Origin of the sequence: Streptomyces sp. NPDC006294, from assembly GCF_042870895.1 — a bacterium.
Lineage (GTDB): Bacteria > Actinomycetota > Actinomycetes > Streptomycetales > Streptomycetaceae > Streptomyces.
The window spans coordinates 173,015-227,326 of the sequence record NZ_JBIAHV010000011.1 but is presented as its reverse complement, the minus strand read 5'-3'; the positions used below and the strand labels follow the sequence as shown (position 1 = coordinate 227,326).

56 protein-coding genes and 2 pseudogenes (2 of these 58 only partly in view) are annotated in these 54,312 nt (G+C 72.8%); 28 read left to right on the top strand and 30 right to left on the bottom strand.

Annotation, left to right across the window (positions count from 1 at the left end; translation table 11 throughout):
• Together ACFYOP_RS21400 and ACFYOP_RS21395 are read right to left on the bottom strand one after the other, a co-directional pair.
• A protein-coding gene (locus tag ACFYOP_RS21400) for a SpoIIE family protein phosphatase (RefSeq protein ID WP_356898802.1) crosses the window boundary here: on the bottom strand, nucleotides 1–1,263 show its beginning. Its footprint begins 1,461 nt before the window's first position; only the first 1,263 of its 2,724 coding nucleotides appear in the window; it begins with the start codon at nucleotides 1,261–1,263; its stop codon lies beyond the left edge, outside the window.
• Nucleotides 1,264–1,450: 187 nt separating this feature from the next.
• A complete protein-coding gene (locus ACFYOP_RS21395; RefSeq protein ID WP_356898801.1) occupies nucleotides 1,451–2,110 on the bottom strand; it encodes a dienelactone hydrolase family protein in 660 nt (219 codons plus the stop codon).
• 437 nt (nucleotides 2,111–2,547) lie between these two features.
• On the opposite strand from ACFYOP_RS21395, the gene ACFYOP_RS21390 reads away from it, so the two are divergent.
• Nucleotides 2,548–4,059 carry an FUSC family protein gene (locus ACFYOP_RS21390; protein WP_356898800.1) on the top strand — a complete coding sequence of 504 codons (1,512 nt, stop codon included), beginning with the start codon at nucleotides 2,548–2,550 and terminating at the stop codon, nucleotides 4,057–4,059.
• Nucleotides 4,060–4,156: 97 nt separating this feature from the next.
• Complete coding sequence (locus ACFYOP_RS21385; protein ID WP_356898799.1) at nucleotides 4,157–5,242, top strand: lactonase family protein; 1,086 nt, start codon at nucleotides 4,157–4,159, stop codon at nucleotides 5,240–5,242.
• Nucleotides 5,243–6,007: 765 nt separating this feature from the next.
• Here ACFYOP_RS21385 and ACFYOP_RS21380 read toward each other — a convergent pair.
• Nucleotides 6,008–6,928 (bottom strand): hypothetical protein, encoded by a 921-nt coding sequence (locus ACFYOP_RS21380; RefSeq protein ID WP_356898162.1) that lies wholly within the window; start codon nucleotides 6,926–6,928, stop codon nucleotides 6,008–6,010.
• A gap of 88 nt (nucleotides 6,929–7,016) precedes the next feature.
• Entirely contained in the window at nucleotides 7,017–8,072 is a 1,056-nt protein-coding gene (locus ACFYOP_RS21375) for a BadF/BadG/BcrA/BcrD ATPase family protein (RefSeq protein ID WP_356898163.1), read from the bottom strand.
• A gap of 233 nt (nucleotides 8,073–8,305) precedes the next feature.
• On the opposite strand from ACFYOP_RS21375, the gene ACFYOP_RS21370 reads away from it, so the two are divergent.
• Nucleotides 8,306–8,983 (top strand): uracil-DNA glycosylase, encoded by a 678-nt coding sequence (locus tag ACFYOP_RS21370; protein WP_356898164.1) that lies wholly within the window; start codon nucleotides 8,306–8,308, stop codon nucleotides 8,981–8,983.
• A gap of 7 nt (nucleotides 8,984–8,990) precedes the next feature.
• Nucleotides 8,991–9,143, top strand: a pseudogene (locus ACFYOP_RS21365) (ABC transporter ATP-binding protein); the annotation flags it as partial.
• Nucleotides 9,144–9,238: 95 nt separating this feature from the next.
• On the opposite strand, the gene ACFYOP_RS21360 reads toward ACFYOP_RS21365, so the two are convergent.
• Both ACFYOP_RS21360 and ACFYOP_RS21355 read right to left on the bottom strand, forming a co-directional pair.
• Nucleotides 9,239–10,324: an exo-alpha-sialidase gene (locus tag ACFYOP_RS21360; protein WP_356898165.1), complete on the bottom strand. Its 1,086-nt coding sequence runs from the start codon at nucleotides 10,322–10,324 to the stop codon at nucleotides 9,239–9,241.
• Between the two features lie 160 nt (nucleotides 10,325–10,484).
• Entirely contained in the window at nucleotides 10,485–11,564 is a 1,080-nt protein-coding gene (locus tag ACFYOP_RS21355; RefSeq protein ID WP_356898166.1) for an NADH:flavin oxidoreductase/NADH oxidase, read from the bottom strand.
• Between the two features lie 133 nt (nucleotides 11,565–11,697).
• On the opposite strand from ACFYOP_RS21355, the gene ACFYOP_RS21350 reads away from it, so the two are divergent.
• Entirely contained in the window at nucleotides 11,698–12,048 is a 351-nt protein-coding gene (locus tag ACFYOP_RS21350) for a helix-turn-helix domain-containing protein (RefSeq protein WP_356898167.1), read from the top strand.
• Nucleotides 12,049–12,075: 27 nt separating this feature from the next.
• Here ACFYOP_RS21350 and ACFYOP_RS21345 read toward each other — a convergent pair whose 3' ends face one another.
• Both ACFYOP_RS21345 and ACFYOP_RS21340 read right to left on the bottom strand, forming a co-directional pair.
• Nucleotides 12,076–13,443: an FAD-dependent oxidoreductase gene (locus ACFYOP_RS21345; protein WP_356898168.1), complete on the bottom strand. Its 1,368-nt coding sequence runs from the start codon at nucleotides 13,441–13,443 to the stop codon at nucleotides 12,076–12,078.
• Between the two features lie 110 nt (nucleotides 13,444–13,553).
• Entirely contained in the window at nucleotides 13,554–14,219 is a 666-nt protein-coding gene (locus ACFYOP_RS21340) for a DUF305 domain-containing protein (RefSeq protein ID WP_356898169.1), read from the bottom strand.
• Between the two features lie 178 nt (nucleotides 14,220–14,397).
• Between ACFYOP_RS21340 and ACFYOP_RS21335 the strand changes: the two genes are divergently transcribed.
• Nucleotides 14,398–15,918, top strand: coding sequence for a hypothetical protein (locus tag ACFYOP_RS21335; protein WP_356898170.1), 1,521 nt, complete (start codon nucleotides 14,398–14,400; stop codon nucleotides 15,916–15,918).
• Here the strand turns inward: ACFYOP_RS21335 and ACFYOP_RS21330 are convergent.
• The 5 genes from ACFYOP_RS21330 to ACFYOP_RS21310 all read right to left on the bottom strand — a co-directional run bounded on the left by ACFYOP_RS21330 (nucleotide 15,897) and on the right by ACFYOP_RS21310 (nucleotide 19,817).
• Entirely contained in the window at nucleotides 15,897–16,547 is a 651-nt protein-coding gene (locus tag ACFYOP_RS21330) for a helix-turn-helix domain-containing protein (protein ID WP_356898171.1), read from the bottom strand. The two genes, ACFYOP_RS21335 and ACFYOP_RS21330, sit on opposite strands and share 22 nt — an antisense overlap.
• 150 nt (nucleotides 16,548–16,697) lie before the next feature.
• Nucleotides 16,698–17,402, bottom strand: a complete 705-nt coding sequence (locus tag ACFYOP_RS21325; protein ID WP_356898250.1) for an HAD family hydrolase — start codon at nucleotides 17,400–17,402, stop codon at nucleotides 16,698–16,700.
• 25 nt (nucleotides 17,403–17,427) lie between these two features.
• Entirely contained in the window at nucleotides 17,428–18,150 is a 723-nt protein-coding gene (locus tag ACFYOP_RS21320; RefSeq protein WP_356898172.1) for a phosphatase PAP2 family protein, read from the bottom strand.
• A gap of 32 nt (nucleotides 18,151–18,182) precedes the next feature.
• Nucleotides 18,183–19,118, bottom strand: a complete 936-nt coding sequence (locus tag ACFYOP_RS21315; protein ID WP_356898173.1) for a M56 family metallopeptidase — start codon at nucleotides 19,116–19,118, stop codon at nucleotides 18,183–18,185.
• Nucleotides 19,119–19,253: 135 nt separating this feature from the next.
• A complete protein-coding gene (locus ACFYOP_RS21310) occupies nucleotides 19,254–19,817 on the bottom strand; it encodes a DUF5134 domain-containing protein (protein ID WP_356898174.1) in 564 nt (187 codons plus the stop codon).
• Nucleotides 19,818–20,011: 194 nt separating this feature from the next.
• On the opposite strand from ACFYOP_RS21310, the gene ACFYOP_RS21305 reads away from it, so the two are divergent.
• Nucleotides 20,012–20,569: a GNAT family N-acetyltransferase gene (locus ACFYOP_RS21305; RefSeq protein WP_356898175.1), complete on the top strand. Its 558-nt coding sequence runs from the start codon at nucleotides 20,012–20,014 to the stop codon at nucleotides 20,567–20,569.
• Nucleotides 20,570–20,655: 86 nt separating this feature from the next.
• Here ACFYOP_RS21305 and ACFYOP_RS21300 read toward each other — a convergent pair whose 3' ends face one another.
• Nucleotides 20,656–21,339, bottom strand: a complete 684-nt coding sequence (locus ACFYOP_RS21300; protein ID WP_356898176.1) for a glycerophosphodiester phosphodiesterase family protein — start codon at nucleotides 21,337–21,339, stop codon at nucleotides 20,656–20,658.
• 385 nt (nucleotides 21,340–21,724) lie between these two features.
• On the opposite strand from ACFYOP_RS21300, the gene ACFYOP_RS21295 reads away from it, so the two are divergent.
• The 5 genes from ACFYOP_RS21295 to ACFYOP_RS21275 all read left to right on the top strand — a co-directional run bounded on the left by ACFYOP_RS21295 (nucleotide 21,725) and on the right by ACFYOP_RS21275 (nucleotide 26,327).
• On the top strand, nucleotides 21,725–23,122 hold the full coding sequence (locus ACFYOP_RS21295) for a DUF6421 family protein (protein WP_356898177.1): 1,398 nt from the start codon (nucleotides 21,725–21,727) through the stop codon (nucleotides 23,120–23,122).
• Nucleotides 23,123–23,148: 26 nt separating this feature from the next.
• Nucleotides 23,149–23,904: an SDR family NAD(P)-dependent oxidoreductase gene (locus tag ACFYOP_RS21290; protein WP_356898178.1), complete on the top strand. Its 756-nt coding sequence runs from the start codon at nucleotides 23,149–23,151 to the stop codon at nucleotides 23,902–23,904.
• Nucleotides 23,901–24,962 (top strand): low specificity L-threonine aldolase, encoded by a 1,062-nt coding sequence (locus ACFYOP_RS21285; protein WP_356898251.1) that lies wholly within the window; start codon nucleotides 23,901–23,903, stop codon nucleotides 24,960–24,962. The genes ACFYOP_RS21290 and ACFYOP_RS21285 overlap by 4 nt, the downstream gene beginning before the upstream one ends.
• A 75-nt stretch (nucleotides 24,963–25,037) precedes the next feature.
• Entirely contained in the window at nucleotides 25,038–25,613 is a 576-nt protein-coding gene (locus tag ACFYOP_RS21280) for a transglutaminase family protein (protein ID WP_356898179.1), read from the top strand.
• 21 nt (nucleotides 25,614–25,634) lie between these two features.
• Complete coding sequence (locus ACFYOP_RS21275) at nucleotides 25,635–26,327, top strand: phenylalanine--tRNA ligase beta subunit-related protein (protein ID WP_356898180.1); 693 nt, start codon at nucleotides 25,635–25,637, stop codon at nucleotides 26,325–26,327.
• 3 nt (nucleotides 26,328–26,330) lie between these two features.
• On the opposite strand, the gene ACFYOP_RS21270 is transcribed toward ACFYOP_RS21275, so the two are convergent.
• Entirely contained in the window at nucleotides 26,331–27,053 is a 723-nt protein-coding gene (locus tag ACFYOP_RS21270; protein WP_356898181.1) for a lysophospholipid acyltransferase family protein, read from the bottom strand.
• A gap of 276 nt (nucleotides 27,054–27,329) precedes the next feature.
• On the opposite strand from ACFYOP_RS21270, the gene ACFYOP_RS21265 reads away from it, so the two are divergent.
• The 5 genes from ACFYOP_RS21265 (at nucleotide 27,330) to ACFYOP_RS21245 (ending at nucleotide 31,832) form a co-directional block, all read left to right on the top strand.
• Nucleotides 27,330–27,665, top strand: a complete 336-nt coding sequence (locus ACFYOP_RS21265) for a TlpA family protein disulfide reductase (protein ID WP_388452362.1) — start codon at nucleotides 27,330–27,332, stop codon at nucleotides 27,663–27,665.
• Between the two features lie 196 nt (nucleotides 27,666–27,861).
• Nucleotides 27,862–28,368, top strand: a complete 507-nt coding sequence (locus tag ACFYOP_RS21260; RefSeq protein WP_356898253.1) for a flavin reductase family protein — start codon at nucleotides 27,862–27,864, stop codon at nucleotides 28,366–28,368.
• A 196-nt stretch (nucleotides 28,369–28,564) separates the two neighbouring features.
• Nucleotides 28,565–29,350: an electron transfer flavoprotein subunit beta/FixA family protein gene (locus ACFYOP_RS21255; protein ID WP_356898182.1), complete on the top strand. Its 786-nt coding sequence runs from the start codon at nucleotides 28,565–28,567 to the stop codon at nucleotides 29,348–29,350.
• A gap of 56 nt (nucleotides 29,351–29,406) precedes the next feature.
• Nucleotides 29,407–30,369, top strand: a complete 963-nt coding sequence (locus ACFYOP_RS21250) for an electron transfer flavoprotein subunit alpha/FixB family protein (protein WP_356898183.1) — start codon at nucleotides 29,407–29,409, stop codon at nucleotides 30,367–30,369.
• 173 nt (nucleotides 30,370–30,542) lie between these two features.
• Entirely contained in the window at nucleotides 30,543–31,832 is a 1,290-nt protein-coding gene (locus tag ACFYOP_RS21245) for a DUF6986 family protein (RefSeq protein ID WP_356898184.1), read from the top strand.
• 610 nt (nucleotides 31,833–32,442) lie between these two features.
• Here the strand turns inward: ACFYOP_RS21245 and ACFYOP_RS21240 are convergent.
• The gene (locus tag ACFYOP_RS21240; protein WP_388452358.1) at nucleotides 32,443–33,519 is read right to left on the bottom strand and encodes a LacI family DNA-binding transcriptional regulator; all 1,077 of its coding nucleotides are present in this window, start codon (nucleotides 33,517–33,519) and stop codon (nucleotides 32,443–32,445) included.
• Nucleotides 33,520–33,649: 130 nt separating this feature from the next.
• Between ACFYOP_RS21240 and ACFYOP_RS21235 the strand changes: the two genes are divergently transcribed.
• Complete coding sequence (locus tag ACFYOP_RS21235) at nucleotides 33,650–34,609, top strand: ROK family protein (RefSeq protein ID WP_356898185.1); 960 nt, start codon at nucleotides 33,650–33,652, stop codon at nucleotides 34,607–34,609.
• A gap of 91 nt (nucleotides 34,610–34,700) precedes the next feature.
• Here the strand turns inward: ACFYOP_RS21235 and ACFYOP_RS21230 are convergent, their stop codons facing one another.
• Nucleotides 34,701–34,880, bottom strand: a complete 180-nt coding sequence (locus ACFYOP_RS21230) for a hypothetical protein (RefSeq protein WP_356898186.1) — start codon at nucleotides 34,878–34,880, stop codon at nucleotides 34,701–34,703.
• A gap of 160 nt (nucleotides 34,881–35,040) precedes the next feature.
• Here ACFYOP_RS21230 and ACFYOP_RS21225 point away from each other — a divergent pair, with 160 nt between their 5' ends.
• Nucleotides 35,041–36,084, top strand: a complete 1,044-nt coding sequence (locus ACFYOP_RS21225) for an NUDIX domain-containing protein (RefSeq protein ID WP_356898187.1) — start codon at nucleotides 35,041–35,043, stop codon at nucleotides 36,082–36,084.
• Between the two features lie 447 nt (nucleotides 36,085–36,531).
• Here ACFYOP_RS21225 and ACFYOP_RS21220 read toward each other — a convergent pair whose 3' ends face one another.
• Nucleotides 36,532–37,896, bottom strand: a complete 1,365-nt coding sequence (locus tag ACFYOP_RS21220) for a dipeptidase (RefSeq protein ID WP_356898188.1) — start codon at nucleotides 37,894–37,896, stop codon at nucleotides 36,532–36,534.
• 146 nt (nucleotides 37,897–38,042) lie between these two features.
• Between ACFYOP_RS21220 and ACFYOP_RS21215 the strand changes: the two genes are divergently transcribed.
• Nucleotides 38,043–39,287, top strand: coding sequence for a geranylgeranyl reductase family protein (locus ACFYOP_RS21215; protein ID WP_356898189.1), 1,245 nt, complete (start codon nucleotides 38,043–38,045; stop codon nucleotides 39,285–39,287).
• A gap of 132 nt (nucleotides 39,288–39,419) precedes the next feature.
• Here the strand turns inward: ACFYOP_RS21215 and ACFYOP_RS21210 are convergent, their stop codons facing one another.
• The gene (locus tag ACFYOP_RS21210) at nucleotides 39,420–39,869 is read right to left on the bottom strand and encodes a nitroreductase family deazaflavin-dependent oxidoreductase (protein WP_356898190.1); all 450 of its coding nucleotides are present in this window, start codon (nucleotides 39,867–39,869) and stop codon (nucleotides 39,420–39,422) included.
• Between the two features lie 187 nt (nucleotides 39,870–40,056).
• Here ACFYOP_RS21210 and ACFYOP_RS21205 point away from each other — a divergent pair, with 187 nt between their 5' ends.
• The 3 genes from ACFYOP_RS21205 to ACFYOP_RS21195 all read left to right on the top strand — a co-directional run bounded on the left by ACFYOP_RS21205 (nucleotide 40,057) and on the right by ACFYOP_RS21195 (nucleotide 42,841).
• On the top strand, nucleotides 40,057–40,788 hold the full coding sequence (locus ACFYOP_RS21205) for a TetR/AcrR family transcriptional regulator (protein WP_356898191.1): 732 nt from the start codon (nucleotides 40,057–40,059) through the stop codon (nucleotides 40,786–40,788).
• A 137-nt stretch (nucleotides 40,789–40,925) separates the two neighbouring features.
• Nucleotides 40,926–42,179: a sensor histidine kinase gene (locus tag ACFYOP_RS21200; RefSeq protein ID WP_356898192.1), complete on the top strand. Its 1,254-nt coding sequence runs from the start codon at nucleotides 40,926–40,928 to the stop codon at nucleotides 42,177–42,179.
• Complete coding sequence (locus tag ACFYOP_RS21195; RefSeq protein WP_356898193.1) at nucleotides 42,176–42,841, top strand: response regulator transcription factor; 666 nt, start codon at nucleotides 42,176–42,178, stop codon at nucleotides 42,839–42,841. Before ACFYOP_RS21200 ends, ACFYOP_RS21195 begins: the two co-directional genes overlap by 4 nt.
• On the opposite strand, the gene ACFYOP_RS21190 is transcribed toward ACFYOP_RS21195, so the two are convergent.
• From ACFYOP_RS21190 to ACFYOP_RS21180, 3 genes are all read right to left on the bottom strand, one after another.
• Entirely contained in the window at nucleotides 42,802–43,080 is a 279-nt protein-coding gene (locus ACFYOP_RS21190; protein WP_356898194.1) for a DUF6332 family protein, read from the bottom strand. The genes ACFYOP_RS21195 and ACFYOP_RS21190 overlap by 40 nt on opposite strands.
• A 245-nt stretch (nucleotides 43,081–43,325) precedes the next feature.
• Nucleotides 43,326–43,670 (bottom strand): SCO4225 family membrane protein, encoded by a 345-nt coding sequence (locus ACFYOP_RS21185; RefSeq protein WP_356898195.1) that lies wholly within the window; start codon nucleotides 43,668–43,670, stop codon nucleotides 43,326–43,328.
• A 65-nt stretch (nucleotides 43,671–43,735) separates the two neighbouring features.
• A complete protein-coding gene (locus ACFYOP_RS21180) occupies nucleotides 43,736–44,959 on the bottom strand; it encodes an MFS transporter (protein WP_356898196.1) in 1,224 nt (407 codons plus the stop codon).
• 96 nt (nucleotides 44,960–45,055) lie between these two features.
• Here ACFYOP_RS21180 and ACFYOP_RS21175 point away from each other — a divergent pair, with 96 nt between their 5' ends.
• Entirely contained in the window at nucleotides 45,056–46,270 is a 1,215-nt protein-coding gene (locus ACFYOP_RS21175; protein WP_356898197.1) for an ROK family protein, read from the top strand.
• Between the two features lie 7 nt (nucleotides 46,271–46,277).
• Here ACFYOP_RS21175 and ACFYOP_RS21170 read toward each other — a convergent pair.
• A pseudogene (locus tag ACFYOP_RS21170) lies at nucleotides 46,278–47,066 on the bottom strand (helix-turn-helix domain-containing protein).
• 55 nt (nucleotides 47,067–47,121) lie between these two features.
• Complete coding sequence (locus ACFYOP_RS21165; RefSeq protein ID WP_356898198.1) at nucleotides 47,122–47,634, bottom strand: PadR family transcriptional regulator; 513 nt, start codon at nucleotides 47,632–47,634, stop codon at nucleotides 47,122–47,124.
• Between the two features lie 55 nt (nucleotides 47,635–47,689).
• Between ACFYOP_RS21165 and ACFYOP_RS21160 the strand changes: the two genes are divergently transcribed.
• Together ACFYOP_RS21160 and ACFYOP_RS21155 are read left to right on the top strand one after the other, a co-directional pair.
• Complete coding sequence (locus ACFYOP_RS21160) at nucleotides 47,690–48,379, top strand: isochorismatase family cysteine hydrolase (RefSeq protein ID WP_356898199.1); 690 nt, start codon at nucleotides 47,690–47,692, stop codon at nucleotides 48,377–48,379.
• Between the two features lie 314 nt (nucleotides 48,380–48,693).
• A complete protein-coding gene (locus ACFYOP_RS21155) occupies nucleotides 48,694–49,539 on the top strand; it encodes a YhjD/YihY/BrkB family envelope integrity protein (RefSeq protein WP_388452345.1) in 846 nt (281 codons plus the stop codon).
• A gap of 19 nt (nucleotides 49,540–49,558) precedes the next feature.
• On the opposite strand, the gene ACFYOP_RS21150 is transcribed toward ACFYOP_RS21155, so the two are convergent.
• Entirely contained in the window at nucleotides 49,559–50,140 is a 582-nt protein-coding gene (locus ACFYOP_RS21150) for a DUF4865 family protein (protein ID WP_356898200.1), read from the bottom strand.
• Nucleotides 50,141–50,144: 4 nt separating this feature from the next.
• Entirely contained in the window at nucleotides 50,145–50,759 is a 615-nt protein-coding gene (locus tag ACFYOP_RS21145; RefSeq protein WP_356898201.1) for a TetR/AcrR family transcriptional regulator, read from the bottom strand.
• Between the two features lie 184 nt (nucleotides 50,760–50,943).
• Here ACFYOP_RS21145 and ACFYOP_RS21140 point away from each other — a divergent pair, with 184 nt between their 5' ends.
• On the top strand, nucleotides 50,944–51,225 hold the full coding sequence (locus ACFYOP_RS21140) for an SHOCT domain-containing protein (RefSeq protein WP_356898202.1): 282 nt from the start codon (nucleotides 50,944–50,946) through the stop codon (nucleotides 51,223–51,225).
• Between the two features lie 49 nt (nucleotides 51,226–51,274).
• Here the strand turns inward: ACFYOP_RS21140 and ACFYOP_RS21135 are convergent, their stop codons facing one another.
• Together ACFYOP_RS21135 and ACFYOP_RS21130 are read right to left on the bottom strand one after the other, a co-directional pair.
• Entirely contained in the window at nucleotides 51,275–51,811 is a 537-nt protein-coding gene (locus ACFYOP_RS21135) for an ATP-binding protein (protein WP_356898203.1), read from the bottom strand.
• 177 nt (nucleotides 51,812–51,988) lie between these two features.
• Complete coding sequence (locus ACFYOP_RS21130) at nucleotides 51,989–52,312, bottom strand: hypothetical protein (protein WP_356898204.1); 324 nt, start codon at nucleotides 52,310–52,312, stop codon at nucleotides 51,989–51,991.
• Between the two features lie 195 nt (nucleotides 52,313–52,507).
• On the opposite strand from ACFYOP_RS21130, the gene ACFYOP_RS21125 reads away from it, so the two are divergent.
• Complete coding sequence (locus ACFYOP_RS21125) at nucleotides 52,508–53,644, top strand: PLP-dependent cysteine synthase family protein (protein ID WP_356898205.1); 1,137 nt, start codon at nucleotides 52,508–52,510, stop codon at nucleotides 53,642–53,644.
• Nucleotides 53,645–53,663: 19 nt separating this feature from the next.
• Here ACFYOP_RS21125 and ACFYOP_RS21120 read toward each other — a convergent pair whose 3' ends face one another.
• Nucleotides 53,664–54,146, bottom strand: a complete 483-nt coding sequence (locus tag ACFYOP_RS21120) for an SRPBCC family protein (protein WP_356898206.1) — start codon at nucleotides 54,144–54,146, stop codon at nucleotides 53,664–53,666.
• Nucleotides 54,147–54,214: 68 nt separating this feature from the next.
• Nucleotides 54,215–54,312, bottom strand: the end of a protein-coding gene (locus tag ACFYOP_RS21115; protein ID WP_356898207.1) for an SRPBCC family protein. 376 nt of this gene lie beyond the right edge of the window; only the last 98 of its 474 coding nucleotides appear in the window; its start codon lies off the right edge, out of view; its stop codon occupies nucleotides 54,215–54,217.

Genomic DNA, 54,312 nt, shown 5'->3' with positions numbered 1-54,312 from the left:
CACGTCGCCCACCGGCTGGAAGGGGTGGTCCGCGCGAATGCCGGTCAGCGCCGCGCGGCGCATCTCCGTCGGCGCCGTGCCGGACGGTTCGTCACCGTGCAGCACCGGATTGAGCAGCTCCACCGTGACGAAGTCCGCGAACCGCGGGACCGCCACCCCCGACAGTTCCTCCGCGGTGCGCACCACGTCCAGCGTCGTGCCGATCCGCGTACCGGCGTCGTAAAGGATCTTCAGCCGCCGCCGGGCGGTCTCCGCGGTGCCGGACACGGCGCGCAGCTCGGTGGTGTCCCGCAGTGTCGCCACGGTGCCGAAGTGGCCGCCGTACGGCGCCGTGGGCCGGGTGCTCACGGCGAGCAGCCGGTCACCGGCGAGGTGGACCTCGTCGGTCACGGACCGTTCGGAGACGAGCAGGGCCGCGACACCCGGGTCGAGCCCCAGATCGGCGACGTGGCGCCCGTCCGCGTCCGGCGGCAGTTCGAGAAGGCGGCGGGCCTCGTCGTTGGCCAGCGTCAGCCGCCCGTCACCGCCGACGATCAGAACTCCCTCGCGCACGGCGTGCAGGACCGCGTCGTGGTGCTCGTACATCCTGGTCATCTCGGTGGGGCCGATGCCGCGCGTCTGGCGGCGCAGCCGACGGCTCACCAGGGCGGCGCTTACGGTGGCCAGCGCGAGCGCCGCCGCGGCGGAGGCCAGCAGCATCGGCAGCTGGCGGTCCACGGCGTCGCCGACGCTCTCGATCTCGACACCGGCCTGCACCAGGCCGATGACCCTGCCGTCGGGGCCCGTGACGGGCACGAGGGCCCGGGCGGCGTCGTTGGGGGCACCCTCGAAGATCTCGGTGAACGCCTCCCCCCGCGCCGCCCGCTCGACGCCCGTGCTCCGCTGTCCGATCAGGCTCGGGTCGCTGTCGGCGTACCGGGTCCCGTCCGGCGCCATCACCGTGATGAAGTCGACCCCTGCCGCGCGTCCGGTCTCCGCCATCAGCGGCTGGAGCGCGGCCCCCGGATCCGGTGACCGGAGCGCGGCCGCGGTGCCGGGCGCACGGGCGAAGGCGGCGGCGGTCGCGAGCGACTTCTTCTGGGCGCTCTGTTCACTGTCGTGCCGCGCCTGCAGCACGAGCAGGACCACCGCGGCGGCGATCAGCAGGACGGCGACCGCGACCTGCAGCAGAAGCACCTGCCCGGCGACGCTGCGCGCCCCCAGCAGTGATTCCCGCCTCCCCCGCAGCGGGCGCCGCGACGGGTCGGGCCTGTGCCCGTTCATAGCGCTCCACTTCCCGGATCTGGGCGCCGGCGCCGGGTGGCCGCGTCGGCGAGGGGCCGCATGCCGCACATCAGGGTCGGGTGACCGGCCCGTCATGTCTCTTTTCTAGCACTTGATCCGCTTTCGGGGTCGGTCGTCGGGGATGTGCGTACGGCCGGGGCGGCGGTACTCGCGACGGACGAGCCGTTCACCCTCCGTCGGCCCGCATCCCGAGGAACCAGTCGCGTGCCGCGTCCGCCGCCGCTTCCAGAGTCCCCGGCTCCTCGAAGAGATGAGTGGCCCCCGGGACCACGAGCACCCGGTGCTCGGCGGTCAGCGCGGTGGCCGCCTGCTCGTTCATCCCCAGCACCTGCCGGTCCTCGCCGCCGACGATCAGCAGGACCGGGGCGCGTACGGCGGGGAGCGCGTCGCCCGCCAGGTCCGGCCGGCCGCCTCTGGACACCACCGCACGGACCCGGTCCGCCCGCTCCGCGGCCGCCACCAGCGCGGCGGCGGCGCCGGTGCTGGCGCCGAAGAGGCCGAGGGGGAGGCCGGCCGTGTCGGCGCGCTCGCCGAGCCGGTCGATGGCCGCCGTCACCCGCCGGCCGAGCAGGGGGATGTCGAAGCGCAGCTCGGCGGTGACCCGGTCCACGCGCTCCTCGTCCTCGCCGAGGAGGTCCATGAGCAGCGTCGCCAGTCCGGCGCGCTGCAGCACCCCGGCCACCTCCCGGTTGCGCGGGCTGTGCCGCGAGCTCCCGCTGCCGTGGGCGAAGCACACGATGCCGCGGGCGGCGTCGGGCAGGACAAGGTCTCCGGTGAGGATGATGCCGTCGGCGTCGAGGGAGACCGTCTGCGTTGCCGTTGCCATGGGATCGCACCTCCCGTGCGCGCTCCGGTGCGGCGAGCCCCATGCGGCCGCCGCCCTCCGGGACACGCCGGGTACCCACGGGTGGCGGGTGCACCACCCCGGTGGCCGGACGGCCGGGGCGCGGGGTCGTCGAGCGGCCGGTGACCGCGGCCGGTGACCGCGGCGGGTGGACCAATGGCCGGTCTCCCGGCCGATGGTGCTGCGCAACGCTGTGCCAATGGCCCAGTTGATCGCTCGCGAGTTGAGCCAACGGGCGAGGAGATGGTGTCATGGTGAAGTCGATGGCGCTGCGGGATTCCGCGGCGCCTTTTTCATGCCGGTCGCATGCCGGTCGCATGCCGGTCGCATGCCGGCCGTGTGCCGGGCCGGGTGCGGGATTCACGCCGGAATCTCGCCGAACGAATCGAACGAATCGAACGAAATGGGGGCGGTAGGCAGTGCTGAAGAGGATGTTCGTCGCCGCGGACCCGGGACGGCTGCGCCTGCGCAGCGCCGTCCGGGCCGTGCTCGGCATCGGACTGGCGGTCGCCGTGTGCGCTCTCGCCGGCCTCGCCCTGCCCGCGGTCGTCACCGGCGGCCTCGCGGCGCTGCTCGCCCTCTTCACCGTCACCGACCGGACCGTCCGCGGCCAGGGGGTCACCACCGCCCTGCTGCCCGCCGTCGGCCTCCCGGTCCTGGCCCTCGCCGCCGGGCTGCACGGCCATCCCGTACCGCGCGACCTGGCGTTCCTCGCCGTCGCCGGGGCCGGGGTGTACGCCCGGCGCTGGGGGCCGCGCGGCCATGCGCTCGGCACCTTCGGGTTCATGACCTTCTTCGTGGCGCAGTTCCTGCACACCGGCCCCCGGCAGCTGCCCGAGGTGTACGCCGCCGTGATCCTGGCCGTCCTGGCCTCCTCCGCGGTCCGCTTCGGCCTGTGGTGCTACGAGCGGCGGCTGCCGCCGCCCGCCGTCCCCGCGCTGCCGGGCGGCACGGGGCTGGACCGCGTCACCACGCGGCAGGCCGTCCAGGTCGTGGCCGCCGGCGCGTTCGCGCTCGTCGCCGGCCAGGTCCTCTCCGGCGACCGCTGGTACTGGGCCGTCGGCGCCGCCTGGTGGGTCTTCGTCAACACCTCTTCGCGCGGCGAGACCCTGGTCCGCGGCTTCCGCCGGGTCCTCGGCACGCTGATCGGGATCGGCGCCGGGGCCCTGGTCGCCGTCCCGCTGCACGGCGCGACCGTGCCGACGGCGGCCCTCGTCGCCGTGTGCGTCTTCGGCATCTTCTACACCGCGGCCGTCTCGTACAGCTGGATGATGTTCGCCGTGACGGTCCTGGTCAGCCTGCTGTACGGCCTGCTCGGCTTCCTCGAGCCGGCTCTGCTGGCGCTCAGGCTGGCGGAGACGGCCGTCGGCGCCCTGGGTGCGACGCTCGCCGTGCTGCTCGTCCTGCCCGTCACCACCCACGCCACCACCCACGCCTGGATCGAGCAGGCCGTGCGCTGCGTGCACCGCTGCACCGCCGAGGCCGCCGCACGTCTGGCCGGCTCTCCGGGCGCCGACCCGGCCCCGTACGTCACCGAGCTCGAGAGCCTCCTCGGCAGGGTCCGGCAGTCGCTCGGGCCGCTGACACACCCCCTCTCGCCGCTGCGCGCCCGCAAGGCGCGAGCCCGCCATGTCATCGCGCTCCTCGACGACTGCGCCCGTGAGGTCCGGGGCCTGGCCGCTGTCGCGGCGGACCCGCAGGCCTCTCACGACGCCCGCCTCGCGGCGGCCTGCGGGCGGGTGGAGGCCGCGGTCCACGCCCTGGTGGCGCCGCCGTCGGCACCGGTCGCCGTGGAGATCGTCCCGGTGCACCAGCACCACCACCCGGGCGCCGAGGCCGCGCTGAGGCATCTGCACGACCTGGAGCGGGCGCTCGCGGAGCTGGCCACTCCCGTGCGTACGTCCCCTCGCGCGCCTCTTGTGCCGGCTTGAACGCGGATTGGTCTGAACCAACTGCTAACGTGCCGTCAGCAGACGTGAGCGCGATCCCGGACGGACGCTCCGGAGATCCGGCGAGGGGACGGACACAGTGGCGGTCGGAGCGGGTGGAGCCGGCAGGTCGGCCGGGGCGGGCAGGAACGCGGGGCGGGCCTTCGTCGGTTCGTACACCTCGGCGGGCGGGCGGGGGATCGTGGCCGCGGCCGTCGACCCGGAATCCGGCGCGCTGACCGAAACGGGCGTGAGCGACGCCGTCGCCGACCCGTCCTACCTCGCCGCCGTGACGACCGGCGCCGGGACCGTCCTGCACGCCGTCTCCGAGACGCCGGACGGCGCGGTCGCCTCCTTCGACGCCACCGGCGCGGCACCGCGCCCCATCGGGCGGCGCGTACCGGTGGGCGGCGGCCACCCCACGCACCTCGCGCTCTCGCAGGGCCACGTGCTGACCGCCAACTACGGCTCCGGCAGCGTCAGCGTCCTGCCCGTCGGCACCGACGGCACGCCCGGCCCGCTCGCGGGCGTCCTGCCGCACGAGGGCGAGGGGCCCGACCCCGAACGGCAGGGCGGGCCGCATGTCCACCAGGTGCTGCCGGACCCGACCGGCCGCTGGATCCTGAGCGTCGACCTCGGCACCGACTCCGTACGGGTCTGCGCGCTCGACACCGCCGCGGGCACGCTGGTCCCGCACCGCGAGACGGCCCTGCGTCCCGGCACGGGGCCGCGCCATCTCGCCTTCCACCCGGACGGGCGACACGTGTACGTGCTGGCCGAGCTGGAGCCCGTCGTCACCGTGTGCCGCTGGGACGCGTCGGCGGGCCGCCTCGAACCGGTCGCCGAGACCGCCGTGGTCCCGGACGGCACGGCCGGTCCCGCGTACCCGTCGGCACCGGTCGTCGCGCCCGACGGCCGCCACCTGTGGGCGGCGGTGCGCGGCCACGACGGCATCGCCGTCCTCTCGCTCGACCCGACGGGCGAGCGGGCGACACTCGTCACCACGGTCCCGTGCGGCGGCCGCTGGCCCCGGGACCTGGCCCTCGACCCGACGGGCCGCCGGCTGTACGCGGCGAACGAGCGCTCGGGCGACGTGACGTGGTTCTCGATCGACCCCACCACCGGCCTCCCGCACCCGTCCGGCACGCTCGCCGTCCCGGCGGCGTCCTGCGTGGTCTTCGCCTGACGCGCTCGCGGCGGCGGCGCGTGCGACCGCGTACGAGCGCCCGGCCCCGGCACCGCACGGTTCCTCGGCCTCCCGGCGCAGCGCCGCGGCCCCGGGAGGGGCCCGCCACCGGTCGCGTGCGCGGCCCTCGGGCTGCGCGGGCCCGATTGCGGCCTCGGGCGTGGGCGTGCTCCGGTGTGGGCCCCGCGCGGGCGGTGCACGCGACGGGCGCGCATCGGCGGGGAGCCCGGTGCGCGCGCAGCGCTGCCGGGTTCTCGGCCTCGGGGCATGGACTGGTGAGGGCCGTCCCCGCGCCGGCGGCGAGCAGCGCCCCCGGGCTGCGCTGCCCGGTCTTCGCCTCGTAGCCCGCGCAACGCGGCGGCCGCGGGGAGGGCACGTGTCGGTGGCGAGCACGGCAGTCGCGTCAGCGATGCCCGGTGCCGGCCGCGGGCCGGTGAGGACCCCGGCCGGCGGCCACGTGACCACCCGCTCAGCGATGCCCGGTGCCGGCCTCGGAGCCCGGCACGCGATGGGCCCGTGCCGGTGGCGGGCGCGGCGTCGCCCATGCAGCGCGGCGGCCACATGAAGGGCCCGTGTCGGTGGTGGGCGGCGTGCCCGCGCAACCCCGCCCGGTTGTGGGCCTGGGGGCCGGGACGGTGAAGAGCCCGCGTCGGCGGTCACGTACGAGCGGTCCCCCGGCCACGCGAGGGGCCCGTGCCGGGTGGTGATCCACCCGGCACGGGCCCCTCGCGTGGCCAGCTCCTCACGTCGGCCGCGCCGGCCGCGTCAGTGCTGGTGGGCCGCCTGCCCCTGCGGTGCGATGCCCAGCGTCGTCGTGTACTGCGACAGCACCAGCTTGCCGATCGCCGGGTACGCGCCGAGTGCCTCCGCGGCGGCGCAGCCGGCGTCCTTCGCGGCGGTGTCGAGCAGGCCCTCGGGCAGCTCGGGGCCCACCAGGTACGGGGCGAGCGCCAGCTGCACCGAGCCGGAGCCCCGCAGCTGCTCGGCGATCGCCGCGACCGAGCCCTCCTCGTCGAGCGCGGCGGCCATCACCGGCACGGCCAGGCGCGCGGCGAGCAGCATGCCGGTGATGCCGGCGGCCTGCACGGCCTCCTGGCCACCGACGGTGGCCAGGATGATGCCGTCGGCGGCCGTGGCCACCGTGAACAGCCGGGCGCGGTCGGCGCGTGCCAGGCCCGCCTCGGAGAGGCGGACGTGCACGGCCTCCGCGAGCAGCGGGTGCGGGCCGAGGACGTCGGTCAGCTCGGCGGCGGCGCGGCTGTCCATCACGGCCTGCCGGATGCGGCGCATCAGGGCGTTGTCGGGCCCGGCCAGCAGCGGCACCACGACCGCCGCGGGACCCTCGGGCTCGGCGACCTCGCGGCCGGCGGCCTTGGCGATCTCGTACCGCTCGGTGCGCCGGGCGGCGGTGTGCGCCAGCACGGTCTCCAGCGTGAGGTACTCCACGTCGTCGCCGTCGAGGTAGCCGATGGCCACGTCGAGGCCGGGCAGCTCGGACCGGGCGATGCTTATGACCTCTTCGGCCAGGCTGCGCGTGGTGGGCGCGGGGGAGCCGGGCACGGCGAGTACGAGGGCGGGTGCGCCCTCGGGAGCCGCCACGGGTTCCGGGCGGCGGTGCCGCCCGGACTGGCGGGGTCGCGGCATTCGTACAGGCAGGCCGGGTGCAGGCCCAGTGGAGGAGCTCATGGCGCCGCATGCTACTGGTTTTGCCCGCGCGGCCGTTCGGGGAGGGGGCGGTGGAGTACCGTCTGTCCCCATTTATCCAGCGGGATCTTTATCGGGTTGGATCTTGACAGCCGCCGGGCCGTGTCCCGCCGGGCACGTGCAGCAGGGTCGGGTGGACGGGCAGACGCGGCTCACCGGCAGCCAGCTCGGCCGCGAGCCGCAGTGCCCCGAGGAGCGGGTCGCCGGCCGCGGGAACCTGGCGTGCGTGAGGCAGCTGTTCGGCCAGCTCCTTCCGCAGTGGTTCGAGAAGCGGCTCGCCGAGCTTCAGCAGTCCACCGGTCAGGGCCACCTCGCAGCCGTCCGGCGCCTCGCCGGGCGCGGGGCACACGGCCGCCGCCGCCTCCGCGATGTGGCCCGCCGCCCGCTCGAGGATCGCGGCGGCCACCGGGTCGTCGCCCGCGCACCGTGCGACGTCGGGTGCGAAGGAGGCGAGCACCGCGGGCCGGTCGGAGCGGGGGTAGAGGATGCCCGGCAGCTCCGGGGCCGCGCCGAAGACCGACTCCATACGGGCCAGCAGCGCGGCGGACCCGCCTCGCCGGCCGTCGTGCGCCCGCAGCGCGGCCTCGAGCCCCGCTCTCCCGATCCAGGCGCCGCCTCCGCAGTCACCCAGCAGATGCCCCCATCCGTCGGCGCGCCGCCAGACGGTCAGGTCGGTGCCCAGGGCGATCATCCCGGTGCCGGCGGCGACGACCGCGCCCGGGCGGCTGCCCAGTGCGCCGGCGTACGCCGTGACGGCGTCGGCGGCCAGCCCCAGCCGCCGTACCCCGAGCGCGCTCTCCAGCGCGGCAGGCAACTCGGCACGCAGCCGGGCGCCCAGTGTCCCCATCCCGGCCGCGCCGATCACCACGGCGGCGAGCGGGCCCGCCCCGGCCCGCTCCAGCAGGTTCCGGGCCATGGGCACCAGCTGCTCCAGCAGGTGCCCGGCGTCGATCCCCGCGCCGCCGGTGCGCACCGGCTCGCGGGAGGAGGCGGTCCCGGCGTACGGCGGCGGCGCGCCGGAGCCGGCATGCGCCCCCGCGCCGGTGAGGTCCCCCGCGTCGGCGAGCGCCGCCCGCAGTCCGGAGCCGCCCGAGTCGACGCCCAGGACCCAGCTCACGGCAGCCACCGGTCGACGGGCCGCGCGGCCCGCGGCGGCATGTCCGCGCCCGCGCGGGACGACGCGCACGACCGCTGCTCTCCGGACGGATGTCTGCGCGACCTCATGGACCTTCTCCAAGGGGGGAGATGGAGTGACGCGGGCAGCCTAGTGCCACGCCCGCGCCGAGAGGGGCCTGATGATCGACAAGGTGGCGCCACCGAGTTCAACCGGGTCCGTGTGGGCCGGTAGGGTGACGGGCTGTGGCAGCACGACCGTTGAGTGAACTTGTGGAGCCCGGGTGGGCCGAAGCGTTGCGTCCAGTGGCCGGACGGGTCGCGGCGATGGGGGACTTCCTGCGCGCGGAGGTCGCGGCAGGCCGTACCTACCTGCCGGCGGGGCAGCACGTTCTGCGCGCCTTTCAGCAGCCCTTCGACGAGGTAAGCGTCCTGATAGTGGGTCAGGACCCCTACCCGACCCCGGGGATGGCCATCGGCCACAGTTTCGCCGTGGCGCCCGAGGTGCGGCGGCTGCCGGGCAGCCTGGAGAACATCTTCCGCGAACTGACCACGGACCTCGGTCTGCCACGCCCCTCCAACGGTGACCTGACGCCGTGGACCCGGCAGGGGGTCCTGCTGCTCAACAGGGCTCTGACCACGGCCCCCAGCAAGCCCGGCGCTCACCGCGGCAAGGGCTGGGAGGAAGTGACCGAGCAGGCCATCCGCGCGCTGGTCGCACGGGGCAAGCCGCTGGTGTCCGTGCTGTGGGGACGCGACGCGCGCAATCTGCGTCCGCTCCTCGGCGACCTGCCCGCGATCGAGTCCGCCCATCCGTCGCCGATGTCGGCGGACCGCGGCTTCTTCGGTTCCCGGCCCTTCAGCCGCACCAACGACTTCCTGGTCCGGCAAGGCATGCAGCCGGTGGACTGGTCCCTGCCGTAGCCCGGCTCGCGGAGCGCTGTCCGTCCTCCTCGTCGAACAGCACGTGGGCTTCGCGATGAGCGCCGCCCCGCACTGCTACGTCCTGGCAGCCGGACGTGTGGCCTCCTCCGGCCGTGGAGGGACGGCCGCCGAACAGACCGTACGGGCCGCGCTCGGCGTGCGGGACCGGCCGCGTGTGAGAGGCCGGCCGCGGCGGGGTGCACCACCGGACCGCGGTCGGGCGGCCCGGTGGTCCTGCGGTCCGGTGGTTCGCCGTCACCCTAGGACGGCCGCCCTCACGCACAGCACGTCCGGCAGGTGCGAGGCGAGCAGCTGCCAGCTGTCGCCGTCGTCCGCGCTCGCGTACACCTCGCCGTTGCGGTTGCCGAAGTAGATGCCGGCCGGGTCCGCGTCGTCCGTGCACAGGGCGTCCCTGAGGACCGTGCCGAAGTGCTCCCCTTCAGGGAGTCCGGCGGACAACGCCTGCCAGCTCTCGCCCGCGTCCTCGGTGCGGTAGACCCGGCAGCGGCGATCGGCGGGGACACGGTCGGAGTCGGCGGTGATCGGGAAGACGTAGGCGGTGTTCGCGCGGTGCGGATGGGCGGCCACGGCGAAGCCGAAGTCCGACGGCAGCCCGGTCCCGATGTCGGTCCACTTCGCCCCGGCGTCGTCGCTGCGGAACACGCCCCAGTGGTTCTGCAGATAGAGGCGGTCCGGGTCGGCCGCGTCCTGCGCGATCTTGTGGACGCACTGGCCGAACTCCGGGTTCGGGTCGGGCAGGAAGACCGCCGACACCCCCTGGTTGGACGGCGCCCAGCTCGCGCCGCCGTCACGGGAGCGGAACACCCCGGCCGTGGAGACGGCGACCGTCACGGACTGCGGGTCGCGGGGGTCGGTGACCACCGTGTGGACGGCCTCGCCGCCGCCGCCGGGCACCCACTGCGAGCGCGTCGGGTGCTCCCACAGCGGCCTGACCAGCTCGAAGCTCTCGCCGCCGTCCTCCGAGCGGAAGAGGGCCGCCGGTTCCGTGCCCGCGTACACGACGTCGGGCTCCGCCGCGGTGGCCGGGTGGAGCTGCCAGACCCGCTCCAGGGACGCGCCCGTGTCCTTGGGGAACTTGACCGCCGGCTTCTCCGGCTCGACCCAGGTCTCGCCCAGATCGTCGGAGTGGAAGACGGACGGGCCCCAGTGGAGGCTGTCACCGCCGACGAGCAGCCGCGGGGCGGCGCGGCGCCGGTCGATGCCGATCGAATAGACGGCCTGCGCATTGAAGTGCGGGCCGGTGAACTCCCATGTACCGCCGCTCCTGCGGCCGATGAAGAGTCCCTTGCGCGTGCCCACGGTGAGAAGAACATCGGTCATGTCCTGGTACCTCCCAGACGCCATTGTCCCGGTCATGAGCCAGTCTGCACCTGGCTACTGACAGTGCCCGGCAGGACGCTGTGCGCGCGACCCGGCCCGGCGACGGGAGGGCAGACCTGCCGCCGGGCCGGAACTCATCGGTGGCGCCGGGGCACGGTGCTCAGACCGAGCGGTCGTACTGCGGCGGCACCCGTACGTCGCCGCCGAGCGCACGTGCGGCGCGGCGGGCCCAGAAGGGGTCGCGCAGCAGCTCACGGCCGAGCAGCACGGCGTCGGCCTCACCGTTCTCGAGGATCTTCGCCGCCTGCCGCGGCTCGGTGATCATCCCGACCGCCGCCACCGGCAGATCCGTCTCCGCCTTGACGCGGGCGGCGAACGGGACCTGGTAGCCGGGCCCGGTCGGGATCCGCACGCCGGCCGCGTTGCCGCCGGTGGAGACGTCGAGCAGGTCCACCCCGTGCGCCTTCAGCAGCGGCGCGAGACGGACGGTGTCGTCCGGCGTCCAGCCGCCCTCGTCCAGCCAGTCGGTGGCGGAGATCCGGAAGAACAGCGGCAGCTCGTCGGGCCACACCGCGCGCACCGCGTCCACGATCCCCAGGGCGAAACGCGCCCGGTTGTCGAAGGAGCCGCCGTACTCGTCGGTGCGGCGGTTGCTGTGGGGCGACAGGAACTCGCCGATCAGATAGCCGTGGGCGCCGTGCACCTCAGCGACCTTGAAGCCGGCGTCCAGCGCGCGGCGGGCCGCGTCCGCGAACTGCCCCGCGACCTCGCCGATCTGATCCCGCGTCAGCTCGTCGGGCGCGGGGTGTCGCGTGTCGAAGGGGATCGCGCTGGGTCCCAGCGGCTGCCAGCCGTGCTCCTCTGGGCCCACCGGTGCGCCGCCCTCCCAGGGCAGGCCGGTGGACGCCTTGCGGCCGGCGTGGGCGAGCTGGATGCCCGGCACGGTGCCCTGGCTCTCCAGGAACGCGGTGATGCGGCGGAGGGCCGCGGTCTGGGTGTCGTTCCACAGCCCGAGGTCGGCGGGGGAGATGCGTCCCACGGGGCTGACCGCGGTCGCCTCGAGGAGGATCAGTCCGGTGCCGCCGGTGGCGCGCGCGGCGTAGTGGGCGAAGTGCCAGTCGCCCGCCACCCCAGCGCCCGGGCCGAAGACCTCTGCGCTGTACTGGCACATCGGCGCCATCCAGACGCGGTTGGGAACGGTCAGCGACCGCAGCTCAAGGGGCTGGAACAAGGCACTCACGACGGGCTCCATTCGGTACCGGACCGGTTTGCGTGTTCGTACGATAATCATCGTAGTACGGAGCCTGTCAAACTACGATGGTCGTGAAACCATGCGAGGTACCATGGGTCTCCCCGGACGAAGCGGAGCCGTCGTGACCACCGTGACCAGCCCCCGAGTGCTCGCCCACCCGGCCCGTGACGAGATCCGGCTGGAGAACGTCCTCCACGCCCTGGCCGACCCGATGCGGCTGCGCGTCGTGCGCGAACTCGCCGCCGCCGACGCGGACCTGAGCTGTTCCGAGGTCGAGCTGCCGGTCACCAAGTCGACGACCACCCACCACTTCCGGGTGCTGCGCGAGAACGGCGTGATCCGTCAGACCTACCAGGGCACCGCGAAGATGAACGGCCTGCGCCGGGAGGACCTGGACGCACTCTTCCCCGGCCTGCTCGACCGGGTGCTCGAGGCGGCGGACAGCCAGGAGCACCGGCGCACCGACGGCTGAGCCCCGAGCCCGGTCCCCTGCGAGCGGTCAGCGCCCGCCCTCGTCCGGGCCGCCCGTGCCCTGTGCCGCGCCCAGCAGCCCCGCCCAGTCCGGGATCTTCACGCGCGGCCGGCCCAGCGTGTGCCCCAGCGCCGCCTCCGCCTCCTCGATCGCGAGCCAGCCCCGCCACCGCACCGGCCGGTGCCCCGCGGCGCGCAGTTCGGCCTCGGGGTCCGCGGCCACCTGACGCCGCCCCAGCGCGGCGGCGTCCTCAAGCAGCGAGTTCACGGTCTCCTTGGCACACGGCCGGTTGGTGCCGATGACTCCGTTCGGCCCCCGCTTGATCCACCCCGCCACGTACTCACCGGGCGAGAAGACCCCGTCCCGCAGCACCCTGCCCGCGGTGTTCGGCACCACTCCGCGCTCGGCGTCGAAGGGCAGTCCCTCCATCGGCACCCCCCGGTAGCCCACCGCCCGCAGCACCAGCTGCGCCTCGATCTCCTCGTACGCGCCCGTGCCGCGCACCCCGCCGGCGCCGTCGGGCGCCGTCCGCTCGAAGCGGACCCCGCCGACCCGGCCGTCCCGCTCCAGCAGCTCCACCGGGCGCAGGAAGAAGCGCACATGCAGCCGGCGAGGCCGGCCCTGCGGCGGCCGGTCCGCCCACTCACGTACGACCGTGAGGTTGCGCCGTACGAGAGCGGGAACGGCCGCCGGATCGGCGTACGCGCTCTCCAGCGCGAGGTCGGCCGGTTCCACCAGGACGTCCGCCGAGGGCAGGGCGCCGAGCTCGCGCAGCTCCTTGGTGGTGAACTTGGCGCCCGACGGGCCCCGCCGGCCCACCATGTGCACATCGCGCACCCGGCTGGCCGCGAGCGCTCCCAGCGCGCCCTCCGGCACGTCCGTGCCGCGCAGCTCGTCCGCGCCGCGCGCGAGGATACGGGCCACGTCCACCGCCACATTTCCCACGCCGATGACGACGGCCGTCCGCGCGCCGAGCGCGAAGGCGTCCGGCGCGGCGTCCGGGTGGGCGCTGTACCAGGAGACGAAGTCGGTGGCCGAGTGGCTGCCGGGCAGGTCCTCGCCCGGGATGCCGAGCCGACGGTCCCTGGCGGCGCCCACGCAGTACACCACCGCGTGGTACAGCTCCAGCAGCCGCCCCGGACCGAGGCCCCGCGCGCCCACCTCGACGTTCCCCAGGAACTCGATCCGGTCGTCCTCGAGCACCGTGCGCAGGTTGTTCTGCAGCGACTTGATCTTCTCGTGGTCGGGGGCCACCCCGTAGCGCACGAGCCCGTACGGGCAGGGGAGACGGTCCAGGATGTGCACCTGGACGCCGGGCACGGCGGACTGTCCCACCAGGGCCTGGGCGGCGTAGACCCCGCTGGGTCCCGATCCGACGACGGCGACGCGAAGCACGGGCGCGCTCCTTCCCGCAGGGGGACCTCCAGCATCGCACCGCGGCGCCCCGCTGGGGAGCCTCCCGCCCCGGCCGGCCCTTCCGACGTGTCCCGGTGCCCCGCCGGGCCTCACATGTCGCGCATCCGGCCGATCTCGGCGGTCTGCTGCGCGATCACGTCGTTGGCCATCTCCTCGACCTGGACGTTGTTCCCGTCGGAGAGCACCTCTGCGGCCATGGTGACCGCCCCCTGGTGGTGGGTGATCATGAGCTTGAGGAAGAGCTCGTCGAACGCCTTGCCGCCGGCCGCGCGCAGCTGCTTCAGCTGCGCGTCGGTGGCCATCCCCGGCATCGCGCCGTGGTCGTGGCCGTGCCCGCCCGTCCCCTTGTCGCCGTCGTTGTTCGTCAGCCAGCCGCGCATCGCGTCGATCTCGGGCCGCTGCGCCGCGGCTATGCGCTCCGCGAGCCGTTTCACCTGTGCGGATTCGGCGCGCTCGGGGACGAGGGCGGTCATCACGAGCGCCTGCTCATGGTGTTCGATCATCATCCGCGCATAGCCGAAGTCCGCCGAGTTGGGGCTGTCGTCGGGCACGGCCTCCGCCGCCTCCTCCGCGGACAGCGTCCGGGCCGGCTCGCCGGGCTTCCCCGGTGCGAGCACGGAAGGACCCGCGGCGCCGTTCGCCTTGTCGGGGCTCTCCGGCCCCGACTCGCAGGCGCCGAGGGCCAGTACGGCCACGGCGGCCGCCGCGACCGCGGCACAGCCGCGTATGCGCACGGCCCGGGGGCGGTTCGGCACAGGGACCTCCTGGGGGCGGGGAACTGTCCTACGGCTGCTCTCAGTTACTGCGCAGGTGTCGCTGATCAGAAACCTTGATTTCGGTCCGGTTGCCATCTGTTGAGATGTGCATGCTAGGGAACATACTGCCGGGGTCCGTGAACCGTTCAACCACGAACGGAAATCAGGGGAGGACGCAGTGATCCTGTTGCACACCACCCGAGTGCGGCGCAGACGACTGGGTGTCGCAGTCGCCGCGGCCGGACTGCTCGCCACGATGCTGGCGGCCGGGCCGGCGGCCGCCGTCCCCGATCCCGGTGACGCCCCCGTGCGGGAGAAGGTCTCTTCGGACCAGGCGGCCGAGACGAGGTCGGCGATCCGCAGCGGCGAGATACCGGCGGTGGACGAGGCCGTCCACAGCGACAACATCGAGCATGTGGCGAACGTCCCGAAGGACGCGCTCGCAAGCCTCAACACCGACCTGGCGTTCCAGGGCCGGTACGCCTTCGCGGGCAACTACGACGGCTTCCGGATCTTCGACATCAGCGACCCGGAGCGGCCCAGGACCGTCGCGCAGATCCTGTGCCCGGGGTCGCAGAACGACATCAGCGTCTCCGGCGACCTGCTCTTCCTGTCCACCGACTCCTCACGGAGCGACAACTCCTGCAACAGCACCACCCAGCCGGCGACGGAGAAGTCGTCCTGGGAGGGCATGAAGATCTTCGACATCAGCGACAAGCGCAACCCGAAGTACGTCGCCTCGGTCGAGACGGCCTGCGGCTCGCACACGCACACGCTGGTCCCGGAGCGCCGGAACGTCTACGTGTACGTCTCGTCGTACTCGCCGAACGCCGCGTTCCCGGACTGCCAGCCGCCGCACGACGGGATCTCCGTCATCAAGGTGCCGCGCAAGGCGCCCGAGAAGTCGGCGGTCGTGAACTTCCCGGTGCTCTTCCCCGGCGAGGGGCCCGACGGCGGCGGCAACCCCGGCGCGCCCACCAACCCGGGCGTCTCCAAGACCACCGGCTGCCACGACATCACCGTGCTGCCCTCCAAGGACCTCGCGGCGGGCGCCTGCATGGGTGACGGCATTCTCTTCGACATCAAGGACCCGGAGCGGCCGAAGGTCATCGACCGTGTCCAGGACAACGTCAACTTCGCGTTCTGGCACTCGGCCACCTTCAACCAGAAGGCGAACAAGGTCGTCTTCACCGACGAGCTCGGCGGCGGCGGCGCGGCGACCTGCAGCGCCGAGATCGGTCCGAACCGCGGCGCCGACGGCATCTACGACATCACCGGCAAGGGGAAGAACCGCGAGCTGGTCTTCCGCAGCTACTACAAGATCCCGCGCCACCAGGCGGACACCGAGAACTGTGTCGCCCACAACGGATCGCTGATCCCGGTCAAGGGCCGCGACATCATGGTCCAGGCCTGGTACCAGGGCGGTGTCTCGGTCTGGGACTTCACCGACTCCGCGGAGCCGAAGGAGATCGCCTACTTCGAGCGCGGCCCGCTGAGCGACACCACCATCTCCATCGGCGGTTCCTGGTCCGCGTACTACTACAACGGCTACATCTACTCGAACGACATCGCCAAGGGCCTCGACGTCCTGAAGATCGACGACCGGCGCACCGACGCCGGCGAGCGGGTGCGGATGCACGAGCTCAACGTGCAGACGCAGCCCGACTACTTCGACCGTCACGGCCGCTTCGACGACTGATCCGGAACGTGCGCGGGTGCTCCGCCGGGCGGGAGACCGCCCGGCGGGACACCGAGCTCCCAGTCCAGCCCGTACCGCTGGAACAGCTCGGCGCGCAGCCGTCCGCGCGGCATCGGCACACCGGGCAGCAGCGCGGCGAAGACCGCTCCCATCAGCAGCGCCCGCAGCAGCGGGTACTCGGTGTCGAGGTCGTGCGACCCGTAGCACTCCAGCGTCCGGCGCAGCAGGGCGGCGAGCCGCTGCTGCTCCGGGCACTGCACGAAACCGTCGGCCTGCAGGATTCCCGCCATGTGCGTGCGCATCAGTATCGGGTGGTCGTCCGCGAGGCCGAGGACCGCGTCGATGGCCCGGGCCAGCAGCTCACTGCCGTCCTCGGTGCGCGGCTCACGCTCCAGCGCGGCTTGGAGCGTCTGGTGCATCAGCCGGTGCACGGCAGACTGCAGGAGCTGCCGTTTGCCGGGGAAGTAGTACGAGACCAGGCCGCGGGCGGACCCCGCCCGGTCGGCGATGTCACCGAGTGTCGTCGCCTCGTAGCCGCGCTCGTCGACCAGCTCCACCGTCGCCTGCAGGAGCCGCTCACGAGAACGCCGACGAAGCTCTTCATTGACCGATGCGCTTCGCGGGGACATGCTGGACTCCTGCGTTGACTGGCTCTCAGCCAATATACTCAGCGCGTCCCGCCGTCCGGCCCCGGGGCCGGGTCGTCGGGGTGCTGCTGCTCGGACCGGGCGACGCGGGGGATCGTCCGGTCCGGGTGGCTTCGTCCTGGTTCGATTCTGCTACGGCGCGGGCTCGCGGTCGACGAGTTCGAGAACCGGCAGCAGCCCCGCGGGCCGCTCGTGCACCGGCAGATGGTCCACGAAGTGGACGGCGCAGCCCAGCTCCGCGGCCCCGCCGTCGGCCCGGCGGTCGTCGCCCACCATCAGCGCCTCCCGCGGGTCGCTCCCCAGCCCTTCGCACGCCGACCGGAACAGCCGTGCGTCCGGCTTCTGCACGCCGTGCTCGAACGACAGGGTGTACGTGTCGACCAGTTCGTCGAAGCCGTGGTCGCGGAAGACCGGCCGCAGGTCCCAGCCGATGTTGCTGACGACGCCGATACCGATGCCCCGTTCGCGCAGGCCGCGCAGCACGGGCGCCGCGTCCGGGTAGGGGCTCCAGGCGGCCGGCTTCATATGGCGGTCGTAGAGCGCGTCGTACAGGCCCTCGTCGGGCAGCGGCACCTCGCGGGCGAGACCCGTGTACGCGGCCCGGTGCCGCTCCATGTCCATGTCGCGCACCGGCCACAGCTGCGCGACACGGTCCGGTATCCGCTGCGGCGCGGGGCCGCCCGGCAGCGCTCCGGCCGCCGCCAGGCCCTTCGCCCACTCGGCCAATTCGCCCTCGGTCACGGACGGCCCGCGCTCGCGCAGCACCGCACGGAGCCAGTCGTGCGTGGATTCGACGCGGAAGAGCGTCCCGGAGAAGTCGAACAGGACCGTCTTGATCGTCATGGCCCCGATCTTCGGCCGTTCAGTCGCCGCGGGGCAAGGCCGCGCGCCGGTAGGAGGCCACGGCGAGTGCGACGACGAACCCTCCGAGGAGCCAGCCGCCGACCACGTCGGAGGGCCAGTGCACCCCCAGATAGATCCGGGTGAACCCGACCCCGGCCACGCAGACGCCCGCGAGCGCCACGCACCACGCCCACGCCCGGCCCGTCACGCCCCGCCGCCGCAGGAGCCAGAGCAGCAGCCCGCAGGTGACCACGGCCGACATCGCGTGGCCGGACGGGAAGGCCGCGTAGTCCGCCGCGTCGACCGGGTCCGGCCACCTGGGCCGCTCGCGCCCCACGAGCGCCTTGACGGCCTGCTGGAGGCCCGCGCCGGCGGCGGTGACCACCGCCACCCACATGGCGAGGAGACGCTCTCGGCGCAGCCAGAGCCATCCGGCGGCCGCCGCGGAGAGCAGCCGCATCGTCCACGGGTCCCACACCCAGTCGGTCAGCACCCGGTTGACGTGAGTGAACGTCGGCTCGGTCACCGCGGAGGCGTGCAACTCCTTCACGACCGCCCGGTCGAAGGCCATCAGCGGGGGCCACGCGAGGGTGACGGGCACCAGCAGCAGCGCGGTGAGGCCGGCCAGCACGGCACAGCTGTGGGCGGGCGCCGCGGCCGCTCCGGCAGCGTGCGGGGCACGGTGGTGGACGTCCTTTCCGCGACGGGAGCCGGCAGGCTTTGCGGAGTGGGGGGAAGACATGAAGAGATCCTGTCCTCCCGATGGCAGTACGGCTATCCCAGCGCGCGCAGTCCAGGGACGAACGCCACCAGCAGCGGGACCGCCGGCACCAGGGCCGCCGCCGCCGTCAGGCGCAGCCGGCGTGCCGGGGTGAGCCGGGGTACCGGCGACAGCAGTCGGTTGACGCGCTGCGGAAGTTCGGCCCCGGGCGTGGGGCACGGCCCGAACACCCCGCGTTCCTCGTTCAGTTCGACCAGTGCCAGCGCGGTGGTCAGCCGGCCGAAGCGCCGGGAGGCGACGTCGTCCGCCGCCAGCTCGACCAGCCGGTGCATCTCGTCGCGGAACGCCGCGAACACCGGGATCCGCGGGAAGCCGCCCGCCAGCGCCGCGGAGCAGTGCAGCAGCCAGTCGTGCCTGGCCGCCGCGTGGCCCTGCTCGTGCGCCAGCACGGCATCGAGCTGACGGCCCTTCAGGCGGCGCAACGCGGCGGTGGTGACCACCAGTTGCGGAGCCGCGCCCGGGAGCCACCAGGCGTCGGGGCGCTCTCCCTCCAGCACGACCAGGGGCTCGCTGCCGGGCACCTCGTCCGGCATCAGGGGGGAGCGCACCAGCAGCTCGGCGCGCCGGCGCCTGCGCAGGGCGTGCGCCCGGCAGATCTCCTGCGCCAGCTTGGCCCCGGTCCACAGCCCGCCGCACGCGAGGACCACCGCGAGCACGGCCGACCACGGTCCGCCCGGCCCCAGGGCGTAGGCCTCCGCGACACCGTGCGGCGCGGAGGCGAAGACGTGCGACCGCACGAACTGCCAGGCCGAGGCGGCGCTGAAGGTCATGGACAGCGCGAACGACAGCAGCACGGCGGCGACCACGCACTGCCACACCCAGAGGGCGACGACGGGCTCGCGCTCCGGCCAGTCGGCACGCGCCACGAGGCGCGGGGCGACGACGGCGGCCAGTGCGCCGAGCATCAGCAGCGCGAGCGAGACCATCATGGACAGCAGCCTATGAGCGCGAGGCTACCTGCGGGTATGGCCGCGCACTCCAAGTGACGCACGCCACGGCGCCGTACGGGGGCCGCCCGGCCGGTCCCGGCCGGTCCCGGCCGGTCTCGTCGGGTTCCGGCCGGTTCAGAGCGTGAGCAGCATCGCGAGCATGGCGATCGCCATCGAGACCCGGCACGCCGGCACCAACTCCTCTCCCGCGGTCGCCGTCGGCGCGGGGCCCGCCCCGACGGTGTCCGTCCCGCCGCCGGAGGCCGCGAGCGGTATCAGCCGAGTGCCGGAGCGGAGCGCGTACCAGGCGAAGTAGAGGAACAGCGCGCCGGTCAACAGGGGCACGCCCCCGCCGCCGTGTGCCCCGTGCCCGCCGTCGGGGGCCATCGCCGCCGCCATGTACACCATCGCGAGGCAGCCGACGACGTGGTGCGCGTGGCGGCCGCAGTGCCGGACCGGCCAGGCGGCGCGCAGCGCGGCCGCGCCGAAGACCGCCGCGTACACCACCCAGTGCCACGGCGGCGGGGTGAACACGGCTGCGGGCACGGCCATCGCGGCCATGCCGAAACCCATCAGCGCCTCGCCGCCGGCCGCGTGCCTGGCCTGTCCCGAGCAACGGTCCATGCGCACCAGGCAGTACGCCCCGGTGGCGGCGCACAGCACCATGAGCAGCCAGCCGGACGTCGCGGGTCCGTGCACGGCGTACCTCCCCTCGGCCGGTGTGCCGCCCGTCGAGGAGTCGATGCCCGCCGCCCGGCCCCGTACGCGAGCGCACGGGAGTACTCGAGGGAGCGCGGGGAGGCGCCGGGCCGCACACCCCGGTCCGGGGCGAGCGCCCCCGGGCGGCCGCGTTAGTCTCGGGGCGACGAACCCGTGGAACGGAGAACCATCCGATGGACACCGCCCCGCCCCAGGACTCCGACCGGACGACCCTGACCTACCGCGACGCGGCGGAGTCCGACGTCGAGGCCCTCGTCGCGCTGATCGAGTCGGCGTACCGCGGCGACTCGAGTCGCGGGGGCTGGACCACCGAGGCGGACATCCTCGAAGGCCGGCGCACCGACCCGCAGGGCGTGCTCGAGGTCATCACCACTTCCGGCAGCAGGCTGATGGCCGTCGAGCGGGACGGCGAGATCGTCGCCTGCTGCCAGCTCGAGCACCGGGGCGAGGCCGCCTACTTCGGCATGTTCGCGGTGCGCCCCGCACTCCAGGGCGCGGGCCTGGGCCGCCGGATCATCGCGGAGGCGGAGCGCAGCGCCCGTGAGACGTGGGGCGTGACGCAGATGCACATGACGGTCATCTCGGTGCGCGAGGACCTGATCGCCTGGTACGAGCGCCGCGGGTACCGCCGTACGGGCCGGATGACTCCGTTCCCGTACGGCGACGAGCGCTTCGGCCTCCCGCAGCGCGACGATCTCGCCTTCGAGCTGCTGGTGAAGGGCCTTGTCTGAGGGCTGCCGCGAGTCGGGCCCCTCCGGGCGCAGGAGCCGTGAGGCGCGGCGGCCTCCGGGCCGTGCGGTGGCGCGTACCGCGGCCGTCAGGCCGTGAAGCGGCCGGTGCGCCGGATGTCGGGGTAGTCGGTGGTCGCGCCGTCGAGCGCGAGGGCGCGCACCAGCCGCAGATGGTCCTGTGTGTTGACCACCCAGCCGATCACCCCCAGGCCCTCCGCGTGCGCGTGCTCCACGGTCTCCAGCGTCAGCCGGCGGATGTTCAGCGCCAGGCTGTGGGCGCCCACGGCCTTCGCCCGGTCCACGACGTCGGCGCCCCAGCGGCTGGCGATCAGCACCGTGCGCACGCCCGGCACCAGCGCGGAGATCTCTGCGATCGCCTCGTCGTGGAAGGACGACACCTCGACGCGCGGCACCAGATCGCGCCGGCGCATCACCTCGGCCAGCGCGCGGGCCGCGGCCACGTCCTTGATCTCCGCCTGGAGAGGGGAGCGCACCGCGTCGAGGACCTCCTCGAACACCGGCACCCGCTCGCCGCCGCCCGCGTCGAGCTGGCGCAGCTCGGCGAGCGTCATCTCGGCGATCGGGCCTTTGCCGTCGGTCGTACGGTCCACCTCGGCGTCGTGCATGACGGCGAGCGCGCCGTCCTTGCTCAGATGCAGATCGAGTTCGATGGCGTCCATGCCGGACTGCTCGGCGCGGACGAAGGAACGCAGGGTGTTCTCCGGCTCGACGCCCATGACCCCGCGATGACCGATGGTGAGGAAAGTCAAGATTCTCTCGCTTCCGTCGACGGCGGCTCCCGCGGGCGCAGCCTCGGCACCGGCGGTAACGACGCAGCCTAACGGCCGCTCCGGAAGAGGGAACCGGTCGCGCGCGGGGTGTCCTGAAGCCGCGCACCGAGGTGGTCACCGGCCCCCGGACCGCACGGGCGCCGGGCGCGTCACCCGCGGGTGGGCGTGTCCCGCGACGGCTTGACGCGGAGAGGCCCGTCAGCGGGTCGGACACACCGAAGCGGCCGCGACTGGCACTCTGAACCGCAAAAACTTCGGCGATCATGGGGCTTTCGCAGGAGAATTTGTCACGCTGCCACTTGTGGCGGAGAACCGGGCATGGATACGGTGTCTGAACGCGAGGTTCTCCCGTGGAGGAAGTGACATGACGGAAATTCTTGTGCAGGACATGGCCGCAGGGGGCATATCCAGCGCCGACCGAGTGGTCGACCACCCAAGCTGGCCCCTGCTCAAGAACGCCGTCGAGGAGATCCGTCCCTGGCAGTCCAAGGACGGCTCGATCGACTTCGAGGCGGAGGGCGCGCCCGACCGGTCCGCGGCCGAGGCCGCGGTCGACCGGGTGATCGCCGCGGTCAGGGACCTCTCCCCGCTGCTGCCGCACGACGCGGCCTACCACCGGGCGCTGACGGCCGACCTGCGCAAGTGGGCCGACGGCGGTTTCGAGGTGCCCGACTTCCTGGACTCGCTGCTCGCCTTCCAGCCGGCCGCCGACCGTGCGGACGGACTGCAGCACCTGGCCGTCTTCCCGATGTACACGCAGAACGGGAATCCGGACCGCAATCTGGAGGCGGTCGTCCTCAAGATGGTGTGGCCCGAGTGGCTCTCCGAGCTCGAGCGCACCCGGTACGACAACCCGCTGTTCTGCGGCATCACCTTCGAGGACTTCACCGCCGGGTACGACACCCACTCCGCGGTGCTCTTCCCCGAGACCATCGCCGTGCGCGAGGCCCCCGAGCGCTTCACCTGGGGCGGCATCTTCTGCGACCGCGAGGCGGCCCGCTTCCGCGCCGTCACCGAGGAGGCCGTGAGCGTCCTCGGCCTGGAGCTGCCCGACGACATCCGCGAGATGGTCGCCGACCAGAAGCGCTGCGAGCAGGCGTTCGTCCTGTGGGACATGGTCCACGACCGCACCCACAGCCACGGCGACCTGCCCTTCGACCCGTTCATGATCAAGCAGCGCCAGCCGTTCTGGATGTACGGCCTCGAGGAGCTGCGCTGCGACCTCACCGCCTTCAAGGAGGCCGTGAAGCTGGAGGCCGAGGGCAACCCGCACGGCCGTGACGTGCAGTACGCCGTGCTCTTCGACCGGATGTTCCGCTTCCCCGTCTCCGGCGACCGGGTCCGCAACTACGACGGCCTCGGCGGCCAGCTGCTCTTCGCGTACCTGCACAAGCACGACGTGGTCCGCTGGACCGACAACACCCTGAAGATCGACTGGGACCGTGCCCCGCAGGTCACCAACCAGCTCTGCGGCGAGATCGAGAAGCTCTACCGCGACGGCATCGACCGCCCCAAGCTGGTCCACTGGTTCGCCGCGTACGAACTGGTCTCCACCTACCTCGCCCCGCACCCGGGGTCGCGCTGGGCCAAGGGCCCCGACGCCCTCGACCTGACCCAGCCGCCGCGCAAACTCGTGGACGATGTGCTTCCGGACGAATTTCCGCTGAGCATGTTCTATGAGGCGCTCTCCAAGAAGCTGAAGAACGTGATCGCCTCCACCAAGGGGATCACCGCCGCTTCCGCTCCCGGAGCTGCCGCGTGAGCTCTCGCATCCAGGAGGCTACGACCATGAACAGCAACGGCAGCGGCGCCCTGGAGGGCGCAGTGATCGCGGTCGCCGGCGCGGCCGGCCCGGCCGGCCGGGCCACCCTGCTCAGGCTGGCGGAGGCGGGTGCCGTCGTGGTCGCCTCCGACGCGGACCCGCAGCGGCTCGCCGAGGCCGTGGACGCCGCCCGGTACGCGCACGGCGGGGCCACCGTCACCGGCGACACCGTCGACCTGCTCGACCTGGGCGCGGCCCGCGAGTGGGCCGACAAGACGGAGAAGGAGTTCGGCCGGATCGACGGGCTGGTCCACCTGGTGGGCGGCTGGCGCGGCAGCGCCTCGTTCGCCGAGACCGACCCCGCCGACTGGACCCTGCTGGAGAAGCTGCTGATCCGTACCGTCCAGCACACGTCGCTGGCCTTCTACGAGGGTCTGCAGCGCAGCGACAAGGGCCGGTACCTGCTGATCAGCGCCGCCGGCGCCGGCCAGCCGACCGCGGGCAACGCCGCGTACTCCGCCTCGAAGGCCGCCGCGGAGGCGTGGACCCTCGCGATGGCCGACGCCTTCCGCAAGGCGGGGGGCGAGCAGGGCCCGACGAGCGCGGCTGCCATCCTGGTCGTCAAGGCACTGGTGCACGACGCCATGCGCGCCGAGCGCCCCAATGCGAAGTTCGCGGGCTTCACCGACGTGACGGAACTGGCCGAGGCCATCGCCGGAGTCTGGGACCGGCCCGCCCCGGAAGTGAATGGACAGCGTCTGTGGCTGACCCCCAAACCGTGAAGACCGACGCCCGGCGCCACCACGACCCGTCCGTGCGCGGGTTCGCCAGCGACAACTACGCGGGAGCCCACCCGGAGGTCCTTGCCGCGCTCGCCCTCGCCAACGGCGGCCACCAGGTCGCCTACGGCGAGGACGAGTACACCGACCACCTCCAGCGCCTCATGCACAGCCACTTCGGTCCCACGGCGGAGGCGTTCCCGGTCTTCAACGGCACCGGCGCCAACGTGACCGCGCTCCAGGCGCTCACCGACCGCTGGGGCGCCGTGATCTGCGCGGAGTCGGCGCACATCAACGTCGACGAGGGCGGCGCCCCGGAGCGGATGGGCGGACTCAAACTGCTCACCGTGCCGACGCCCGACGGAAAGCTCACTCCCGAGCTCATCGACCGGCAGGCGTTCGGCTGGGACGACGAGCACCGGGCCATGCCGCAGGTCGTGTCGATCACCCAGAACACCGAACTCGGCACCGTGTACACGGTGGACGAGATCCGTGCCATCACCGAGCACGCGCACTCCCACGGCATGAAGGTCCACCTCGACGGCGCGCGGATAGCCAACGCCGCGGCCTCGCTGAACGTCCCGATGCGGGCCTTCACCAACGCCGTCGGCGTCGACCTGATCACCTTCGGCGGTACGAAGAACGGCATGCTCTTCGGCGAGGCCGTCGTCGTCCTGAACCCGGACGCCGTCAGCCACATGAAGCATCTGCGCAAGCTCTCGATGCAGCTCGCGTCCAAGATGCGTTTCGTCTCCGTGCAGTTGGAGGCGCTGCTCGCCAAGGACCTGTGGCTGCGCAACGCCCGTCACTCCAACGCGATGGCCCAGCGTCTCGCGGACGGCGTGCGCGCGGTCGACGGCGTCGAGATCCTGTATCCCGTACAGGCCAACGCCGTCTTCGCCCGGCTGCCGCACGACGTGAGCGAGGGGCTGCAGAAGCGGTTCCGCTTCTACTTCTGGGACGAGGCGGCCGGCGACGTGCGCTGGATGTGCGCGTTCGACACCACGGAGGAGGACGTGGACTCCTTCGTCCAGGCGCTCAAGGAGGAGATGACGCGCTAGCCATCTCTGCATAGATATGCGATCGACCGTAAAGTCATTGACTCCCGGTCGGTCGCATTCCTATGCTCGCGACTTATGGAGCTCATCCAGCAGAACCCCGACCTGTCCGCCTATTTGGCGGCCGACGAAGCCGTGGACCACCGGCATCCGCTGGTGCGCGAGGTGGCGCGCGAGCTGGCTCGACGGTCCTCGGATTCATACGTATACGCCCGGACCGCCTACGAGTTCGTCCGCGACGCCGTCCCGCACTCGCACGACACCGGCGAGTCGCGGGTGACCTGGCGCGCCTCCGACGTGCTCGAACACCGCACCGGGATCTGCTACGCCAAGTCCCACGCCCTCGCCGCTCTGCTGCGCGCCGAGGACATCCCGGCCGCGCTCTGCTATCAGCGGCTGGGCGGAGTGGTGCACGGCCTGGTCGCCGTGCGCCTCCGCGGTGCCTGGCACCGGCAGGACCCGCGGGGCGGCGGACCCGGCGTCGACGCGCGGTTCTCCCTCGATGGCGAACGCCTGGCATGGGTGCCCGACCCGGAGTCCAATGAGGTGGACTATCCGGTACTCTACGATGCACCCCACCCGGTGGTTCTGCGGACCCTTCAGCGGGCCCCCGACCGCGCGCACCTGTGGGAGACGCTTCCGACCGCACTCTGAACAGTTCGAGGCAAGAAGACGATGACTCTTCAGCTCACCGTGTCCGACGAGGTGCGAGCCCTCGCACCCGGCTTCAGCCATGTCGCCGTGGAGGCGCACGGGCTCGTCAACGGCCCCAGCAGTGTGGACAGTTCCGCGCTCCTCGACGACGCCGCCCGCCGGCTCGCGACCCGCCTCGGCGGACGCGCGCCGCACGAGGACCCCCACATGGCCGCCTGGCGCGAGGCGTACACCGCCTTCGGCGCCAAGCCGTCCCGTACCCGCAACTCGGCGGAGGCGCTCGCCCGGCGCGCGCTCGCCGACGGCGGGCTGCCCCGGATCAACCTCCTGGTCGACCTCTACAACGCCGTGAGCGCGGCGCGTCTGATCCCCGTCGGCGGCGAGGACACCGACCGCATCAAGGGCGGCATGCGGCTGGTACGGGCCACGGGCGACGAGCCGTTCGCCACCATGGCGGGCGGCGCGGAGGCCGTCGAGCACCCGGAGGCCGGCGAGGTCGTCTGGCGCGACGACGAAGGCGTCACCTGCCGGCGCTGGAACTGGCGCCAGGGCGTACGCACCCGGCTCACCGAGGAGTCCGTGAACGCCCTGTTCCTGCTGGAGGGCATGGGCCCGACGGCGAACGGCGAGCTCGGGGCCGCAGCCGCCGAACTCGCCGAAACACTGGAGAAGCTGAGCACCGGGGCGCGGATCACCGTCCACGACCCGCGGTAGACGTCAGTGCGCCTCGCGCACCTCGGCCGGCGTGGGCGCCGTGCCGCCGAGGTGCGCGGGCACCCACCAGGTGTCCGTCGCGTCCTTGGGGCGCACCGGATAGGCGCGCTGCGCCGCCTCCAGCAGCTCCTGCACCCGCTCGCGCAGCCGCCGGGTGATCGCGCCGGCGAACTGGTCGGCAGGCGCCTCGACGGGCTCGCCGACACGGATCGTCACCGGGATGTGCGAGCGCTTGAAGTTGCGCGGCCGGCCCTTGGTCCACAGCCGCTGCGTCCCCCACAGCGCCATCGGGATCAGGGGCACGCCGGCCTCCTGCGCGAGCCGCGCCGCACCCGACTTGAACGACTTCAGCGTGAAGGACTCGGAGATCGTCGCCTCCGGGAAGACCCCGATGATCTCGCCCGAGCGCAGCGACTCCAGCGCGTGCGCGTACGCCGCCTCGCCCTGCTTGCGGTCCACCGGGATGTGCTTCATGCCGCGCATCAGCGGGCCGGAGATCTTGTGGCGGAAGACCGAGTCCTTGGCCATGAACCTGACCAGGCGCTTCTGCGGCAGCGCGCCGAGGCCGGTGAAGATGAAGTCCAGGTAGCTGATGTGGTTGCTGACCAGCACCGCTCCACCGGTACGCGGAATGTTCTCCGACCCCTGCGTGTCGATCTTCAGGTCGAGCGCCTTGAACATCGTGCGAGCGGCGCCGATGACCGGCCGATAGACGAGTTCTGCCATGGGGGGAGGGCCCTTTCCTCATGCCCGGGGAGGGGTTCTCCCGGTGGAAGTTACGCAGCCGTAGGTTTTTGGCTTTGGGCCGATCGTGCCCCATGTGCGCCGTGCTGACCAGCCCTGGCGGGTCGGGGGCGCGAGATTCTCGTCACGTCGGCGACGGGAACCCGGCGGCGGGCCGGCCCTTCGGGAATCCTTGCCGGGCCATGAACGCTGCACGTCAGGGAAGTGGACCACGCGACGGGGCGCGAGCCCCGGACGCGACGAGGAGAGGACACCAGGGTGCGCGCTGACGACGCCCACGACCCGCGGCCGCGGGTCGGCGAGCCGGATCTGGGCACGGCGCTCGGCGAGCGGGCCACCCTGGTCCAGTTCTCCACCGCCTTCTGCCAGCCCTGCCGGGCCACCCGGCGGACCCTCGCCGACGTGGCCGCCATGGTCGACGGCGTCGTCCATGTCGAGATCGACGCGGAGGACCGCCTCGCCCTGGTGCGCCGGCTCGGCATCGAGAAGACCCCCACCGTGCTGGTGCTCGACGCCGGCGGACGGATCGTCACCAGGGCCGCCGGTGCGCCCCGCAAGGCCGACGTGATCGCCGCGCTGGGCCGGGCGGTGTGACGCCCGTGACCCTGGTCGCACCTCGCCGGGCGCACTTGACTGTGTACGCCAGGTGTCGAGAGGCTGATCTCTGTGCCTCCAGTCCTCCTTCTCCACGGGCGGGTCCATGTCGACCTCGCCCGTCACGCGAGCGCGCGCTGTCCGGCTGCCCGTGCAGCCGCAGCCGCCTAGTTCGCAGACCCAGAAGGACATCCCGATGACGGCCTCGCCCGACCTCGCCACCGCCCGCCTCGCCTCGCCCGAGCTTCTGCGCTCCGTCTTCCGGCAGCATGCCGCGGGCGTCGCGGTGATCACCGCGCGGGGCTCCCGTCCGGTCGGCTTCACCGCCACCTCGCTCACCTCCGTCGCCGCGGAGCCGCCGCTGATCTCCTTCGGGGTCGGTACCGGCTCCTCCAGCTGGCCCGTCGTCGCGGAGGCCGAACACGTGGGCGTCCACATACTCGGCGAGCACCAGCAGGAGCTCGCGGCCACGTTCGCGCGCAGCGGCGCCGACCGGTTCGCGGCGCCCACCGGATGGCGACCGGGCCCGGAGGGCGTCCCGGTGCTCGACGGCGTCGTGGCGTGGATGGTGTGCCGCGTCGTCGCCAGGGTGCCTGCCGGCGATCACCGGTTGGTGATCGCCGAGGCCGTGGCCGGAGACCCCGAGGGCGGCGGCCGGCCGCTCGTGTACCACCAGGGGCGCTTCACGGCGCTGCGTGACTGACCTGTGCGGGGGCGGCCGCCGTGCCGTTGTCAAGGTCACAGTTCAAAGCGCTTGCTTAGCGGGAACGCAATGGGTGTACTGACGAGTAATATTTCGTTCGGAGCGCGGCCCGCCCCGACCGGGATCCGCCCCATCGGACGCCTATGCTGCGTTCAACAAGGCAGTCCAGTAGAGACGATGCAGTAGGAGAGCCGGCGTGAGCCTGAGGATCGTTGTCTGTGTGAAGTACGTGCCCGACGCCACCGGCGACCGGCACTTCGCCGATGACCTGACCGTCGACCGCGACGACGTCGACGGCCTGCTGTCGGAGCTGGATGAGTACGCGGTCGAGCAGGCACTGCAGATCGCGGACGAGGCCGACGACGCGGAGGTCACCGTGCTGACCGTCGGCCCCGAGGACGCCAAGGACGCGCTGCGCAAGGCGCTGTCGATGGGCGCCGACAAGGCCGTCCACGTCGAGGACGACGACCTGCACGGCACCGACGTCATGGGTACCTCGCTGGTGCTGGCCAAGGCGATCGAGAAGACCGGCTACGACCTGGTCATCGCCGGTATGGCCTCCACCGACGGCACCATGGGCGTGCTGCCGGCGATCCTGGCCGAGCGCCTGGGCGTCCCGCAGGTCACGCTGCTGTCCGAGGTCTCCGTCGAGGACGGCACCGTCAAGGGCCGCCGTGACGGCGACACCGCGAGCGAGCAGCTCGAGGCGTCGCTGCCGGCCGTCGTGTCGGTGACGGACCAGTCGGGCGAGGCCCGCTACCCGTCCTTCAAGGGCATCATGGCCGCCAAGAAGAAGCCGGTGGAGTCCCTGGACCTCGAGGACCTGGAGATCGAGGCGGACGAGGTCGGCCTCGAGGGTTCCTGGACCAAGGTCGACTCGGCCGCGCAGCGTCCGGCCCGCACCGCCGGCACGATCGTCAAGGACGAGGGCGAGGGCGGCAAGCAGCTCGCGGAGTTCCTCGCGAGCCAGAAGTTCGTCTAAGGCTTCGGCCACCCACCGCCCCCTTCGTACTTCGCAAGCAGGAGAGAAGAAGTCCCATGGCTGAAGTTCTCGTCTACGTCGACCACGTGGACGGCGCCGTCCGCAAGCCCACCCTGGAGCTGCTGACGCTGGCCCGCCGCATCGGCGAGCCCGTCGCGGTCGCCCTCGGCTCCGGTGCCGAGAACACCGCCGCCGCGCTCGCCGAGCACGGCGCGGTGAAGGTGCTCACCGCCGACGCCCCCGAGTTCGCCGAGTACCTCGTCGTCCCGAAGGTCGACGCGCTGCAGGCCGCGTACGAGGCCGTCTCCCCGGCCGCCGTGCTCGTCCCGTCCTCCGCGGAGGGCAAGGAGATCGCCGCGCGTCTGGCGGTCCGGATCGGCTCGGGCATCATCACCGACGCCGTCGACCTCGAGGCCGGCGACGAGGGCCCGGTCGCGACGCAGTCCGCGTTCGCCGCCTCCTTCACCACCAAGTCCCGTGTCTCCAAGGGCACGCCGGTCATCACGGTCAAGCCGAACTCGGCCGCCGTGGAGGCCGCCCCGGCCGCGGGCGCCGTCGAGGCGCTGTCCGTGTCGTTCTCCGAGAAGGCGACCGGCACCAAGGTCGTCTCCCGCACCCCGCGCGAGTCGACCGGCCGCCCCGAGCTGACCGAGGCCGCGATCGTCGTCTCCGGCGGCCGTGGCGTCAACGGCGCGGAGAACTTCGCGATCATCGAGGCGCTCGCCGACTCCCTCGGCGGCGCCGTGGGCGCCTCGCGTGCCGCGGTCGACGCCGGCTGGTACCCGCACACCAACCAGGTCGGCCAGACCGGCAAGTCGGTCTCCCCGCAGCTCTACATCGCCTCCGGCATCTCCGGCGCGATCCAGCACCGCGCGGGCATGCAGACCTCGAAGACCATCGTGGCCATCAACAAGGACGCCGAGGCCCCGATCTTCGACCTCGTCGACTACGGAGTCGTCGGCGACCTCTTCGAGGTCGTCCCGCAGCTGACCGAAGAGGTCAAGACCCGCAAGGGCTGATCTGCGGTTCTTCACGGCCCGGGGCCGCGCGGTGATCTTCACCGCGCGGCCCCGGCGTGTTTCGGGCGACCATTGACGTGACTCGGCACGGGCCGTTAATTTCATTCAACAGAATGTTGATTCCGCTGGTCGGAAAACAGCAGACGCCGCGAAGTTGACGGAGGGTGTGGGACATGGGTCAGCAGGAGAAGGTGGCGACGAGCCTCGCCGGTGCGGTCAGCGAGGGCATCAGCGCCTCCCTCGCACCGGTGGACGCCGAGCTCGCCCGCCGGTACCCGGGAGACCCCGGCACCCGCCAGCCCGTCCACACCGTGTACGTACCGGGCGACGCCTTCGCCGCCGACACCATCCGTTCCTGGGGCGACCGGGCGCTCGCCGCGCTCGACGAACACGCCCCGGACGCCGCCTCGCTGGCCCGCGTCCTCGGCCTCGCCGACGACCTCGCGGAGCCGGTGTACACACGGGTGCGGGCCAAGCTGGAGCGCGAGCCGGTCGAGGACCTTCGGATCGACTTCGAGGACGGCTACGGCGGGGCCGACGAGGATGCGGACGCCGCCCGCGCCGCCCGCCTCGTCTCGGACGCGTACGAACAGGGCGCCGCCGCCCCGTACATGGGCATCCGGATGAAATGTATGGAGGCCGCCGTGCGCGACCGGGGCATCCGCACGCTCGACATCTTCCTCACCGGTCTGACGGAGCACGGCGGCCTGCCCGACGGACTCGTCCTGACCTTGCCCAAGGTGACCTACCCCGAGCAGGTCACCGCGATGGTGCGGCTGGTGGAGGAGTTCGAGAAGGCCCGCGGACTGGAGCCCGGCCGCATCGGCTTCGAGATCCAGATCGAGACCAGCCAGTCCATCCTCGCCCCCGACGGCACCGCCACCGTCGCCCGTATGATCGACGCGGCCGAGGGGCGGGCCACCGGACTCCACTACGGCACCTTCGACTACAGCGCCTGCCTCGGCGTCAGCGCCGCCTACCAGGCCAGCGACCACCCCGCCGCCGACCACGCCAAGGCCGTCATGCAGGTCGCAGCCGCCGGCACCGGCGTACGTGTGTCCGACGGCTCCACCAACGTGCTGCCCGTCGGCACCACCGAGAACGTGCACGACGCCTGGCGGCTCCACTACGGCCTCACCCGCCGCGCCCTGGCCCGCGCCTACTACCAGGGCTGGGACATGCACCCCGGCCACCTGCCCACCCGGTACGCCGCCGTCTTCGCCTTCTACCGCGAGGGGTTCGAGCAGGCCGCCGCCCGGCTCGCCGCCTACGCCAACCACGCCGGCGGCGACGTGATGGACGAGCCCGCCACCGCCAAGGCGCTCAGCTCGTACCTGCTGCGCGGCATCGACTGCGGCGCCCTGGACACGGCCGAGGTCGCCCGCCTCACCGGCCTCACCCGCGCCGACCTCGACGGCTTCGCCCGGCCCCGGCGCGGCGACCTGACCGCCCCGGCCGGGTGAGGGCGCGCTTCCGGGCCCGCCCCGTCGACCGGGCGGGCCCGGAAGCGGAAGCGGGGGCAGTGGCGGTCCGTCCCGCCGCCGGTGCTGTCGCCGCTGAGGGCCGTCACGTAGCCGTTCTGGCCTCGGCCACGTCCGGTCGGTCAGGACCCACTTGCCGCTGGTGTGGCCCTCGAGCGACACGGTCTGCCCGTAGGGTCTCTCGGTCCGAGCGTGCCGGGCTCGCGTGCCCTGGCACCGCACCGCGCCGCGTTGTCGTCAGCCGCCGACTCCCCCCGAAGCCCTTCGGGGCACGGGAGGTGCCCCCACCGCGTGGACTCTCGCCCTGCTTTCGGCGGGGGAAGCCCATCCTCCGGCCTTGCGATGCGTCCCCTCGGCCCTGGGGGCCTGGGGAGACCCCATGCCTCGGCCCTGGGGGCCTGGGGAGACCCCATGCACCAGACCCCGCTCACTGATCCGGCCTGATCCAAACGAGAGACCCTGGGTCCAGCAGATCGTGCTGCAGGTGCTGCCGGGCCGATGCGACTGCGGATCTCGCTGCCGGTGTTCGGCGCGGCGCGGACGTTCACCCGCAGCCGCGCGTGCACCTGGGCGCCGGGCGGCCCGGGTTCGTTCAGCCCGACGGCGGGATCTCGCCCGAGCCGCGCGGGACCAGCACCGTCTTCAGCGTCACCTGGGCCGGCTCGTCGTTCGCGCCGTCGAGCCGGTGGAACAGCCGCTCCGCCGCCGTGCGGCCCAGCGCCGCCGCGTCCTGGGCTATGACCGTGATGCCGAGCAGGTCCGCGAGCTCGATGTCGTCGAAGCCGACGAGCGCGACGCGCCGGTCGTGGCCGGCGAGGGCCCGTACCGCCGTCACCGTCACGCGGTTGTTGCCGGCGAATATCGCGGTGACCGGTTCGGGCCCCGACAGCACGCTCCGCACGGCCTCCTGGACTCGCTCGGGGGCCGTCGGGCCGAGGGCCACCCACGCGTCGTCGACCTCCAGACCCGCGTCCGCCATGGCCGCCCGGTAGCCGCGCAGCCGCTCCACGGCGGTGTGGATGCGCGGCTGGTCGCCGATGAACGCGATACGGCGATGGCCGTGCGCGATCAGATGCGCCACCCCGGCCCGGGCGCCGCCGAAACTGTCGGAGAGGACCACGTCCGCGTCGATCCGGCCGGGCGGGCGGTCGACGAAGACGGTGGCGACGCCCGCCTTGATCTCCGGCTCCAGATAGCGGTGGTCGTGCCCGGCGGGGATCACGATCAGACCGTCCACCCGGCGGGCGCACAGCGCGAGCGCCAACTCCTGCTCCCGGTCCGGGTCCTCGGCGCTGGAGCCGTTGATCAGCAGCGCCCCGTGCGCCCGGGCGACCTCTTCGACGGCGCGGCTCAGTGGACCGTAGAACGGGTCGGCGAGGTCTTCCAGCACCAGACCGATGGAGGCGGTGCGGCCCTTGCGCAGCACCCGGGCGCTGTCGTTGCGGCGGAAGCCGAGCGACTCGATCGCCTCCTGCACCCGGCGCTCGGTGTCGGTCGTGACGCCCGGTTCGCCGTTGACGACCCGCGACACCGTCTTGAGGCCGACCCCGGCGCGCGCCGCGACGTCCTTCATCGTGGGCCGGTTCCCGTAGCGGGGCTCGGGGCCGCGGGGGCGGCCGGGAGGCGTCAGGGGACGGGTCGAATCGGCCACAGTGCGCTGTCCTGTCATGGTGTCGGCGATCGTGTTCTTCGTCTCGGTACCGTGTGGCGTCGAGCATAGGCCCTGGACAACGTTGTCAGGGGAATGGAGACTGTTGTCGAAACCGCAGGTCCGACTGCTCCCGGGGGATCCCGTACCGATGCACAACAGCCTCGTCGCCGCTCTCGACATCGGTGGCACCAAGATCGCCGGCGCGCTGGTGGACGGCAATGGCGCGATTCGTCACCGCGCCCAGCGCCCGACTCCGGCCCATGACGACGGCGACACGGTGATGCACGCGGTCGAGCACGTCCTCGCCGAGCTGACGGCCTCCCCGCTGTGGCCGCGGGCCACCGCTCTCGGCATCGGCAGCGCGGGCCCCGTCGACGCGTCCGCCGGTACGGTCAGCCCCGTCAACGTGCCCGGCTGGCGGGGCTTTCCGCTGGTGGAGCGGGTGTCGCGGGCCATCGGCGGACTGCCGGTCACCCTCGTCGGCGACGGCGTCGCCATGACCGCGGCGGAACACTGGCAGGGCGCGGCCCGCGGTCACGACAACGCGCTGTGCATGGTCGTCTCCACCGGCGTCGGCGGCGGCCTGGTCCTGGGCGGCAAGCCGCACGCCGGGCCCACGGGCAACGCCGGCCACATCGGGCACATCAGCGTCGACCTCGACGGCGACCTCTGCCCGTGCGGCGGCCGGGGCTGCGTCGAACGCATCGCCAGCGGCCCCAACATCGCCCGCCGGGCGCTGGAGACCGGCTGGCGTCCCGGTCCCTCCGGGGACACCTCGGCCGCGGCCGTCGCCACGGCGGCGCGGGCGGGCGACCCGGTCGCGACCGCCTCGTACGAGCGGGCCGCGCAGGCGCTCGCCGCGGGGATCGCGGCCACGGCGACGCTCGTCGAGATCGAGATCGCCGTCATCGGCGGGGGAGTGGCCGGCGCGGGAGAGGTCCTGTTCGCCCCGCTGCGGCGCTCCCTCCGCGACTACGCGACGCTCTCGTTCGTCCAACGGCTCACCGTCGCGCCCGCGATGACCGGTACGGACGCCGGGCTGGTGGGCGCGGCCGCCGCGGCGACACTCGGCCGCGGCGAGACGGCGGTGCCGGCGGGCCGGGGCTGACGACGGGGGCGCGCCGGCACGCCCGCGGCCGGGTCGGCATTCAGCCGGACCCGCGGCGCGCGTGCTTACGACCGTCCGGCGGGCGGCCCGCTCACCAGTCACGCTCCCCGTTCTGCTGCTGCGGCACCACGACCAGGAACGCGTCGGACTCCAGATCCATCACGACCTCCACCGCCAGGCCCTCGTTCCTGCGGTGGCGGGCGTACTCCTCGGCCTGCCGACTTCCCCGCGGGTCACCTGCGGGGAACTTCTCCAACACCGTGCGGCGCATGCCCCACTCCCTCGTCTCTTCCGCTCCAACGACGGTCCCCGGCCGGTGTCACGGCCCGGCCACAGTTGAAGACGCCTGATCGGCCAACCGGTTCCGGTCCCGCGTTTGCGTGGCAGGGTGTTGCGGGCAATCCACTGTGGGCTACGGAAGAGGGGGACCCGTGATCGTCTGGATCAACGGTGCGTTCGGAGCGGGCAAGACGAGTACCGCACGCGAACTGATCGATCTGATCCCGAGCAGCACGCTCTTCGACCCGGAGTTGATCGGTGCGAACATGCGCCACCTGCTGCCGGCCAAGCGGCTGGCCGAGGTCGGCGACTACCAGGATCTGCCGATCTGGCGGCGGCTCGTCGTGGACACGGCGGCGGCGCTCCTCGCCGAGCTGGGCGGCGTGCTGGTGGCGCCCATGACCGTCCTGCGCCAGGAGTACCGCGACGAGATCTTCGGTGGTCTCGCCGCCCGCCGGATAGCGGTGAGGCATGTGCTGCTGGCACCTGGCGAAACGATTTTGCGCGAACGGATAGCGGCTCGTGAGGAGTTCCCCGGCGACCCGGAGGAGAGCGAGCGCGTCCGCCAGTGGGCGTTCGGCGGCATCGAGCGCTACCGGGCGGCCCTCGGCTGGCTCACCGGCGACGCGCACGTGATAGACAACAGCCGCCTGGACCCCCGCGCGGCGGCCCTGGCCGTCGCGGACGCCGTACGCACGGGCGCGGCCGCCGTCAGCGACATCGTCCAGACCCCGGAGCCGGCCGCGGAGACCGTCGCCGCCGGAGTGCTGCTCTTCGACGAACACGACAGGGTGCTGCTCGTCGACCCGACCTACAAGCCCGGCTGGGAGTTCCCCGGTGGTGTCGTCGAGAGCGGGGAGGCACCCGCCCGTGCCGGAATGCGGGAGGTCGAAGAGGAACTGGGCATCGAACTGGCCGACGTACCCAGGCTGCTGGTCGTCGACTGGGAGCCGCCGAAGCCGCCCGGCTTCGGCGGACTGCGGCTGATCTTCGACGGCGGCCGGCTGTCCGGCGGCGACGCCGGACGGGTGCTGCTGCCCGGCTCCGAACTGCGGGGCTGGAAGTTCGCCGGCGAGGAGGAGGCGGCGGGACTGCTCCCGCCCGCCCGCTACGAACGGCTGCGGTGGGCCCTGCGGGCCCGCGAGCGGGGCGTGGTCCTCAACCTGGAGGCGGGTGTCCCGGTCGGCGGCAGCTAGGGCCTCTCGTTCGGATCTCGCCGGGCTCGCGTGCCCTGGCACCGCACCTCGCCGCGTCGTCGTCAGTCGCCGACTCCCCCGGCCCTTCGGGCACGGGAGGCGCCCCCACCGCGTGGACTCTCCCCCTGCCTTCGGCGGCGGGAGGCCCATCCTCCGCGCCTTGCGACACGTCCCCTCGGCCCTTGGGGCCTGGGGAGACCCCATGCCTCGGCCCTTGGGGCCTGGGGAGACCCCATGCCTCGGCCCCGGGGGCCTGGGGAGACCCCGCGCCTCGGCCCCGGGGGCCTGGGGGGACCCCAAGCGCCAGACCCCGCTCACTGATCCGGCCCGATCCGAACGAGAGACACTAGCGGGACGGGTTCGGGGCGGGACGGTGCGCCTGCGTGTCGGTACGGCCGGGGAGTCGACTTCCCGGCCATACCGTCGACCGTGCTTCCCGCCGTACCGTCAGTCGCGCTTCGACGCTGCGTAGTTGACGAGGAACAGCGCCTCCGCCACCGACATCCGCTCCAGCTCCTCGGGCGACACGCTCTCGTTCACCGCGTGGATCTGCGCCTCCGGTTCGCTCAGCCCGATCAGCAGGATCTCGGCCTGCGGGTACAGCGCGGCGAGCGTGTTGCACAGCGGGATCGAGCCGCCCATGCCGGAGGACTGCATCTCCTCGCCCGGGTACGCCACGCGCATCGCCTCGGCCATCGACGTGTACGCGGGGCTCGTGATGTCCGCCCGGAACGCCTGGCCCTGGCCGACCTGTTCCACCGCCACCCGCGCGCCCCACGGCGTGTGCGCCTCCAGGTGCGCGGCCAGCAGCTTGTTCGCCTCCGCCGCGTCCTGGCCCGGCGGGACCCGCAGACTGATCAGGGCCCGTGCGGACGCCTGCACGGACGGGGTCGCGCCGACCACCGGCGGGCAGTCGATGCCCAGCACGGTGACGGCCGGCCGGGCCCAGATACGGTCCGCGACCGTGCCCTCGCCGATCAGCTCCACACCGTCGAGGACCTTGGCGTCCTTGCGGAAGTCCTCCTCCGGGTAGGCGAGCCCCTCCCACGTCGCGTCCGCCGCCAGCCCGTCCACGGTCGTCGAACCGTCCTCGGCGCGCAGCGAGTCCAGTACGCGCACCAGCGCGGCCAGCGCGTCGGGGGCCGCCCCGCCGAACTGCCCGGAGTGCAGGTTCCCCTCCAGGGTGTCGATCCGCACCCGCAGCAGCGTCATCCCGCGCAGGCTGGCCGTGACCGTCGGCAGGCCGACACGGAAGTTGCCCGTGTCGCCGATGACGACGGCGTCCGCGGCCAGCAGTTCCGGGTGGGCCTCGGCGTACTGCTCCAGGCCGCCCGTGCCCTGCTCCTCCGAACCCTCCACGATCACCTTGATGTTCACCGGCACGCCGCCGTCGGCCTTGAGGGCGCGCAGCGCGAGCAGATGCATGATGAAGCCGCCCTTGCAGTCCGCGGCCCCGCGTCCGTACCAGCGGCCGTCGCGCTCCGTCAGCTCGAACGGCGGCGAGACCCAGGCCGCCGTGTCGAGAGGCGGCTGCACATCGTAGTGCGCGTACAGCAGCACGGTCGGGGCGCCGGCCGGGCCGGGCAGGAAGCCGTAGACCGACTGGGTGCCGTCGGGGGTGTCCAGGACGGCCACGTCCGTGAAGCCCTCCGCGCGCAGCGCGTCCGCCACCCACGCGGCCGCGGCCTCGCACTCGCTCTTCGGGAACTGGGCGGGATCCGCGACCGACCTGAACGCCACCAGTTCCCTGAGCTCCGCCTCGGCGCGGGGCATCAGCGAAGCGACGGTCTCTGCGATCGGTACGGCGGTCATGGGCACGCTCCTCGGGGGCACGGCGTTGTGCGATGTGTGTACGGCGAATGTGTGGTCGATCCTCCCACAACGGGTGGTGGGCGACCGCGCCGTAGGATGCCGTCGAGAGCCATGGCCACAGGTCGGATCGGGAGCAGAAGTACATCGTGAGCAGCGAGAACGATGCCACCGGAGCAGAGGCGGCAAATGAGCTTGATGATCCCGTGTGGGACGTCGTCGTGGTCGGCGGGGGCCCCGCGGGGGCGTCGGCCGCGTACGCGGCGGCGGTGACCGGCCGCAGGGTACTGCTGCTGGAGAAGGCCGAACTGCCCCGCTACAAGACCTGCGGCGGGGGAATCATCGGACCGTCGCGCGACAGTCTGCCGCCGGGTTTCGAACTCCCGCTGCGCGACCGGGTGCACGCCGTGACCTTCTCGCTCAACGGCAAACTGGCGCGCACCCGCCGCTCCAAGCGGATGCTCTTCGGGCTCATCAACCGCCCGGAGTTCGACGCCGGCCTCGTCGAGCAGGCGCAGAAGGCGGGCGCCGTGCTGCGCACCGGAGCGTCCGTGTCCCGGGTGGAGCAGCACGGACCGGCGGTGCCGGACCGGCGCACGGTCGCCGTGGTGCTGTCGGACGGCGAGACGATCCTGACCCGTGCGGTCGTCGGCGCGGACGGCAGCGCCGGCCGGATAGGAGCCCATGTCGGGGTGAAGCTCGACCAGGTTGACCTCGGTCTGGAGGCGGAGATCCCCGTCCCGGCGACCGTCGCGGAGGACTGGGCGGGCCGGGTGCTCATCGACTGGGGCCCCATGCCCGGCAGTTACGGCTGGGTGTTCCCCAAGGGAGAGACGCTGACGGTCGGTGTGATCTCCGCCCGCGGCGAGGGCGCCGCGACCAAGCGGTATCTGGAGGACTTCATCGCCCGGCTGGGCCTCGCCGGTTTCGAGCCCGAGGTCTCCTCCGGCCATCTCACGCGCTGCCGCAGCGACGACTCGCCGCTGTCGCGCGGCCGGGTGCTGGTGTGCGGCGACGCGGCGGGGCTGCTGGAACCGTGGACGAGGGAGGGCATCTCCTTCGCGCTGCGCTCGGGACGGCTCGCGGGGGAGTGGGCGGTGCGGATCGCCGAGGCCCATGACGCCGTCGACGCGCGCCGACAGGCGCTGAACTACGCGTTCGCCGTGAAGTCGGGGCTCGGCGTCGAGATGGCCGTCGGGCGGCGGATGCTCGCCGTCTTCGAACGGCGGCCGGGGCTGCTGCACGCCGTCATCACCGGGTTCCGGCCGGCCTGGAAGGCCTTCGCCGACATCACCCGAGGGGCGACGACGCTGGCGGGCGTGGTGCGTACGCACTCGCTGGCACGGCGGGCGCTGGACGTACTCGACAAGCGGGCGTCACAGCCCGAGCCGTGACATGCCGGCCGGGCGCCGCCCCAGGGCGCTGCGCCCGGCCCCTCACGTGCTCCGGGGCGGCGGGGGCGCGGCGGTGCGTGCGGTGCATGCGGTGCGTGCGGTGCGCGGCGCTTCTCCTTGCCGCTTCTCGTGTCACCCGTCCACGGTGATCCGGAAGACGGGGTGCTTGTGGGCGGCCGCCAGCAGCTCGTCGTCCGTGGACCTGGCGTCGACGTCACCGAAGAACCGGCCGACCTCCCAGCCCCAGCGCTCCAGATAGCGGCGCAGCAGCACGGGCTTCTCCTCGTCGGGCAGTTCCACGGCCGTGAACGGCTGCGTTCTGCGGCCGATCTGGAGCTGCCCGCCGCCGGCGGCGCGGAGGTTGCGGACCCACTGGGAGTGGCCCCTCGCGGAGACCAGATACGGGCCGCCGTCGTAGGGCAGCGGGTTGACGGGGATACGCCGCCACTCGCCGCTGGTGCGGCCGCGTACGGAGAGCTGCGCGGTGCCCATGAGGCTGATGCCGCGACGGGCGAGCCAGCCGACTGTGGCGTTCAGGATCGAGTCGAACCGGTTGGGCTTGATGTAGTGCGCCTGCGACATGGCCTGCTCCTGTGTGCTGTGCCTGCGTGACTGACCGGGCCGGGTCGGGTGCTCTGGTATGTGACCGGCGCTTCATTTCGAGAGCGCTGCTCTCGCTCGATATCAGTGTGCACGCGTCACCGATCCAAAGCAAGAGCACTGCTCTTGTTATTGGCCAGTGCTCCGAAACGTGGAAGACTGCTCCGCCATGAGCACCATCCGAGGGGCCAGGGAACGGGCCCGCACCGAGATCACCGCAGCCATCAAGAAGGAGGCCCGCGAGCAGCTCGCCGCCGAAGGCGCCGCGAAACTCTCGCTCCGCGCCGTCGCCCGCGAACTGGGCATGGCGTCCTCCGCCCTCTACCGCTACTTCCCCAGCCGCGACGACCTGCTGACCGCCCTCATCGTCGACGCCTACGACGCGGTCGGCACCGCCGCCGAGTCCGCCCTGGCCGCGACCCCGCCGTCCGCCGGTCACTGCGCCCGCTGGACCGCCGTCTGCTCGGCCGTACGGGCCTGGGCCCTCGCCCACCCGCACGAGTACGCCCTGATCTACGGCTCCCCCGTCCCCGGCTACACCGCGCCCGAGGACACCGTCGCCCCGGCCTCCCGCGTCGCTCTCGCGCTGATCGCCGTCATCCGGGACGCCCACCGCACGAACGGGCTCGCGCTCCCGCCGCTGCCGGACCGGCTGCGCCCCGAAGCGGAGCGCATGGCCGCCGACTTCGCCCCCGACCTGCCGCCGTCCGTCGTCGCCGCGATGGTCGCCGCCTGGTCGCAGGTCTTCGGCACGATCTCGTTCGAGCTCTTCGGCCACTTCCACCACGTCGTCGAGGACCGGGACGCCTTCTTCGAGCACGCCGCCACCCGACTCGCCCACGAGGTCGGCCTGCGGCCCCAGGCCGCCGGCACGCCCCGCGGCAGCGGCGCCGGCTCCTGACGCGGCGCCCGCCCGCACCCCGGCCCGCATGAACGGGCGACGTCTGAACGGGCGACCTCCGTACTCCCCAGGGAGTACGCGCGACCGCCACGCCCGGCTGACGCCCGGGGCCACCGCGCCGGTCTAGCGTGGGCCGCATGGAACAGCAGCGCACCGGCAACTGCGGCGGCCCGCCCTGGTCAAGGGGCGGGCCGCCTCGGCCCAAGGACGGCCCGCCGTGGCTGCGCCGCCTCGCGGACCGGCAGGACAGCGCGCGCATCCCGTGGCTGTCGACGCTGGCCCTCGCCGTCTTCGTCATGGTCGGCACGAGCGTCGCCGCCGAGAACCAGCAGGACGCCCGCGAACCGCTCGACGCCCTCGCCCGCGTGCTGCTGCTCGCGGGACCGGCGCTGCTCCTGCTGCGCAAGAAGTACCCGGTGGCCACCGTCTTCGGCGTCTGCGCCGTCACACTCGGATACTTCGCCGCCGGCTATCCGTACGGGCCGGTGTTCCTCACCACCGCCGTCGCCGTGTTCGCCGCCGTCGTCGCGGGCCACCGGCGCGCCGCCTGGTGGGCCGTCGGACTGCTCTGGGCGGCGCACCTGCTGATCGCGCACTGGCTGTACGCGTATCTGCCGCCGCCCGGTGACGAGGCCGCGCCCTGGGGGCAGGAAGTGTTCGTCACGGCCTGGGTGGTCGCGATCGTCGCGGCGTCCGAGCTGGTACGGGTGCGACGGGAGGTCTGGGCCCGGGAGCGCGCCGCGCGGGCCGCGGCCGCGAAGCGCCGCGCGGACGAGGAACGGCTGCGCATCGCCCGTGAACTCCACGACGTCCTCGCCCACTCGATCTCCGTCATCAACGTCCAGGCGGGCGTCGGCCTCGCGTTGCTCGACTCCGACCCCGAACAGGCGCGCACGGCCCTGACCACCATCAAGGCGGCGAGCAAGGAGGCGCTGGGCGAGGTGCGGCAGGTCCTCGACACCCTGCGCGCCCCCGGCGCCGCGCCCCGCGCCCCGGCCCCCGGCCTCGACCGACTCCCCGAACTGGTCGAACAGGCCGCGAGCACCGGCCTTACCGTCGACGTCGAGACCGTCGGAGAGGCGCCGCCGCTCCCGCCCGGCGCCGACCTGGCCGCCTTCCGGATCGTCCAGGAAGCGCTCACCAACGTCGTACGGCACTCCGGCTCGCGCACCGCGCGGGTGCGCATCATGTACACGTCCGGCAGGCTCGCCCTCCGGATCGACGACGAAGGACCGGCGACCGGCTCGGACGCCGGCGGCAGCGGCAACGGGCTGGCCGGGATGCGGGAGCGGGCCGGTGCCCTGGGTGGCACCATCGAGGCGGGCCCCCGGCCGGACGGCGGATTCCGGGTGCTGGCCGAACTGCCCGTGCGGACAGAGGAGAACAAGTGATCCGCGTAGTGCTCGCCGACGATCAGATGCTGGTCAGGGCAGGCTTCCGGGCCCTGCTCTCGGCTCAGCACGACATCGAGGTCGCGGGGGAGGCGTCCGACGGCGAGGAGGCGGTGCGTCTGGTTGGGGAACTGCGCCCGGACGTGGTCCTGATGGACATCAGGATGCCGGTTCTCGACGGTTTGGCCGCCACCCGCCGGATCACCGGGGACGAGCGCCTGGCGGACGTGAAGGTGGTCATGCTGACCACGTTCGAGCTGGACGAGTACGTCTTCGAGGCGATCCGCTCCGGTGCCTCCGGGTTCCTCGTGAAGGACACGGAACCGGACGAACTGCTGCGCGCGGTGAGGGCGGTCGTCGAGGGCGACGCGCTGCTCTCGCCCGGTGTGACACGCCGTCTGATCGCCGAGTTCGCGGCCCGCTCCAAGGGCCCCGCGCAGGCCGAGGGCCTCGGGGAACTGACGGAACGGGAGCGGGAGGTGATGGCCCTGGTCGGCATCGGCCTGTCCAACGAGGAGATCGCCCGGCGGCTGGTCGTCAGCCCGCTCACCGCCAAGACGCACGTCAGCCGCACCATGGTCAAGCTCGGCGCCCGCGACCGCGCGCAACTGGTCGTCCTGGCCTACGAGTCGGGGCTCGTGCGGCCCGGCTGGCTGGGCTGACCAGTCCCGCTCCGGAACCGCCCCAGCACGGTCACGACCCGCACGACGAAGACAAGCACGCCCGCCGCGGCGCCCGCGACGAGCAGACCGCGCTCGACGGCGTGTCCCATCGTGAACATCAGCGTGGGTCCGGCGACCGCCCCGAAGACCAGCGCCCCGGCCACCGCCGCGCTGAGCAGCGCGTAGCCGATCTCGATCGTCACGGCGTCCCGGTCCGCCTGCGTGCGTCGCTGCCCCATGGAAAAAGCCTCTCACCAGGCCCGGCCCGACCGGCAAGTGCCCTCCCGCCGACGGCTCCTGGTGATCTCACCGCCCCCGGCCCCGGAGCAGGCGCCTGTCACGACCAGGTGATGCCCGACCGCTCCCGCCACAGCCGCACCGGCGTCCCCCGGTGATCGGCACGGCTGTCGGCGGCAGCCGGTTCCAGAGCGTCGGATACAGCCGCTCAGCTCGGCGCCGGCGCGCCCCCGCATCGGAGGAGTATTCAGGCCGTGTGCGGTCGGGCGCCGTGTCCGTGGCCGGTCAGCAGCCGGGTGAACAGCCCGAGCGCGAGGGCCTGGAGCAGCACCGACACGACGAGCGCCGGGTACAGGAAGGCGGCGGACTCGGCGAACGAGTCACCGAACAGCGTGCCGAGGATCATGAAGCCGAAGATCGTCGGCGCGGCGAGCAGCAGCAGCCAGACGCCCGCGAGCGACGCGTCCTCGTGGTGGACGAACGTGGTGTCGATCGCGACGAAGACGGTTGTGGCGGCGACCAGCGCCAGATACACCTGGGCCGGCCGGTTGCCGAACGTCAGTCGTGCGAGCGCGGTCAGTCGTGCGCGCATGGCCTCTCCCCTGGTTCGTGGTGGTTCCATGCTGCGACGCTCTGCGCGGCGGCGCCTGAGTACGGCTACTCAACCGCCCTGGGGGCGGCGGCTCCCCGCGCGGCGTACGCGATCACCGCGGCGCCTGCGGCCAGCGCCGCGACGGTGGTCAGGGCCACGGGCAGCGAGAACCACTCGGCGAGGAACCCGATCGCCGGCGGGCCGAGCAGCATGCCCCCGTAGCCCAAGGTGGACGCGGCGGCGACGCCGCCGGGGCCGGCGAGTTCGCCCGCGCGCCCGACCGCCACCGGGAAGATGTTCGCCAGGCCCAGCCCCGCGACGGCGAAACCGGCCAGCGCGGCCCACACCGAGGGCGCGAGCGCGCCGAGCAGCATGCCCGCCGCCGCGGTCGCCCCGCCGAGGACGAGGGTGCGGGTCTGGCCCAGCCGCTCCAGCAGCAGCGTTCCGCTGAGCCGGCCGGCGGTCATCGTGAGCGCGAACAGCGAGTAGCCGGCGGCGGCGAGCCCCGGGTGGGCGTGCAGGTCCTGCTCCAGGTGCAGCGCGCTCCAGTCCGCCATCGCGCCCTCGCCGTACGCGGTGCACAGCGCGATCACGCCGAAGAGCAGCACGAGCCTGCGGGTGCGGCCCTTCAGGCGCCGCGGCGCCGCGGGGGTGCCGCCGGTCCGGGCTGCGGGGACGTGGTGGCGCAGCAGTACGGGGCCGGCCACCGCGGTGACCAGGAGGCCGATGCCGGTCAGGGCGAGCAGATGGGCGGTGGGGGAGAGGCCGCCCGCGACCAGGCCGCCGAGTCCCGCGCCGAGCATCCCGCCGAGGCTGAAGGCCGCGTGGAACGCGGGCATGACGGGCCGTCGCAGCGCCCCCACCAGGTCGACGGCGGCACTGTTCATCGCGACGTTGATGCCGCCGTACGCCGCGCCGAAGACCAGCAGCACCAGACCGAGGGCCGATGCCGAATGCGTCAGCGGCGGCAGCGCCATGCTCAGCGAGAGCAGCACGGCACTGGTGACGGTGACCGGGTGGCTGCCGAAGCGGCGGCAGAGCCGTCCGGTGAGCGTCATGGTGACCACGGCCCCGGCCGACACCCCGAGCAGCGCGAGGCCGAGGTCGCTCGCCGACGAGCCGGTCTGCTGCTTGATGGCGGGGATGCGGACGACCCAGCCGGCGAAGAGGAAGCCGTCGAGGGCGAAGAAGACGGTGAGCGCGATGCGGAGGCGGGAGAGGGAGCCGGCGGCGGGAGCTTCGTCGGGTGCGCCCGGTACGGTCGGGGCGAGTTTGTTTAGTAGCGGCACAAACTCAGAATAGAGGCTCGGGCCCGTTCTTCCAAGACGGCTGGATTCCCCGCCCGGCAGCGCTCGGACCTCCGGGATCATGGGAGACTCGCCTTCATGAACGGCAAGGCGACGACCGCCCGGACGAGACTGGAGAGGGGCCGCAGTGCGCTCGGCCCCGCCCTGGAACTGGTTCACACCGGGCGTGCGCCCACGCGTGCCGTACTCACGGCCGAACTCGGCGTCACCCGCGCCACCGCGGGAGCGGTCGCCGCGGAACTGGAAGCCCTCGGACTGATCCGCGTCGACTCCCGACCCGGCGCGGCCGCCGGCTCCCAGGGCCGCCCCTCGCACCGGCTCTCCGTCGACGACACCGGCCCCGTCGTCCTCGCCGCCCAGGTCCACGCCGACGGCTTCCGCGCCGCGCTCGTCGGCCTCGGCGGCCGGATCGTGGCCACCGCACCGGGCTGCGTCACCGTGCAGGCCGACCCCGCGCAGGTGCTCGGTGAGGTCGTCGAGGCGGGCGCGGAGCTGCTGCGCCGCAGCGGCCGCCGCTGCGCGGGCGCCGGCCTCGCCGTCCCCTCCGCCGTCGCGGAGCCCGAGGGCACCGCGCTCAACCCGCTGCACCTGGCCTGGCCGGCCGGGGCGCCGGTACGCGACATCTTCGCCGAGCGGGTGAGCGCGGCCGGGATCACCGGGCCCGCCTTCGCCGGCAACGACGTCAACCTCGCCGCGCTCGCCGAGCACCGCCACGGCGCCGGCCGGGGCGCCCAGCACCTGCTGTGCGTCGCCACCGGACACCGGGGCGTCGGCGGCGCGCTCGTCCTCGACGGGCGCCTGCACAGCGGGAGTTCCGGGCTGGCCCTCGAAGTCGGCCACCTCACGGTCAACCCCGAGGGGCGCCCCTGTCACTGCGGCAGCCGAGGCTGCCTCGACGTCGAGACCGACCCGCTCGCCTTCCTGACGGCCGCCGGCCGCGCCCCCGGCCCCGAGGTGTCCCTGCTCCAGCGGGCCAGGGACCTGCTCCGCGAGGAGTACGACGACCCCGACGTGCGGGGCGCCGCGGAGGAACTCGTCGACCGCCTCGGCCTCGGGCTCGCCGGGCTGGTCAACATCCTGAACCCGGACCGCATCATCCTGGGCGGCCTCCATCGCGAACTGCTCGATGCCGCCCCGGACCGGCTGCGGGCCGTGGTCGCCGACCGCAGCCTGTGGGGCCGCAGCGGGGGCGTCCCCATCCTGGCGTGCACCCTCGACTTCAACAGCCTGGTCGGCGCGGCCGAGCTCGCCTGGCAGCCGGTCCTCGACGACCCCCTCGGCGCGCTCGCCTAGTGCCGCATCAGGCAACGTTCGCCCTGTCGACGACGGCGCGTAGCCGCCGGTCGTCGACAGGGCGGTTTCGCCAGATGACGTAGCGGCGAATCATGCTGCCCTGTTCCTTGTGGGTGGCATGGTCGGTGCTGTCGTGAAGTAGCGCAGGGCGCTGAAAAGGGCCTCAATCCGGTTGAGCCAGGACGAGTTCGTCGGGGTGTATGCGACCTCGACGTTGTTCGCCTGGGCCCATTTGGCCACGCGGCGGCATTTCCTCGTGGTCAGGTGCGGGGAGAAGTTGTCACAGACGATCGCGATCCGGGGCAGTAGGCGGGTAGAGGGGTCTCGGGAGGTCTCCCAGGTCTTCAGGCGTTGAAAGGAGACGCCCTCCTCGCGGAGCATGATGCGTAGGCCCTCGTGGCTGATGTCGTCGACCACCCCCTCGGCGACCAGGAAGTCGTCCAGCTTGCTCAAGCTCCAGGTCGAAACGGCAGGTCGTGCTCGGTCGGCCTGGACTTCGCGATCTTCTTGATTTCACGGCGTTCGGGCAGTGTGAAGGTCTTCGGTCGGCCGCCCTTGTGCTTCGGGTAAAGAGAGTCGAAGCCGTCAGCGTTGAAGTTATGGATCACATCCCGCACCCGGTCGTCACTGGTGAACGTCACCTCGGCGTCCTCGTCGCGGGTATGCCCTGAGCTGAGAGCAGGACCATCTGGGCCCACCGCCAGGTCACCACCGATCCGGTGCTCCTGCGGGTGATTCGCAGCAGGCGCCACCCGTCATCGTCATCGCTCTCTGGGACGCGTACTGGTTCTGCCACCCGCACAGTCCCGCGGGCAGAGGGAGTATCTGGGTGAGGGCCCGCCGTGTCGGCGTCAGGGCAGCAGTTCCCGTAGCCACGACCGTTCCGCGTGGCTGGTGGTGCGGGCGATGGTGAGCATGCCGCGGCGGTAGGGGTCGTCGGTGTCCTCGGCGCCCAGGAGGCGGTCGCCATCATGGAAGAAGCTTGCGGGCTGTTCCAGGAAGTCCAGTCGCCGTCGCAGTACCGCGTGCTGGTCGGTGAGATCGGGAAGCTGGGAGAGAAAGGCCAGGACCGTGAAGTACCGGGTGCTGTCGCTGATGTCCAGGCCGTCGGCGTCCCGCAGCCGGCGCAGCAGCTCGGTGCGGCCGGCGGCGGTCAGGTTCAGGGTGTGTCGCTGGACGGCCGAGGCGCCTGGCTCGGCTGTGCGGTCGAGCAACCCGGCCTTGACCAGGCGGTTGATCGCCGGATAGAGGCTGCCGTCGCTGACCGGACGGGCATGGCCGGACAAGTGCGCTATCCGGCGTCGCAGTTGGTAGCCGTGCAGTGGCCCCTCGGTCAGGAATCCCAGGATCGCGAGTTCCAGCATGCTGCTACTCTCGCACATCGAAACGAGGTACCTCGAATCGATGCAAGGGGTGGGGATGACGTATACCGAGGAATGGGTGACCGCACGAGCGCGCGACGCCTACGAGCACGGCCGGGCATCGTTCGACGTACGGCCCGAGCGCACGGCGCTGCTGGTCATCGACATGCAGGACGAATTCGTCCACCCCGGGTGGAGCCCCTACTGGGTGCCCGCGGCCACCCGGATGGCTCCCCGGCTGCGGCAACTGGTCGAGGACTGCCGAGCCGCCTCGATCCCGGTGATCTGGACCATCTTCGACGACACCCATCTCGGACTGGACCGGCCGCGCGCCCTGCCCTTCCTCCCGCATGCCGACACCGACTGGCGCCGCCCGGGCCCCGCCGAGGTGTGGGCTCCGATGGGCCGTCGCCCCGACGAGGCCCTGATCCGCAAGCCCTCCTACGGCGCGTTCTACGACACCCCGCTCGACACAATGCTGCGCAACCTCGGCCGCGACACGGTCATCGTCACAGGCACCCTCACCAACTACTGCTGCGGCACCACGGCCCGGCAGGCATACGAACGCGGCTACAAGGTCGTCTTCGGATCCGACACCACAGCCACCGACGACGAATCCCGCCAGGAACCAGAACTCGCCGTCCTGCGAAAAGGCTTCGCACTCGTGCTGACCGCCGTGGAAATCACGAACCGACTGATCGCAACCATGCCAGCACCCGAGGACGGGGACAGGGTGAACGTTGCCTGATGCGGCACTAGGGTGCTGCACCAGAAATCCTCAGGATTTCTGGCGCAGCACACTAGCTAGTGTCTGTCGTTCGGATCAGGCCGGGGCAGGCCGGATCAGTGAGAGGGGTCTGGTGCCTGGGATCACCCCAGGCCCGCCAGGGCCACGGGGGAGTCGGCGACTGACGACAGCGCTGTGCGGCGCGGTGCCAGGACACGCGAGCCCGGCAAGATCCGAACGAGAGGCCCTGACTCGGCGTCCCGCGCGGGGCCCCGCACCACCCGTCCGGGGGAATCGGGGGCGCGCCGCGGGCGCTTCCGGGTAGGCCACGAGATGTGAGCAACGAGTCCGGCCGCCGGCACCGTCTCCTGCGCCTGTGGCGGCGGGTGGCGCAGTCGGCCGTCGGGGTGGGCTGGAGCCACGGCCGCGACCTGGAGCTGATGCACCGGGCCATGGGCTTCGCCGCCCTCGGGTTCGTGACGCTGGTGCCGCTGCTCATCGTCGTCGCGGCCGCGGACCCGGGCAGCGGGCAGGGGTTCGCCCGCTGGATGAGCCAGGCGCTCGGCCTCGCGGAGTCCTCGCAGGACGAGGTCGAGCGACTGTTCGGCATGCCCGGCCAGGCGCTGCAGCGCACCACCGCCTTCGGTCTCGCCGCGCTCGCCGTCTTCGGACTCACCTTCGGCTCCGCCGTGCAGACCGCCTACGAGAGGATCTGGGACCTCCCCGCCGCCCGCTGGCACACGATGTGGCGGCACGTCGTGTGGCTCGGGATGCTGATCGTCTACCTCCTGATCTTCGTGAGCACCCCGCTGCCCGGCGATTCCGTGGTGTCGTCCGTGGTGGGCGCGGTGGGAGACCTGGTCGGCACGATTCTCTTCTTCTGGAGCTCGCAGCGACTGCTGCTCTGCGGACGGGTCCGCTGGCGGGCCCTGCTGCCGGGCGCCCTGGCGACGGCGATCGCCCTGCTCGGGCTCCGCGTCTTCTCCCAGCTTGTCTTCTCCCCGCTGATCGCCTCGAACGCCGTGACCTACGGCCCCTTCGGGACCGTGCTGGTCGTCCAGTCCTGGCTCGTCGGGGTCGGCGTGGTCGTCTACGGCGGAGCGATCGCCGGGCGCGTCGCCCACGAGGTGTGGACCGAACGCCGGCTGGCGGGTCAGGAGGGGCGGCCGCCGGAGCGGTGACAGCGGACCTGACGGCCGCTCACCAGTGCCGGCCCTGGCGCAGGGCGGCGCGCTCCGGCTGCGACAGGTGGAGCACCTGGTAGCGGTCGCCCGGGGCTCCCGGGGAATCGTGCTCCCACAGGGTGGCGTACAGCAGCTCCCAGTGGCGCGGATCGACGGCGAGCGCCGCGCAGACCACCCCGTCGAGCACCGCGAGCCGTCGCATCTCGGCCAGCGCCTCCTCGACGACCGTCCCCGGCCGTACGCCCGCGGGGATGCGCTGCCGGCGCCGGACGGCGGTGCGCGCGGAAGCGGACGACGACGGGCCCTCGTGGTACGCCAGCCCCGTCCAGTGCCGCACCTCCGGCCGCCCGAAGTCGTCCACGATCCCCTGGAAACCCGGCCCCCACAGGAAACTGTTCATGCCCTCGGGCGCCGACCACAGGTACAGCGGCGCGTACTGGTTGACGGGCGAGCGCTCGCCCCGCTCACGCATCAGATAGGCCTTGAGGCCGAGGCCGGGGAAGGCGTCGAGCAGATGTCCGCGGGTGGCGACCCGCTCGCGGATGACGCCCATGTCGTAGTCGGCGGGCAAGGTAATCTCGTACTGCATCGCGTGCATACGCTCATCGGCTCCTGCGGTCGGCAAACGGGTGGGTGGATGCGTCGGTGGACGGGTCGAGGAGTGCGAGCAGCCCCCTGACGGCCGCGTCGAAGGCGGCCGCCGAGCCCGAGGCGCGGGCCAGCACATAGCCGCCCTGGAGGGTGGCGACGATCGTCGCGGCGACGTCGGCCGGCACGAGCGTCCCGCGCAGTTCGCCCCGCGCCCGGCCCTGCTCGACGATCTCGGCCAGCCGGCCGCGCAGCCAGCCGAGCGCCTCGTCCACCGGGGCGCGCAGCCGGTCGTCGGAGACGACCTCCGGGTCCATGGTCAGCCGGCCGACGGGGCAGCCCCGCAGCACGTCCCGCTCGCGCAGCAGATAGCCGGCGATCCGCTCGTACGCCGTGCCCGGCCCGTCGAGCGCGGCCCCGGCCGTCGCCCGCAGTTCCTCGGCCGTGCGCCGGACGGCGGTCAGTGCGAGATCGGGCTTACCGGCGAAGTGGTGGTACATGCTGCCCTGGCCCGCGCCCGCGCGCTGCTGGATCGCCCGGGGGCTGGTGCCCACGTAACCGCGCTCCCACAGCAGCTCGCGGGTGGCCTCGACCAGTCGCTCCGGAGTGCTCATGCGACCACTGTACATACCAGTAGGTACAGATCGTCTGCGACGGCGTCCGGCAGCAGCCACGGAACGTCCCGTGTACTCCGCGGGAGGTATCCGCACTGCCGCTGGCCGTACGACGACGCGGACCCCCTGCCGGCGGGAGTCTCGGAAGCAGCAAGGCAGTGAGGCCGCAACGCAGTAGCCACCGAGGAGCTGAACCGAGATGAACACACTCGCCCACGACGGGCCCGGCCCGTGGATCCTGTTCTTCCCGCTGATCTGGGCGGCCGTCGTCGTCGGGGTCGTCACCGTCCTGCGCCGTACCGGCATCTGGCGCTCGCGCCCCGCCCGCCGCCAGGGCGGCCGGCCGGTCGCCGAGAGCTCGCCGATCGCCGCCCTCGGGCGCCGCTTCGCGGCGGGCGAGATCGACGAGGAGGAGTACTGGCGGCGACTGTCCGTCCTGGACGAGCAGTTCGGCCCCTTCACCAAGGACAGTGCGCCGTGATCCCGTGAAGGTCCACGACGACACCCGGGACAGGGCCCCGCTCGCCCGGTCAGCCGGCGACGGCAGACCGGGCGGCGGGGGTCTCCGTCGTCGGCACGGCCCGCACGGCCTCCGTCTTCGGCGCCCCGGCGAACGGGCCGATGGTCGTCGCCCCGTACACCGCCGGGTACTCCGGCAGGGCGACGGCGGGGGAGGAGGCGGGGAGAGTGAACCAGACGACCTTGCCCGTGTCGCCCTGCGGCTTCGCGCCCCAGCTCTCGCTCATGGCGGCCACCAGCGCGAGACCGCGCCCGGAGGTGGCGGCCGTGCCGGCGTCGCGTACGGCCGGAAGCCGGGGATCGTGGTCGTGGACGGAGACCGTGAGCCGGTCGAGCAGCAGTTCGACGTCCACGGTGCACATCTTGTCCGGCTGTGCGTGCCGGAGGACATTGGTCAGCAACTCGGTGACGCCGAGCGCGGCCTGGTCGATCAGAGGATCGAGATGCCAGTAGCGCAGTTGCGCCGAGATGATTCTGCGGACCTGACCGATCCGCGACGGCAGGGCCTGGAGCTCCACCGTGCAGTGCCTGCTGGGCTGGCTGATCACGGCTGCGACTCCCCGAAATAGTCCGGAAGAAGACGAGAATGGCGATCCAGCGGTCGGCCGACCCGCTGATCCGACCGGCGGGGCTGGATCACAGCGTGACCGCCGGTGCACCCTGAGTAAGGTGGTATCAGCGTGAACCATCGCCCACCGGGCCGCAACCGGGCGGCCCATGCGGGCTCAGCGCCCGGAACCGCCGGCCCCGCGCACCGCTTCCAGGAATCGCCCCGCCAGGACGTGGGCGTCCGCCCGCCTGCTGCGCTGTCCCATCGTCAGGCGGTACCGCTTGCCGTTCAGCGTCGCCACGGTGCTGTCCTCGCCGGCGAACCACGGGCGTCCGGCGCTGACCGCGCGCACCGGGGCGCTCTCGATCACCTTGCCGTAGCTGGTCATCAGCGCCAGCCTGCCATCCTTGATCAGTACCTGTCCGGCCCGGGTGAGCGAGCGGGGCCAGCGCTCGATCCGCACCCCGGTGGCGCTGAACTCCGGTTCTGCCACGGCCATCTGTCCGCCCCCTTCGCCATCACTTCCTCTGGAAGTGTGCACAACTCGCGCCGCGGACACCAGTACGCCCGGCGCCGCCCGGCCACAAGCGACCCCTATGGATCCCCAAAGCGATCATTTGCGCAGGTGAGGGGCTTACTGTTGCCAGTGGTACGGAACGGTCGCAGCAGCCGGCCGCAGACGAAGGGCGACGCGATGAACAGCACGGCGCAGCAGCCGGCACCGGGCAGGGCGGCCGCGACCGTCGACGTCGACCGCAGCGACCCGCAGTACCGGGCCTGGCTCAAAGAAGCCGTACGCAAGGTCCAGGCGGACGCCAACCGCTCCGCCGACACCCATCTGCTGCGCTTCCCGCTGCCCGAGGAGTGGGGCATCGACCTCTACCTCAAGGACGAGTCCACCCACCCCACCGGCAGCCTCAAGCACCGCCTCGCCCGCTCCCTGTTCCTGTACGGGCTCTGCAACGGCTGGATCAGGCCCGGCAAGCCGGTCATCGAGGCGTCCAGCGGTTCGACCGCCGTCTCCGAGGCGTACTTCGCCAAGCTGGTCGGAGTGCCCTTCGTCGCCGTCATGCCGCGCACCACCAGCGCGGAGAAGATCCGGCTGATCGAGTTCCACGGCGGGCGGTGTCACTTCGTCGACGACTCCCGGAAGATGTACGAGGAGTCCGCCGCCCTCGCCGAGCGCACCGGCGGGCACTACATGGACCAGTTCACCTACGCGGAGCGGGCCACCGACTGGCGTGGCAACAACAACATCGCCGAGTCCATCTACCAGCAGCTGCGCCTCGAGCGGTACCCGGAACCCGCCTGGATCGTCGCCACGGCCGGCACCGGAGGCACCTCGGCGACCATCGCCCGCTATGTGCACTACATGCAGCACGACACCCGCATCTGCGTCCCCGACCCGGAGAACTCATGCTTCTTCGACGGCTGGACGCACGGCGACCCCGGGGCGAGCAGCGACTGCGGCTCGCGGATCGAGGGCATCGGCCGGCCGCGGATGGAGCCCAGCTTCGTGCCGGGCGCCATCGACCGGATGATGAAGGTCCCCGACGCCGCCAGCATCGCCGCCGTACGGGCCCTGGAGGGTGCGATCGGGCGCAAGGCGGGCGGCTCCACCGGCACCGGGTTGTGGAGCGCGCTGAAGATCGTCTCGGAGATGGTGGCGGCGGAGGAGAAGGGGAGCGTCGTCACCCTGATCTGCGACCCGGGCGACCGCTACCTCGACAAGTACTACTCCGACGCCTGGCTCGCCGAGCAGGGGCTGGACGTCCGGCCGTACGCGCTGGTGATCGAGCAGTTCCTCGCCCAGGGCGTCTGGAGCTGCTGACGGGCCGCCGCCGGGCCGGTCAGGCGCCGGGGGAGCGGGCCAGCCGGCGGTCCAGATTGCGCACGGCGTCCCGGAAGGCGCGGCCCAGTCCCGGCCGGCCGAGCCGCAGCGCGATCCGCAGCGGCGCGGGACCGTCGGCCGCGAACGTCCACCGCAGCCGCGCGCCGTGCGCCGTCGGGGTGATCCGCCACTCCTCCAACAAGGCCCGCAGGCCGGGGGCGTTGGTCTGGTCGACGCGGTACGCGTAGCGGGAGTCGGGCTCCCTGGCGAGCACCGTCTCGGTGAACACCGTGCCGCCCTTCAGCCTGATCTCACGGCCCGCACCGTCGTCCACGGGCCGGGCGGCGGTCACCGCGGTGAACCAGTCCGGCCACCCGGCGACATCGTCGGCGAGCGCCGCGTACAGCGCCTCCGGTGACGCGGAGAGCTGTGCGGAGAAGACCAGGCGCAGCGGTGCGCTCTCCACGAACTCCAGGCCGACCGGACGGAGTTGACGTGCCATGGGGGTACCTCCAGCGGCGAAGGGGGGACCGCACACCATAGCCGCGGCGCGGTCCGATGTCCGCCCCCTCAGCCCCCGCGGGCAACTCCCGTACCGCTTCCCCCGTTTCCGCCGCGAAGGATGCCGTCGAGCGCCCGGCCGAACACGCGCCGGCCCACCCGCGCCA

Excerpts from the sequence above, each read along its gene's own strand:
- ACFYOP_RS21395 (WP_356898801.1), bottom strand. The coding sequence starts at position 2,110 with ATGGCAACGGCAACGCAGACGGTCTCCCTCGACGCCGACGGCATCATC.
- ACFYOP_RS21380 (WP_356898162.1), bottom strand. The coding sequence starts at position 6,928 with ATGAGCTCCTCCACTGGGCCTGCACCCGGCCTGCCTGTACGAATGCCG.
- ACFYOP_RS21360 (WP_356898165.1), bottom strand. The coding sequence starts at position 10,324 with ATGACCGATGTTCTTCTCACCGTGGGCACGCGCAAGGGACTCTTCATC.
- ACFYOP_RS21330 (WP_356898171.1), bottom strand. The coding sequence starts at position 16,547 with ATGTCCCCGCGAAGCGCATCGGTCAATGAAGAGCTTCGTCGGCGTTCT.
- ACFYOP_RS21320 (WP_356898172.1), bottom strand. The coding sequence starts at position 18,150 with ATGTCTTCCCCCCACTCCGCAAAGCCTGCCGGCTCCCGTCGCGGAAAG.
- ACFYOP_RS21315 (WP_356898173.1), bottom strand. The coding sequence starts at position 19,118 with ATGATGGTCTCGCTCGCGCTGCTGATGCTCGGCGCACTGGCCGCCGTC.
- ACFYOP_RS21305 (WP_356898175.1), top strand. The coding sequence starts at position 20,012 with ATGGACACCGCCCCGCCCCAGGACTCCGACCGGACGACCCTGACCTAC.
- ACFYOP_RS21295 (WP_356898177.1), top strand. The coding sequence starts at position 21,725 with ATGACGGAAATTCTTGTGCAGGACATGGCCGCAGGGGGCATATCCAGC.
- ACFYOP_RS21290 (WP_356898178.1), top strand. The coding sequence starts at position 23,149 with ATGAACAGCAACGGCAGCGGCGCCCTGGAGGGCGCAGTGATCGCGGTC.
- ACFYOP_RS21280 (WP_356898179.1), top strand. The coding sequence starts at position 25,038 with ATGGAGCTCATCCAGCAGAACCCCGACCTGTCCGCCTATTTGGCGGCC.
- ACFYOP_RS21275 (WP_356898180.1), top strand. The coding sequence starts at position 25,635 with ATGACTCTTCAGCTCACCGTGTCCGACGAGGTGCGAGCCCTCGCACCC.
- ACFYOP_RS21270 (WP_356898181.1), bottom strand. The coding sequence starts at position 27,053 with ATGGCAGAACTCGTCTATCGGCCGGTCATCGGCGCCGCTCGCACGATG.
- ACFYOP_RS21260 (WP_356898253.1), top strand. The coding sequence starts at position 27,862 with ATGACGGCCTCGCCCGACCTCGCCACCGCCCGCCTCGCCTCGCCCGAG.
- ACFYOP_RS21250 (WP_356898183.1), top strand. The coding sequence starts at position 29,407 with ATGGCTGAAGTTCTCGTCTACGTCGACCACGTGGACGGCGCCGTCCGC.
- ACFYOP_RS21245 (WP_356898184.1), top strand. The coding sequence starts at position 30,543 with ATGGGTCAGCAGGAGAAGGTGGCGACGAGCCTCGCCGGTGCGGTCAGC.
- ACFYOP_RS21240 (WP_388452358.1), bottom strand. The coding sequence starts at position 33,519 with ATGACAGGACAGCGCACTGTGGCCGATTCGACCCGTCCCCTGACGCCT.
- ACFYOP_RS21235 (WP_356898185.1), top strand. The coding sequence starts at position 33,650 with ATGCACAACAGCCTCGTCGCCGCTCTCGACATCGGTGGCACCAAGATC.
- ACFYOP_RS21230 (WP_356898186.1), bottom strand. The coding sequence starts at position 34,880 with ATGCGCCGCACGGTGTTGGAGAAGTTCCCCGCAGGTGACCCGCGGGGA.
- ACFYOP_RS21220 (WP_356898188.1), bottom strand. The coding sequence starts at position 37,896 with ATGACCGCCGTACCGATCGCAGAGACCGTCGCTTCGCTGATGCCCCGC.
- ACFYOP_RS21210 (WP_356898190.1), bottom strand. The coding sequence starts at position 39,869 with ATGTCGCAGGCGCACTACATCAAGCCCAACCGGTTCGACTCGATCCTG.
- ACFYOP_RS21205 (WP_356898191.1), top strand. The coding sequence starts at position 40,057 with ATGAGCACCATCCGAGGGGCCAGGGAACGGGCCCGCACCGAGATCACC.
- ACFYOP_RS21200 (WP_356898192.1), top strand. The coding sequence starts at position 40,926 with ATGGAACAGCAGCGCACCGGCAACTGCGGCGGCCCGCCCTGGTCAAGG.
- ACFYOP_RS21190 (WP_356898194.1), bottom strand. The coding sequence starts at position 43,080 with ATGGGGCAGCGACGCACGCAGGCGGACCGGGACGCCGTGACGATCGAG.
- ACFYOP_RS21185 (WP_356898195.1), bottom strand. The coding sequence starts at position 43,670 with ATGCGCGCACGACTGACCGCGCTCGCACGACTGACGTTCGGCAACCGG.
- ACFYOP_RS21175 (WP_356898197.1), top strand. The coding sequence starts at position 45,056 with ATGAACGGCAAGGCGACGACCGCCCGGACGAGACTGGAGAGGGGCCGC.
- ACFYOP_RS21165 (WP_356898198.1), bottom strand. The coding sequence starts at position 47,634 with ATGCTGGAACTCGCGATCCTGGGATTCCTGACCGAGGGGCCACTGCAC.
- ACFYOP_RS21160 (WP_356898199.1), top strand. The coding sequence starts at position 47,690 with ATGACGTATACCGAGGAATGGGTGACCGCACGAGCGCGCGACGCCTAC.
- ACFYOP_RS21150 (WP_356898200.1), bottom strand. The coding sequence starts at position 50,140 with ATGCACGCGATGCAGTACGAGATTACCTTGCCCGCCGACTACGACATG.
- ACFYOP_RS21145 (WP_356898201.1), bottom strand. The coding sequence starts at position 50,759 with ATGTACAGTGGTCGCATGAGCACTCCGGAGCGACTGGTCGAGGCCACC.
- ACFYOP_RS21140 (WP_356898202.1), top strand. The coding sequence starts at position 50,944 with ATGAACACACTCGCCCACGACGGGCCCGGCCCGTGGATCCTGTTCTTC.
- ACFYOP_RS21130 (WP_356898204.1), bottom strand. The coding sequence starts at position 52,312 with ATGGCCGTGGCAGAACCGGAGTTCAGCGCCACCGGGGTGCGGATCGAG.
- ACFYOP_RS21125 (WP_356898205.1), top strand. The coding sequence starts at position 52,508 with ATGAACAGCACGGCGCAGCAGCCGGCACCGGGCAGGGCGGCCGCGACC.
- ACFYOP_RS21120 (WP_356898206.1), bottom strand. The coding sequence starts at position 54,146 with ATGGCACGTCAACTCCGTCCGGTCGGCCTGGAGTTCGTGGAGAGCGCA.